At 69.3% G+C, this 57671-nt stretch carries 52 protein-coding genes (1 of these 52 only partly in view); 26 read left to right on the forward strand and 26 right to left on the reverse strand.

Annotated elements, in window-relative coordinates; all coding sequences use genetic code 11:
- Nucleotides 1-189 precede the first annotated feature (189 nt).
- Entirely contained in the window at nt 190-1377 is a 1188-nt protein-coding gene (locus AXK60_RS13175) for a DUF7373 family lipoprotein (protein WP_139057941.1), read from the reverse strand.
- Between the two features lie 31 nt (nt 1378-1408).
- On the opposite strand from AXK60_RS13175, the gene AXK60_RS13180 reads away from it, so the two are divergent.
- A complete protein-coding gene (locus AXK60_RS13180) occupies nt 1409-1624 on the forward strand; it encodes a hypothetical protein (RefSeq protein ID WP_139057942.1) in 216 nt (71 codons plus the stop codon).
- A gap of 46 nt (nt 1625-1670) precedes the next feature.
- Here AXK60_RS13180 and AXK60_RS13185 read toward each other — a convergent pair whose 3' ends face one another.
- From AXK60_RS13185 to AXK60_RS13195, 3 genes are all read right to left on the reverse strand, one after another.
- Nucleotides 1671-2810, reverse strand: coding sequence for a DUF7373 family lipoprotein (locus tag AXK60_RS13185; RefSeq protein WP_068571603.1), 1140 nt, complete (start codon nt 2808-2810; stop codon nt 1671-1673).
- A gap of 168 nt (nt 2811-2978) precedes the next feature.
- The gene (locus AXK60_RS13190; RefSeq protein WP_068571604.1) at nt 2979-3275 is read right to left on the reverse strand and encodes a hypothetical protein; all 297 of its coding nucleotides are present in this window, start codon (nt 3273-3275) and stop codon (nt 2979-2981) included.
- 34 nt (nt 3276-3309) lie between these two features.
- A complete protein-coding gene (locus AXK60_RS13195) occupies nt 3310-4818 on the reverse strand; it encodes a serine/threonine-protein kinase (protein ID WP_068571605.1) in 1509 nt (502 codons plus the stop codon).
- Nucleotides 4819-4926: 108 nt separating this feature from the next.
- Here AXK60_RS13195 and AXK60_RS26495 point away from each other — a divergent pair, with 108 nt between their 5' ends.
- Nucleotides 4927-5280, forward strand: coding sequence for a hypothetical protein (locus AXK60_RS26495; protein WP_139057943.1), 354 nt, complete (start codon nt 4927-4929; stop codon nt 5278-5280).
- A gap of 72 nt (nt 5281-5352) precedes the next feature.
- On the opposite strand, the gene AXK60_RS25870 is transcribed toward AXK60_RS26495, so the two are convergent.
- From AXK60_RS25870 to AXK60_RS13220, 4 genes are read right to left on the reverse strand one after another with little or no spacing between them, the layout of a single operon-like run.
- Entirely contained in the window at nt 5353-6162 is an 810-nt protein-coding gene (locus tag AXK60_RS25870) for a VOC family protein (RefSeq protein WP_068571607.1), read from the reverse strand.
- On the reverse strand, nt 6159-6374 hold the full coding sequence (locus AXK60_RS13210; RefSeq protein WP_068571608.1) for a hypothetical protein: 216 nt from the start codon (nt 6372-6374) through the stop codon (nt 6159-6161). Before AXK60_RS13210 ends, AXK60_RS25870 begins: the two co-directional genes overlap by 4 nt.
- Nucleotides 6371-6871: a hypothetical protein gene (locus tag AXK60_RS13215; protein ID WP_068571609.1), complete on the reverse strand. Its 501-nt coding sequence runs from the start codon at nt 6869-6871 to the stop codon at nt 6371-6373. The genes AXK60_RS13210 and AXK60_RS13215 overlap by 4 nt, the downstream gene beginning before the upstream one ends.
- The gene (locus AXK60_RS13220; RefSeq protein ID WP_068571610.1) at nt 6864-7433 is read right to left on the reverse strand and encodes a hypothetical protein; all 570 of its coding nucleotides are present in this window, start codon (nt 7431-7433) and stop codon (nt 6864-6866) included. Before AXK60_RS13220 ends, AXK60_RS13215 begins: the two co-directional genes overlap by 8 nt.
- A gap of 753 nt (nt 7434-8186) precedes the next feature.
- Between AXK60_RS13220 and AXK60_RS13225 the strand changes: the two genes are divergently transcribed.
- From AXK60_RS13225 to AXK60_RS13240, 4 genes are all read left to right on the forward strand, one after another.
- Nucleotides 8187-11012, forward strand: coding sequence for a DNA methyltransferase (locus AXK60_RS13225; protein ID WP_068571611.1), 2826 nt, complete (start codon nt 8187-8189; stop codon nt 11010-11012).
- 123 nt (nt 11013-11135) lie between these two features.
- Nucleotides 11136-11513 carry a hypothetical protein gene (locus tag AXK60_RS13230; protein ID WP_082778016.1) on the forward strand — a complete coding sequence of 126 codons (378 nt, stop codon included), beginning with the start codon at nt 11136-11138 and terminating at the stop codon, nt 11511-11513.
- Nucleotides 11514-11517: 4 nt separating this feature from the next.
- Entirely contained in the window at nt 11518-12075 is a 558-nt protein-coding gene (locus tag AXK60_RS13235; protein WP_068571613.1) for a hypothetical protein, read from the forward strand.
- Nucleotides 12076-12125: 50 nt separating this feature from the next.
- Nucleotides 12126-12686: a hypothetical protein gene (locus AXK60_RS13240; protein WP_068571614.1), complete on the forward strand. Its 561-nt coding sequence runs from the start codon at nt 12126-12128 to the stop codon at nt 12684-12686.
- A gap of 45 nt (nt 12687-12731) precedes the next feature.
- On the opposite strand, the gene AXK60_RS27655 is transcribed toward AXK60_RS13240, so the two are convergent.
- The 3 genes from AXK60_RS27655 to AXK60_RS13250 are packed head-to-tail and all read right to left on the reverse strand — an operon-like array spanning nt 12732 to nt 15236.
- On the reverse strand, nt 12732-13553 hold the full coding sequence (locus AXK60_RS27655; RefSeq protein WP_244881103.1) for a hypothetical protein: 822 nt from the start codon (nt 13551-13553) through the stop codon (nt 12732-12734).
- 21 nt (nt 13554-13574) lie between these two features.
- A complete protein-coding gene (locus tag AXK60_RS27660; protein ID WP_244881104.1) occupies nt 13575-14303 on the reverse strand; it encodes a hypothetical protein in 729 nt (242 codons plus the stop codon).
- Nucleotides 14304-14348: 45 nt separating this feature from the next.
- The gene (locus tag AXK60_RS13250) at nt 14349-15236 is read right to left on the reverse strand and encodes a hypothetical protein (RefSeq protein WP_139057944.1); all 888 of its coding nucleotides are present in this window, start codon (nt 15234-15236) and stop codon (nt 14349-14351) included.
- 95 nt (nt 15237-15331) lie between these two features.
- Between AXK60_RS13250 and AXK60_RS13255 the strand changes: the two genes are divergently transcribed.
- On the forward strand, nt 15332-15892 hold the full coding sequence (locus tag AXK60_RS13255; protein WP_139057945.1) for a hypothetical protein: 561 nt from the start codon (nt 15332-15334) through the stop codon (nt 15890-15892).
- Nucleotides 15893-16035: 143 nt separating this feature from the next.
- On the opposite strand, the gene AXK60_RS13260 is transcribed toward AXK60_RS13255, so the two are convergent.
- Nucleotides 16036-18045, reverse strand: coding sequence for a hypothetical protein (locus AXK60_RS13260; protein ID WP_068571617.1), 2010 nt, complete (start codon nt 18043-18045; stop codon nt 16036-16038).
- A 247-nt stretch (nt 18046-18292) separates the two neighbouring features.
- Between AXK60_RS13260 and AXK60_RS13265 the strand changes: the two genes are divergently transcribed.
- Complete coding sequence (locus AXK60_RS13265; protein WP_068571618.1) at nt 18293-18646, forward strand: hypothetical protein; 354 nt, start codon at nt 18293-18295, stop codon at nt 18644-18646.
- Between the two features lie 319 nt (nt 18647-18965).
- The gene (locus AXK60_RS13270) at nt 18966-19829 is read left to right on the forward strand and encodes a DUF2637 domain-containing protein (protein WP_068571619.1); all 864 of its coding nucleotides are present in this window, start codon (nt 18966-18968) and stop codon (nt 19827-19829) included.
- Between the two features lie 790 nt (nt 19830-20619).
- Here AXK60_RS13270 and AXK60_RS13275 read toward each other — a convergent pair.
- The 3 genes from AXK60_RS13275 to car all read right to left on the reverse strand — a co-directional run bounded on the left by AXK60_RS13275 (nt 20620) and on the right by car (nt 25657).
- Nucleotides 20620-21873: a tyrosine-type recombinase/integrase gene (locus tag AXK60_RS13275; RefSeq protein ID WP_175400016.1), complete on the reverse strand. Its 1254-nt coding sequence runs from the start codon at nt 21871-21873 to the stop codon at nt 20620-20622.
- Between the two features lie 192 nt (nt 21874-22065).
- The gene (locus tag AXK60_RS27825) at nt 22066-22191 is read right to left on the reverse strand and encodes a hypothetical protein (protein ID WP_280512888.1); all 126 of its coding nucleotides are present in this window, start codon (nt 22189-22191) and stop codon (nt 22066-22068) included.
- A gap of 142 nt (nt 22192-22333) precedes the next feature.
- Nucleotides 22334-25657, reverse strand: coding sequence for a carboxylic acid reductase (gene car, locus AXK60_RS13280; protein ID WP_139057946.1), 3324 nt, complete (start codon nt 25655-25657; stop codon nt 22334-22336).
- Between the two features lie 233 nt (nt 25658-25890).
- Between car and AXK60_RS13285 the strand changes: the two genes are divergently transcribed.
- Genes AXK60_RS13285 through AXK60_RS13300 form a run of 4 tightly spaced genes read left to right on the forward strand, consistent with a single transcriptional unit; the run spans nt 25891 to nt 30410 of the window.
- A complete protein-coding gene (locus AXK60_RS13285; protein WP_068571710.1) occupies nt 25891-27009 on the forward strand; it encodes an LLM class flavin-dependent oxidoreductase in 1119 nt (372 codons plus the stop codon).
- Nucleotides 27010-27037: 28 nt separating this feature from the next.
- Nucleotides 27038-28147 carry a dimethylsulfone monooxygenase SfnG gene (gene sfnG, locus AXK60_RS13290; protein ID WP_068571622.1) on the forward strand — a complete coding sequence of 370 codons (1110 nt, stop codon included), beginning with the start codon at nt 27038-27040 and terminating at the stop codon, nt 28145-28147.
- On the forward strand, nt 28144-29331 hold the full coding sequence (locus tag AXK60_RS13295; RefSeq protein WP_068571623.1) for an SfnB family sulfur acquisition oxidoreductase: 1188 nt from the start codon (nt 28144-28146) through the stop codon (nt 29329-29331). Before sfnG ends, AXK60_RS13295 begins: the two co-directional genes overlap by 4 nt.
- Nucleotides 29332-29375: 44 nt before the next feature.
- Nucleotides 29376-30410, forward strand: coding sequence for an Atu2307/SP_0267 family LLM class monooxygenase (locus AXK60_RS13300; RefSeq protein WP_425315219.1), 1035 nt, complete (start codon nt 29376-29378; stop codon nt 30408-30410).
- A 36-nt stretch (nt 30411-30446) separates the two neighbouring features.
- Here the strand turns inward: AXK60_RS13300 and AXK60_RS13305 are convergent, their stop codons facing one another.
- The 3 genes from AXK60_RS13305 to AXK60_RS13315 form a co-directional block, all read right to left on the reverse strand.
- Nucleotides 30447-31112: an SPFH domain-containing protein gene (locus tag AXK60_RS13305; protein WP_068571711.1), complete on the reverse strand. Its 666-nt coding sequence runs from the start codon at nt 31110-31112 to the stop codon at nt 30447-30449.
- Between the two features lie 396 nt (nt 31113-31508).
- Entirely contained in the window at nt 31509-32666 is a 1158-nt protein-coding gene (locus AXK60_RS13310) for a DUF7373 family lipoprotein (RefSeq protein ID WP_139057947.1), read from the reverse strand.
- Nucleotides 32666-33844 (reverse strand): DUF7373 family lipoprotein, encoded by a 1179-nt coding sequence (locus AXK60_RS13315; RefSeq protein WP_139057948.1) that lies wholly within the window; start codon nt 33842-33844, stop codon nt 32666-32668. Before AXK60_RS13315 ends, AXK60_RS13310 begins: the two co-directional genes overlap by 1 nt.
- Nucleotides 33845-33990: 146 nt before the next feature.
- On the opposite strand from AXK60_RS13315, the gene AXK60_RS13320 reads away from it, so the two are divergent.
- From AXK60_RS13320 to AXK60_RS13330, 3 genes are all read left to right on the forward strand, one after another.
- Nucleotides 33991-36447 (forward strand): alpha/beta fold hydrolase, encoded by a 2457-nt coding sequence (locus AXK60_RS13320; RefSeq protein WP_244881105.1) that lies wholly within the window; start codon nt 33991-33993, stop codon nt 36445-36447.
- Nucleotides 36444-37334, forward strand: coding sequence for an ABC transporter permease (locus AXK60_RS13325; protein WP_068571627.1), 891 nt, complete (start codon nt 36444-36446; stop codon nt 37332-37334). The genes AXK60_RS13320 and AXK60_RS13325 overlap by 4 nt, the downstream gene beginning before the upstream one ends.
- A 259-nt stretch (nt 37335-37593) precedes the next feature.
- Nucleotides 37594-38685, forward strand: a complete 1092-nt coding sequence (locus AXK60_RS13330; protein ID WP_244881106.1) for a Fic family protein — start codon at nt 37594-37596, stop codon at nt 38683-38685.
- A gap of 52 nt (nt 38686-38737) precedes the next feature.
- On the opposite strand, the gene AXK60_RS13335 is transcribed toward AXK60_RS13330, so the two are convergent.
- Together AXK60_RS13335 and AXK60_RS13340 are read right to left on the reverse strand one after the other, a co-directional pair.
- Nucleotides 38738-40159, reverse strand: coding sequence for an aldehyde dehydrogenase family protein (locus tag AXK60_RS13335; protein WP_068571629.1), 1422 nt, complete (start codon nt 40157-40159; stop codon nt 38738-38740).
- A gap of 49 nt (nt 40160-40208) precedes the next feature.
- Nucleotides 40209-41726, reverse strand: coding sequence for a GMC family oxidoreductase (locus tag AXK60_RS13340; RefSeq protein WP_068571630.1), 1518 nt, complete (start codon nt 41724-41726; stop codon nt 40209-40211).
- Nucleotides 41727-41905: 179 nt separating this feature from the next.
- Here AXK60_RS13340 and AXK60_RS13345 point away from each other — a divergent pair, with 179 nt between their 5' ends.
- A complete protein-coding gene (locus AXK60_RS13345) occupies nt 41906-42931 on the forward strand; it encodes an AraC-like ligand-binding domain-containing protein (protein ID WP_068571631.1) in 1026 nt (341 codons plus the stop codon).
- Nucleotides 42932-42934: 3 nt separating this feature from the next.
- On the opposite strand, the gene paaI is transcribed toward AXK60_RS13345, so the two are convergent.
- The 3 genes from paaI to AXK60_RS13360 all read right to left on the reverse strand — a co-directional run bounded on the left by paaI (nt 42935) and on the right by AXK60_RS13360 (nt 46101).
- On the reverse strand, nt 42935-43351 hold the full coding sequence (paaI, locus tag AXK60_RS13350) for a hydroxyphenylacetyl-CoA thioesterase PaaI (RefSeq protein WP_068571632.1): 417 nt from the start codon (nt 43349-43351) through the stop codon (nt 42935-42937).
- Nucleotides 43348-45402, reverse strand: coding sequence for a phenylacetic acid degradation bifunctional protein PaaZ (gene paaZ, locus AXK60_RS13355; protein WP_068571633.1), 2055 nt, complete (start codon nt 45400-45402; stop codon nt 43348-43350). Before paaZ ends, paaI begins: the two co-directional genes overlap by 4 nt.
- Before the next feature lie 87 nt (nt 45403-45489).
- Nucleotides 45490-46101 carry a TetR/AcrR family transcriptional regulator gene (locus AXK60_RS13360; RefSeq protein WP_068571634.1) on the reverse strand — a complete coding sequence of 204 codons (612 nt, stop codon included), beginning with the start codon at nt 46099-46101 and terminating at the stop codon, nt 45490-45492.
- A 100-nt stretch (nt 46102-46201) separates the two neighbouring features.
- Here AXK60_RS13360 and AXK60_RS13365 point away from each other — a divergent pair, with 100 nt between their 5' ends.
- From AXK60_RS13365 to paaK, 9 genes are all read left to right on the forward strand, one after another.
- Entirely contained in the window at nt 46202-46960 is a 759-nt protein-coding gene (locus tag AXK60_RS13365) for an enoyl-CoA hydratase/isomerase family protein (RefSeq protein WP_425315220.1), read from the forward strand.
- Nucleotides 46957-47808 (forward strand): 3-hydroxyacyl-CoA dehydrogenase family protein, encoded by an 852-nt coding sequence (locus AXK60_RS13370; protein ID WP_068571635.1) that lies wholly within the window; start codon nt 46957-46959, stop codon nt 47806-47808. Before AXK60_RS13365 ends, AXK60_RS13370 begins: the two co-directional genes overlap by 4 nt.
- Before the next feature lie 32 nt (nt 47809-47840).
- Nucleotides 47841-48623, forward strand: a complete 783-nt coding sequence (locus AXK60_RS13375; protein ID WP_068571636.1) for an enoyl-CoA hydratase-related protein — start codon at nt 47841-47843, stop codon at nt 48621-48623.
- Nucleotides 48624-48647: 24 nt separating this feature from the next.
- Complete coding sequence (gene paaA, locus AXK60_RS13380; protein WP_068571637.1) at nt 48648-49607, forward strand: 1,2-phenylacetyl-CoA epoxidase subunit PaaA; 960 nt, start codon at nt 48648-48650, stop codon at nt 49605-49607.
- 2 nt (nt 49608-49609) lie between these two features.
- On the forward strand, nt 49610-49906 hold the full coding sequence (gene paaB, locus AXK60_RS13385) for a 1,2-phenylacetyl-CoA epoxidase subunit PaaB (RefSeq protein ID WP_068571638.1): 297 nt from the start codon (nt 49610-49612) through the stop codon (nt 49904-49906).
- Between the two features lie 114 nt (nt 49907-50020).
- A complete protein-coding gene (paaC, locus tag AXK60_RS13390) occupies nt 50021-50938 on the forward strand; it encodes a 1,2-phenylacetyl-CoA epoxidase subunit PaaC (RefSeq protein WP_068571639.1) in 918 nt (305 codons plus the stop codon).
- Between the two features lie 2 nt (nt 50939-50940).
- Complete coding sequence (gene paaD / locus AXK60_RS13395) at nt 50941-51450, forward strand: 1,2-phenylacetyl-CoA epoxidase subunit PaaD (protein WP_414929985.1); 510 nt, start codon at nt 50941-50943, stop codon at nt 51448-51450.
- Entirely contained in the window at nt 51447-52538 is a 1092-nt protein-coding gene (gene paaE / locus AXK60_RS13400; protein ID WP_082778031.1) for a 1,2-phenylacetyl-CoA epoxidase subunit PaaE, read from the forward strand. Before paaD ends, paaE begins: the two co-directional genes overlap by 4 nt.
- Before the next feature lie 50 nt (nt 52539-52588).
- A complete protein-coding gene (paaK, locus tag AXK60_RS13405; protein ID WP_068571641.1) occupies nt 52589-53878 on the forward strand; it encodes a phenylacetate--CoA ligase PaaK in 1290 nt (429 codons plus the stop codon).
- A gap of 3 nt (nt 53879-53881) precedes the next feature.
- On the opposite strand, the gene AXK60_RS13410 is transcribed toward paaK, so the two are convergent.
- The 3 genes from AXK60_RS13410 to AXK60_RS13420 form a co-directional block, all read right to left on the reverse strand.
- The gene (locus AXK60_RS13410) at nt 53882-55771 is read right to left on the reverse strand and encodes a S9 family peptidase (protein ID WP_068571642.1); all 1890 of its coding nucleotides are present in this window, start codon (nt 55769-55771) and stop codon (nt 53882-53884) included.
- An 86-nt stretch (nt 55772-55857) separates the two neighbouring features.
- Nucleotides 55858-57042 (reverse strand): alpha/beta hydrolase family protein, encoded by a 1185-nt coding sequence (locus tag AXK60_RS13415; protein ID WP_082778021.1) that lies wholly within the window; start codon nt 57040-57042, stop codon nt 55858-55860.
- Nucleotides 57043-57101: 59 nt separating this feature from the next.
- Nucleotides 57102-57671: the 3' portion of a response regulator gene (locus AXK60_RS13420; protein WP_068571643.1), read on the reverse strand. 90 nt of this gene lie beyond the right edge of the window; only the last 570 of its 660 coding nucleotides appear in the window; its start codon lies off the right edge, out of view; it ends in the stop codon at nt 57102-57104.

Here is a 57671-nt window from a genome sequence, read left to right on the forward strand (position 1 = left end):
ATCTCCGTCGCGTCCGACCGTGACGTGGCGGGGCTTGACCGGGTTCGCCACGAGCGATGCGGCGCAGACCGTCGGTGCGAGCGGAAGGGGGCGGGCCCAATTCTCACCGTCTGCCGAGACTGCCCCTTCGAGGAAGGTGACGGGCTCGGCTTCCGTACCTGCAACTAGGCCGCGAAGCTCTCCAGCCTGCTACTTCGCGTGCTGCAGGATCAGGTACTGCGCCGAGATCTGCTGCTGGGCCGCGTCGAGGCTGCTGATGGCGCTGGTGGTGGCGTAGTAGCGGCCGACGACGACGGTGCACGCGTAGTAGGCGCGCGCCGCGCCGTTGGCCTTGGTGGTCCCAGTCTTGCACTGCGCCCCTGGCACCCCGGCAGGTGCTGCGGCGGAGGTCGGCGCGGTTTCCCCTTCGACGTCGGAACGGTCAGCGGAGCGGTAGTACTCGGCGGAGGCGTTGTCGCGGGCACGGAAGACTTTGGTCGCGGACGAGCCGATGAGGTCGATCCCGGCGCGATCCATGATCGCGATGTTCTCGGACCACCTCCCCGTTGTGAGCTGCGCCCATGTCCGCGGGCTCATGTACCCGAGCTCGTACGCGATCCCGTCGACGACCTGCACACCGGGGATGGTGAGCGAGAGGATCCCGTCGCGGTCCGCCGGCATCGCGAGCAACTGATCAGCGGTCAGCTGCTGCTCCGCGAGCTTGGGGATCTGCCGATCGACCCACCGGCCGGCGATGGACTCGGCTTCGACGCGGGAGATGCCCTTGAAGGCGATGCCGAGTAGGTAGTCGCCGCGCGGGATGTACCAGACCGGGCTGCCGGTGTAGCTGGTGATCGTCGGCGCCTCGAAGCTGTCAGGTTTGCCGGGTAGGCCCTTCGGTTCGGACACCGTCTTCGGCAGGGCCTTGAGCTTCGCGACCACGTCGTCGACGGCCGCGCTGGTGCGATACCGCATCAAGTAGGTGGTCATCCGCGGCGGATCCTCACCGGCCGAGGTCCACGTGCGCTGCGAGGTCATCACGGCGCCGCCGATGTACCGGTTCCGTTCCTCGTCGGCGAGGAGCAGCCCCTGCGTCTTGCCGACGGTCAGCGCCAAGCCCACCGTCGACGGCAGGCTGGGGATGGGCACCGAGGTGTCCTCGGTGAAGCCGGCGTCGAGCTCGGCGGGGACAATCAGGTAGTTGCCGAGTTCGAAGCTCGGCTGCACCCGGACGTCGCTGCCGACACGCGCGGGGACGTCCCGAGGCTTGGTGGGGAATCCGCCGGTGTCCAGGTGCGGCGCCGCGCTCGGATCCGACACCGCAGTGCCGGCGATCGTCGTCGAACACGCGCTGACCACCAGTGCAGCCGCGATGAGTGTCGGTCCGAATCTCCCCATCCGAATCCCCATGGCGCCAGCATCGCACGAGATGGAACCGATCGTCGGGCTGGTGCGTCCAATTGATATGGAGGACGAACAGAACGAATCGCCGTCGCTGCCCGGCTGGGTCGAGGACTACTTCGCGGAACAACGTGCGTACTGGACCGCGCTGCGCGATGGCGGTGCCCTGACACCGGACCAGGAACGCGAGAGCATCCGGCGCGCGGTACGGGGACTGGTCGGCGACAACGAGGCGCAGTCGTGAGGGCCCGGCGGGGGAGGATGGCGGCGTAGATTGCAGCCCTGGGTGACTACTTCGCGTCCTGCAGCGCCGTGTACATCGCTGCGGCGCGCTGTTGGGCGGATGTCAAGGACGATGCCTGTGCGACGGCCACGTATCGGCTTCGCGCCGTTGCGCAGGCGAACACATTCCGGACGCCGCTGTTGAACGCTGACTCCGTGTCCGTCGAGATGCACATGGACTGGGCGAGTCCTGGAACGCCGCCGGCGCTCTTCCAACCGTCATTGTCGCCGAGCGTTCGGATGTACGCGGCCGCAGCGCCGGAGTCCCGGGTTCGAAGGACCTGGTTGCTGGTACCTGAGCCGATGAGGTCAACGCCGAACAGCTCCTGCTTGGCGCGTGCTCGCTTCATCGATGTCGCCGTGGCCCGCGACAGCCATGCGCGCGCGGTGAAGTATCCGACCTGGGTGTCCTTGGGATCGTCCCGGGTGTAGCGGCGGATTCCGTCGCGATCGACCGGGAGGTTCAGGCCGGCCTGAGACGTGAACGGCACCCTATCGAGTTCCGGCAGCTGCATGTCGAAGTATCGCGTCGCGAGGCCTTCGACGGTGTTGCGGGATGCGACGTCGCGAAAGCTGACGAGGAGGAGGTACTCGCGGTGCTGCAGGTAGAACATGCCGGTGCCGCCGAACGCAGCCGCGGGCATTCCCTCGTAGGCTGAGGGATACTTCGCTGGGGAACGGCTCTCGCGGCCGTCCGAAGGGAGGTTTTTCACTCGCGCCATCGCCTGCTCGGCCGCTGACGTGTCCGCGTACCGCAGTAGCCCGGTCATCATCTGCGCGCGAGGCGCAGGTTCGGTGTCGGTGACCTTCTGCGCGGAGATGATCCCGTAGTTCATTCCTGGGTTCACGGTCGGTCCGAGGATGTTGCCGAGGATGAGGCCGAGCGAAGCCGAGTTGGGGAGCGCGTTGCGCGCCATGACCACGGTTTGGTCGAACTGGGCGTCGACTTCGAACGGCGCGACGAGGTAATCGTTGAGCGTGAACGCACCCTGGGTAGCCCCGTGAGCGCCTTCATGTGCGGGGACTTCCCGGGGCCCCGTCGGGTAGTTGCCGGTGTCGAGCCGGGAGACTGCACTTGGATCCGCGCTCGGTGTTCCTGCGATGGTGCTGGTGCAGCCGGTCAGCGTCGCGACCAGCGCAGCGCTCAAAGCCCATCCGTGACGTCTCCCCATGACTCAAGATTGTTGCAGAGGCATCCTGAAGGAAGATGCGGAACAGTCAGCAGCCTGCAGCCTGGTGCGATACGCCGGTGCCCACTCGCCGAGACGGGCGCGCTCGTCTTCGACGGCGGCCGCCGTGGCGGTGGTGGTGGAGCTTCAGGCCGCCCGCACCGCAACCTGACTCACCCACGTCGTGATCGGCACCGCACCGTGCCCGGTCGGGAGAGCCACCTGCACCTCCGCAAGCCAGTCCCCCGAGCTCAGCCGCGCCCAGCGGAGGATGGTGCCGTGCAGTTCCGGCTGCAGCTGTAGCCCGTGCGCGCGCAGCCACAGCGGCGTCTGGTTCCGCCACCTGCCGGCCGTTCCGGCGCCCGGGAAGGCGCGGGCGGTGGAGACCAGGCACGGCGTGGGCGGCACGGGCACCCGCCACACCCTCGCCGCATAGTCCTCCACACGTTGATCGTACTAGTGTTCGATAACGACTGGACTAAGAAGCGCCACCCCTGCAAGGCCTGGCCGGGGTGCTGGTCTGGGTGACTACTTGCGTCGTTGGCGCTGCGCTGGACCCCGCGACGGGAGCGATCTCCGTGGTGACCGTGCAGCGTTCGATGAGAAAGTGCCTCTCGGTGAACTTCGCGGCCTGTTGGCGCGCGGCGTCGAGCGAGTCTGCGGTGCCGAGTGAGGCGAGCGCTGATCTCCCCTGCTGCGTCAGGTCTGAGGTCTTCAGAGGGACACATCCTTGTGCTGTTGCGGTTCCGCTGGTCGGCGCGTCGGCTATGCATACGACCTCGAGCTCGGCGGCGGAGGTCAGCCACGTGGTGCGCCCCTTGCTGATCACGATGTTGCCGTTGCCCGCGGTGGTGACTTGATAGCCGCCGCCCGCCCAAGAACGGAAACCGACGATCGCACCGATCACTGCGATCGTCGCGATCACCGTCGCTGAGGCGCCTACCAGCAGAGTTCTCCGTCGCGAATACCACGCTGGGCTCGGTTCACGCGGTGTCCTACCGTGAGCTGCCGCCGATGGCACATCCGAATCGCGGACCACAGTCCGTGGTGCGACCACAGGTGGTCGCCGTGTCCCCGGATCGGGCGTCGGTACCTGTGCTCGTCGAACGGTGCGCACGTGTGCCTGATCAACCACTGGGGCCGCGGCCGGATCCTCCGGCACTGCGCGGAGCGCCTCCACGAACTCCCCACACGACTGGTAGCGGTCGGCTAGCTTCTTCGCGAGCACCTTCGCGAAGACCGCGTCGAGGTGCGCTGGCAGCTGCGGATTCTTCGAGGTGATCGCAGGCGCCGGCCGCGTCATATGTGCCGCCATCAACGCGGAGATGTTCGGCGCCTCGAACGGCGTCGCACCAGCCAGGAGCTGGAACGCGGCGCACCCGAGGGAGTAGATGTCCGCCCGATTGTCGACCATCTCCCCGTTCAGCGCCTCGGGGCTGATGTAGGCCATGGTGCCGATGGTCACCCCCGTCGACGTGAGCGACGTCGACTCCCCTGCCGCCTTGGCGATACCGAAGTCCGCGAGCTTCACCGACCGCAGGGAACCGTCCGGCAGCTCCGCGACGAGGATGTTCGCCGGCTTCACGTCACGGTGCGTGATCCGGTGGTGCTCCCAGGCGAAATCCAACGCGGCCCCTGCCCCGGCGATGACCTCGGCGGCGCGGTCCAGTGCCATCGGACCGCGATCCCGCAGCAAGTGCGCGGCGTCCGAACCATCGACGTACTCCATCGACAACCACAACCGGCCTTCGAACTCGCCGCGGTCGTAGAGAGTGACGATATTCGGGTGGTTGAGCGCGGCCATGAGATCGGCCTCGCGCTGGAACCGGGCCTTGAAGTCATCGTTCCTCGATACCGAGACGTCCAAGAGCTTGAGCGCATCCCGGCGCGGGAGGCGCGGGTGTTGTACGAGGAACACCTCGCCCATCCCGCCGGCGCCGAGCCGCCGTACCACGCGGTACCCAGCGATTACCTGCTCCTCCTCCATGCTGAGGACCGTATCGCATCGTGGCCTGCCAGCCGGTTGTGCGTCGCTTGGAGGTGAACAGCCAACGAACGCGCCGCGGGTTGACCGCGCGACGGATACGTTTGGTGCATGCGCAAACGACTCTTCGCCGCTGCCGTGTCCGCTACTGCCGTCGTCTCGGCCGGACTATTTGCTGCGCCGGCTGCCCAAGCTGCGCCTGCTCCCGGCACTGTCTGCGGCACCGTCACAACGGCGATCGGCACCACTGCACCGGTGATCGTTCAAGCGGGCTCCGTGAACTGCGGCAACGCGGTGGCCACCGCGCGGAGCTACTACGCCAATATCGCGAAGTCGCAGGGCAACGGCGCGCACCTCGATGTCGGCCAGTGGCACTGCGCCACTGCCGTTCTCATGGACCGACCGATGTCCGACAGCTACACCCGCTGTACCGCTGGAACGAGCAGCTTCCAGATCGGCCTCTAGCCCGTCCAGGCGACTACTACTCGAGCGATGCCCGCCACCATTCCGGTGGCGGGCATCGGTCGGGTTGAGCCGTCAGCGAAGGGTCACAACGACGGTGTTCCCGTCCAAGTCCTCCATCTGGCGCGGAAATGCGTCAGGCGCACGGTCCGCGTCGCCGAACGCGTCCGCTACTTCGAGTTGAATCCGCACCCGGCTGACCGCCCGCTCCCCCGCCGGATACAGCTCGAGCAGCACACCGCCGATCTCCGCCGACATATGCGGAGGCCCGTCGCCGTGCCGCTCCCGCGTCCAGCGGACCCCCAACGCCGACCGGTACCACGCCGCGCTCGCCTCGACGTCGGCGACGTAGATCACCAGCACCCGAAGGGCGAGCCCTCCGCGGCGTTCCTCGGCCAGCCGATCCCGGTGCCGCCGCAACTGCGGCAGCATCCAGGCAACCGTGCCCGCGGGCGGGCAGCCGTATCCGGTCAGCCACCGGTTCGCGGCCTTCACCAGGTCCTCGTCCGAGTCGGTCGCTGACACCGGGACGCGCACAGCTTCGGCCTGGTCGAGATTCAATTCCCGCCCGGGAGCAACCCACTGCAGCCACACCGCGTCGGCCGTCTCCCACGCCCGCATCCGTCCAGGCATCGGACACGGCGGCAGCGCGCTCGCGTGCGGCTCCGGAGCCGGATCACCACCGAGCTCCTCGCGCATCTCGTAGAGCCGCTCCCGCCAGCGTGCGGTCTGCTCCGCGAGCTTCGCGTGCACCGCATCGGCCTGAAAGCGGCTGATGGACAGGACCGTGTCCTCGATCTCGAGGTTGGTGGCCTCGGCCGTGACGCCGAGTTCGACGGTGCCGCCGCCCGGGACAGAGTCGGTGAAGGTGCGTTCTTCGGTCATGTGAGGACCTCCTTGATCAGATCGGTTGAGCCCCAGCGCAGGCCGGCGGCGAGGCCCTGCGCGAGGACAGGCAAGGCAAGGGCGGTGGTGTACAGGGTCACGGTGACGGTTCCGAGGAACGCGACGCCGACGCCGACGCCGGACACGACAATCAGCGCGACGGCGACCGCGGCCGCCAGCAGAACGGTGCGCTCCGCTGCGGCGGCGATCACTGCTGCACCCCCTGCTCAGTCTCGGGCCAGATCGCGTGACCGCCAGCGTCGGCGGCGTACCAGGCACAGGCCGTGTAACTGCCTCTCTCCGTGGTCACGGTTCCTCTCCCGCGCAGCGCGCTACCGGAGAGCCGCGCGCGGCCTCCTGCCGCTCCCCACAGTCGAAGCGCCGCAGTAAGGATCTTCGGCCCGTGCTCGCGCCAGTCTTCGAGCGGGTAGGTGTGCGTGAGTGGCTCGGGACCGCTGCGATCGACCAGGACGACGCGATCAGCCCGCTCAGCAAGCTCGGCCGGGTGAAGCTCCATGTAGCCCAGCACCTCGTCGACCGCCTTAGCCAGCTGCTCCAACCTCATGCTGACCTGCATCTGCACCTCGAACGCGTCGACGGGGACTCCCCGCTGCATCAAGGTCAGTACTCTCTCGTGGACAGCCATCATGTCCGCGTCCACGGCGGCCAACAGCGCAATCCGACGGCGGTATCCCTCAGACTCAGCCACGGCCAGCCTCCTCGATCTCCGTCTCGATCTCCGCGTTCAGACGAGCGAGCCCGAGCCGGATCGCGACGTGGCTGGACAGGGCGCGCGGGCTCGGCGGGATCAGCGCGCGGAGCTGAGCGGACACGAGGTCAATCGTGGCGCGCATCTGGTCGGCGTCGATCAACGACCGGCGCCAGTACGCGTAGTCGGCGCCCGGGCGCTCCGCCGAAACCAGCCGTTCGAAAAGGAACGAACGGAGCTCCGCCTCCGTGGAGGGAGACGAATCGGGGTCGGGACCGGTGGACTCTTCGCAGCCGCGCACAACGATCGCGATCAGGCCGACGTGTGCGGTGACGGTCTCGATCGGCGCGTCGGGATCGCTCGGCGCACTGCTCGCGCTGCCGCTGGCCGCGATGACGTCATCGAGCACGACGGCGAGCGGACGGTCGGTGCGCAGCTCGATCACGGCCGGTGCGGCGGGTTCGCCGACCGCCACCTCGATCCTCGTGCCGCCAACCGTGACGGTGGCAGATTCCGTGTCGGCGAGGTTGGGCGGGGCGGTGCCGGCGATCGCGGCCAGCACAGTCAGGAGGTCGCGGGCGGCGTCAAGTTCGCCTGCAATACGCAGGCGGGAGAGAGCGGTAGCAGGCATGAGGTGCCTTCCGGTGACAACGTCGCCGCACCCCGGGGTGGGGTGCGGCTAGCGTTGCCGTCCGCGCGACCGCGTCATCTGCATGGAGCTGAGCCTATCGCGGCCAGCTGACGTAAGGGCAACTCGCGCCGCGCTCGCCGATTCCGGGCTCGGCCACCGACCCTGCCGGCCATGGGAAGCGACCTCAAGGACCTGCTCGATGCGTGCCGTAGCCAAGGCTGGGATGTCTCTCGCAACGGCAGCGGCCATTGGAAATGTGTGCCGCCCGACCCCGCGGCACAGATCGTCATCTTGCCCAGTACGAGCAACCGGCTCGATAACGTGCGTGCTGATCTGCGACGGAGTGGTCTCATTCTCTGAGACGCTGCGCGGGGTCGCCAGCCAGCGTGACGTTGCCCAGAGGGCCCCGTAGCAGGTGCCGGTTGGGCACTCCCCTAGCTCTTCCACCTGGCGCCGGATCGCCTCGGCCTCCGGGGTGTGCGCGCCGCCGTCCCGGAGTGTCGTCGAGAACTCCCGGTGGGAGGCCAGCTAGGCCTCGGCGTTGGCCGGAAGGGCGGTTGCGTCGGAGTCTGGGGCGAGGGTGAGCATCGCGGATCGATGATGGCACGGGGCAGTCCAGGTCGAGGCCCGGCAAAGCTCGGGGTTGAGCCCCGACCCGGGGCCGAGTCTTCATACGATGTACACGTGGAGCCTGAGAATCTCAAGACGTCGCTCGCGGAGTTCGTCGCGTATCGGAAGAACCACCTGAAGGGCGACGAGAAGGGCGAGGCGACGATCTTCCTCGACCGCCTGTTCATGGCATTCGGCCACGGCGGCATCCGCGAAGCAGGCGCGGTACCCGAGGCACGTATTCATCAGATGGATTTCGGCAACGTCTGCTTCGCCGACTTGATGTGGAAGCCGCACTGCATCGTCGAGATGAAGAAGGCTGGCACGGATCTGTCGAAGCACTACTCCCAGGCGTTCAAGTATTGGATGCAGGCGGTTCCTGACCGCCCGCGCTGGGTCGTTCTCTGCAACTTCGACGAGTTCTGGGTCTACGACTTCGACGTCCAGCTCGATGAGCCAATGGACAAGCTGTCGATCGACGATCTGCCGCAGCGGCGCGAGGTACTGGCATTCCTGCTGTCGAAGCCTGAGGTGCCTATCTTCGGCAACGACCTGGTGAAGGTGACCCGAGAAGCTGCCGCACAGGTGTCAGGCGTGTTCCGCACGATGCACGAGCGAGGCATCAGCCGGCTTGATGCGCAGCGGTTTGTACTCCAGTCGGTCGTCACGATGTTCGCCGAGGACATCGGGCTTCTGCCGTCGAAGTTCTTCACGCGAACCCTCGAGGAGTCGAAGAACGGAGCGGACGCCTACGACCTGCTCGGCTCGCTCTTCCGGGAGATGAACAGCGCTGGCGTGACCAAGGGCGGGCACTTCGCTGGGACGCCCTACTTCAACGGTGGTCTTTTCTCCGAGATCGTTCCGGTCGAGATGACGATGGATGAGCTCAAGGCGATGCGTATCGCGGCCTCCACCGACTGGTCGGATGTGCGGCCCGAGATCTTCGGCACGCTGTTCGAGACCTCGATGGACAAGGGTGAGAGGCACGCTTATGGTGCGCATTTCACCTCGCAGGCGGATATCGCGCGCGTGGTACTGCCCTGCATCGTCGACCCGTGGAGGGAGCGGATACAGGCAGCAAAGACGATCGCCGAGCTGGAGCAGGTTCGCTTCGACATGGGCAGTTTCCGCGTTCTCGATCCGGCGTGCGGGTCGGGGAACTTCCTGTATGTGGCCTACCGGGAGATGCGTCGACTCGAGGCTGAGGTAAAGCTGCGGATCCAGCAGCGTCAGAAGGTCCGCAAGGACCAGGTGTCGATCTCGTACGTGACGCCGGACCACTTCCTCGGACTCGACAACAACCGGTTCGCCGTCGAAGTCGCCAAGGTGACGATGATGATGGCCAAGAAGCTCGCGGCTGACGAGCTCGACGAGCAGGCAGACGCACTCCCACTGGATAACCTCGACGGCTCGATTCGCTGGGCTGACGCACTGTTCACCCCATGGCCAAAATCGGACGTCATCATCGGAAACCCACCGTACAACGGACGCCGGAAGATGGTCGAAGAGCTCGGATCTGACTACTGCTCAATCCTGTCCGAGAAGTACCCACATGTCGGCGGCGTCTCGGACTTCGTGACCTACTGGTTCCCTCTCGCGCAACAGCATCTACCTGACGGCGGCCGTGCCGGATTCGTGGCGACTCAGGCAATCCGGGACAACGACTCACGGAAGGCTTCGCTCGAGTACGTCGTTGATCACGGCGGGGTCATCTTCGATGCCGTGTCAGTCAAGCCGTGGTCGGGTGATGCCGTTGTCCACGTTTCGATCGTCAACTGGATCAAGGGCGCCGACAACGCACCCGCCGAGAAGCTGTTGTGGCTCGACGAGGGTGAGCTGAAGTTGCCAGTGCCGCATATTCCGACAACACTACGTCCGTTGACCGATGTCACGAAGGCCGCCGACCTCCCTCTGAACAAGAAGCCCAAGCTCTGCTTCCAGGGACAGACGACCGGCAACGTCAAGGGCTTCAGACTCACAACCGCCGCAGCGAAGGCCCTGATCGCTAAGAATCCGAGGCTCGCTGACGTCGTGCACCCAATGGTGAGCGGTGACCCCCTGATCCACCTGAACACGGTGCCCGGATACGTGATCGACATCGCCGAGGACGACCTAATCAAGGCGAAGATCGCCTACCCCGAGGTGATGTCGATCCTGGCTGAGCGAGTACTGCCGGGCCGTAAGCTCGCCGCAGAGAAGGAAGCGAACAACAACGCGAAGGCTCTGGCAGCCAACCCCAAGGCGAAGCCGAAGAAGCATCACACGAACTTCTTCGCGAGATGGTGGAAGCATTCGTATCGGCGTGAAGACATGCTCGCGGCCATCACGCCTCTCGAGCGATACATCGCACTCACGATTGTTGCCGGCCAGGGGCGGCGCTCGATCTACGAGTTCGTCGCCAGCAGCATCCGACCTGATGCATCGGTCCAGGTCTTCGCTCTTGATGACGACTACTCGTTCGGCGTCCTGTCCTCGGACCTTCACCGAAAATGGTTCGACGAGCGGTGCTCCAAGCTCAAGGTTGACCCGCGCTACACACCCACGACAGTCTGGAACACATTCCCGTGGCCGTCGAACCCGAGCGAACTACAGGTTGCCCGGATCGCAAAGCTCAGCGGCGACATAATTGGACTCCGCGCGACCTACCGGGAACAGGGGCTGACACTGGGGCAGCAGTACGACGCGCTCCGGGAACCGGGTAAGTCCGCGCTGCGTGACCTACACGACGAGCTTGACACGGCGGTAGTGGAGGCCTACGGCTTCAACCCCGATGAAGACCTGCTCGCCCAGCTCCTGGCGCTGAACCTCGCGGCCGCTAAGGACCCAGAAGTCGCACGTAAGCCGGGCGGACAGGGACGACCAGGTATCTATCGGTCCACCCACCGACTCACAGCGAGCTGAGCAGAGCTGGATCAAGTCCGTGCGGCTGCTGCTCAGGTGTCGAGGGGAATGAATACCGCGCGCAGCGTCAAATCCCAGAGACGACTGTCCGGAGTAGTCGATGATCCCAGCTACTCTCGCCGCATGGCATCCGCGGCGTGGCAGTTCTGGGAGATCACCGACACCGAAGGCGACCTGCGATGGCTCGGCATCACCCGGCCCAGGGCACGCACCGAGCTCGAGCGCGCAACGGTGTGGACACTGATCCCCCGCACCCGCGTCTTCATCGCGAACTGGTTCGTCAGCGAGGCCTGGAGCACCGAGGACAGCGGACTCGTGTTCGAGAACATCGACGCCGAGTATGCCCGCACCGTCGCGCTCGAAGTGCCCGAGCCGTCGGCGGAGGAACTGTCGCGGATCACGCACCCGGAGCGGCTCCTCACGCTCGACCAGGTGGACACGCACACGCTGCTGAAGGTGCTCGGGAAGAAGGTCGACTACGCCTTGCAGAAGAGGAGGTGACGGCGTGACCGGTCCCGTTCGCCCTGACAGCCCGTTCCTCGACACTGCACGTTTCGTGCTGAACGAGCTGTCGGAGTACCGGTTCCCGATCACGCTCCGCGGCATGCCCTACGAATGCTGGCGCTGCAACGAGAGGAACCTGGTGCCCTGGCTGGTCCATACCCGGTACTGGAACGTCGACGGCGGAAAGCACCAGTTCGACACGGAGATGATCACCTCCGAGAAGGCGCTCTCCTACATCCAGGAGTTCCTTCAGGCGGCCGGCGACACGCAGTACCTGCCGACGATCAAGCCGCGCTACTCGAAAACGATGCGGGCGACGTACCTCTCGCACGGGTGCCGCGCCTGCGACGCACTGTTCGGGGACTTCCCGCTCGGTGATACCTGGTTCGATGAGTTCGTGATGCAGTGGGGCCACGAACCCGTTGAGGTGTCCCTGTCGAAGCTCCCCGTCATCGCGACACTCGATCGCCCTTACCTCGAGTGGGCAGCGATGTCGATGTACTACCAGGACCAGGCGCTCGAGTGTGAAGAGGCGTACGACCGGGATCACGAGGCGTAGCGACAGGATTCCGCCAGATCCCCACCGGCAGCGCCGGTATGGTTCGGGTCATGTCACAGCTGCCGACCTGGGCGACCATCCTGACGTCGGGTGCGACCGGCGCGCTCGTCACCGTGCTGGTGAACCGATTCGTGGTCGGGCCTCGGCCGGACCTACGACTGTCGCCGTCGACGGCGTTAGTCGACGATCTGGAGCGGATTACCCGGAAGAACGAGGGCGACTTCACCGGTGTCACCTGGATGCCGCTGGGATGGCTGAGCCTGACCAACTACGGGGACGGCACCGCGCACGACGTAAGGCTCGCAGGTATGCGGTGTCGACCGCGGGTGTCGATCGGCGACTCCGGCACGAAGCCGTACGCCGGGCAAGCGGTGGAGACCGACCAGCCTCTGTGGAGCAACATCGTCGCAGCGATCGCCCCCGGCGAGTCCGTGAACGTCTGCGTGGTCGCACGGCACGACCCCTCGCAGGCGAAGCCGACGGTCACGGCCTCGTGGCCACGGCTCGCCGGCCGGCGGTGGGGTGGACGACATCGCGTCACTTACGACTTCGCCACCCCGCGGCAGGTCGAATACGGATTGCCCGGACAGACATCGCTCGGCGAGGCGTGAGCACCGCAGAATCCGGACATGGTTCGTGGACACTCACCAAGTGGGTCAGACCTGCGGCCACGCGAATAGCGACCGGTAGAAGAGCTCGCGTTCCCCGGGCTGAGGTACTGCTTCGTCGGGCTGCACCTGAATGCACCCGAGAACCCCGTGGGGTGCGAAGGCGCTCGACGGTTTGTGTCGGAGGATCAGCTTGGTGAACTCCTCGATCAACGCGGTGCCGGCGCTCATGAGCGTGACGGCCGCAGTCGCTAGGTCCGCGACCACGTGTTTGGGACCGAACAGCGCGGCGGGTTCCGCCCGCCAGACGCCGAGCCGGTCGTAGTGGTCCTGGGTCAGCGTCGGGTTCGTTCCAGGGAGTAGGCGTGGCATCGTGTCTAGGTTCAAGGCGATGTTCTTCGTGCTGCCGTAAGGCCTGCCGGGATGCTGGTCGATGGGCAGGATGCCGTCGTGGATGTGGTTGCGGAGTTCCTTGCATACTCCGGCGTACGCGTGCAGTCGCTCGACCTCCGCGAGTGCGTCGGCAGGGTACTCCCGAACCAGGTGCTCTGTTATGTATCCGCCGGCGTCGAGCGAGAGCCGGTACTTCTTCGGGTCTCGGGTCGGATCGATCAGCAGCAGGAAGCGGCGACCGTAGATGTCGAAGGCGGCAGCGAGGAAGAGCAGCTGCCTGTCGAATGCCTCCGCGACGGCTTCGATGACGTCGACACCCCGCTTGCCATCGATCGGGTTGGACAGCACGGCTAGAAGCTGATCGAGTGCCCGGGTGGCGCGCCGAAGTCGAATTCGAATCGACTTCACGGCCGCGACAAACTCGGGGCCGCCGAGGTGCGGCGCGATGAACATCTGGAGAGAGTCGAAGTAGGGCATCCCAGCGCCGATCCCCCAGTCCTAGAGGTTTTCGATTGTCGCTGCGGATTCGGTCTCTGTCCATGTGCCTCCTCCGGGGAGACGACCGCTGCGCACCTGCACGACGGGATTGTTCGTCATCCGCAGGTGATGCCCGATGAGGGCCACCGCGTCGCCGGGGGTGACGCTGGCGACGGTGTCGTTGTCCGCGACATCGCTTCGACCGACTGTGGGCGCGGCTGTGACGATCACGTCGATGCCGACGACTGCTGCGGCGGCCGCGTAAGCCGCCGCGCGGTTCCGTTGCTCCACGGTGATGGTCTCGCCCTGGGTGTGGCTCTGCTGGTCGAGCTGCTGATACACGGGGAAGAAATGCGCTCGAGCCCTGGAGCGGCGGTGCTCGGAGTCCGTCGCCACCCAGAACTCGACCGTGTCGAGGTGACGAGTTGCCTCCTCGATAGTGGTGAACCCGATCTGGCGGACGAGCGGATCGGCGAGAACGTCCATCCACGCGTCCGGTATCTCGGAGCCTCGCGGTACGAGCAACTGAAACTCGATTTCGTTGCGGCCGAAGAAGGTGGAGAATTCGCCAGGCGGCGGCGCGGGGATGGTGGTCACATCGATCCCCAGGCGAAGTGCGCGCGTGCCTGGCCGCAGAGGGTAGAGCGGTGGGTGCGCCTCGTCGTCCTTGATGGGTGGACGCACGTACCGCATGAAGCGGCGGACGGGCTGACCGTCAGGGACAGTGATCGCCGGGACAGTGTCGGACATGCGCGGCAGCTTACAAGCGGGTACCGACAGTCATGGAGTGCTCGCTTAGCCGTCACATCGGCCAGGAAACCCGAAGGCACCGAGTCGCAGCGCCGGATGCCGGCCACCCCAGGTATCGATGCCGGTCGCGTCAAGCTCGAGGTACCACGCGATTAGCTGTGCTGCGCTCCGCACGGAGTTGCAGGCGATCGCGAATTGCCAGCGAATGTCCGCGGGTGCGGCCACGAACTGCTTGAAGAGTTCGGTACCCCTCGGCGCGGCCCGCGTCTGCTGCGCAAGCCGGTCGAGCGATGGGTGCGTGAAGCTCGACAGCGAGTCGTACAGCCCCCGCTGCTCAAGGTGGTCCCGGCCGAAATTGTTCGCGGCCTTCGACAGACCCGCATACTTCTCGCCGTCGACCGACCAGTTCCTCGGCTCTCCACCTGGATAGACCGCCGCATCCGGGAAGACCCGCCGAGCATCACTCACAATCCTGTCCCTGTGACGCTCCGCGCGCTCCCTGAGGGCGGTGTCGCCGGTCGCTTTGGCCACGTTCCGCATCCTCTGGGCACTCGCGATCAGTTCCATGTACCAGCGAGCCAACCTCGCCCGTGCAGACACGTCGCGGTCTAGCAGCCACCCCACACGGCTGCAGTGCTCGACGACGGTGCGGGTAATGCTCCAGCCGTTCAGGACCAACTCGGTGTCGTCGAGCTTGGCGAGCATCCGCAGTTGCTGGGATGCGGCCGCGACGTAGACAACGCAATCCGTCGCGATCTCCTGTGCAACGACTTCGGGTTTCGCCAACCGCACCGGGAAGGTCGGTGCCTGACATGCGCACGGGCTCGTCGGGGTCGCCTTCGCTCCGCACGCTCGCGCAAGAGCCTCCCAGTCGCGAAGAAGATCGGCGGCCGCCAAAGAGAGATCCTCGAGAAGCTCGTCGACACCGGACATCAGCTCATGATGCACTGCCGCGGCCGGGCCGTTGCGGAGTACGCGCATCGATCGATGCCGGGCTCAGACGCGACGTTCCGTCTAACGTGTCCGCCGTGACCTTCCAGAACGTCGTGATGAACTACGTTGATCCGCCACTGATCCCCACTCGCTGGTGGCTCCCACTGCGCCTTCTGCAGCGCAGCATCCCGCTGCTCGCGACACTGCTGCCAACCGCGGCGTACGTGGATTCGACGTTGTTCTTGGGACTTGTTGTGCTTCTCATGGTCTCGATGATGGTGCTGGCCGGTTGGTCTGTGGCGTCCGCCGACGCCACGGGCTGGCGCAGGACTGTTATGCGCACAGGGAACGTCTATGTAGGTTTCGCCTTCTCGGGCATGGTCCTGATCGGCTGCACCGCGCCCCTCACCAGGGCCGAGCCGTTATCAGCTAAGCGAACGCTTGTGGTGGCGTTCCTGCTGTACGTGCTCATGTTGCTCGGCGAGAAAATGATGACCCGGCGAGCAGGAAAACCAGTGAGGCCGACGCCCCGGATGTCCACGAGGGTCGAGCCAGCGCCCACGCCGGAACGGTCCTCGAGAGGCGCACCAAGGCTGATCGACATCGCCACCGTGATCGCCGTTGTCCTGGCGACGTGGAGACCGCGGCGATGGTGAGACCTCACCGGACCCTTGGTCGACGCACCGCTACGCGCGGGGTGACGTGCTCCGCCTTCCTTGGATGATCTCGATCGTCTTGCCTTCCCCAACACCGTGTGGAAGTGGCATGTCCAAGATCAAGGGGGAGTCCGTGTTCGAGGTCAGCTATGGATGTTGATGAGGAGCAAGTCGCCCTCACGCCCTAGCCGCGACTCGTCCGCTGAGCCGACGACGAGAGAGGTCGTTCCGTTCAGTGTGAACGTCCCACCGCGACGGTGTTTGCGCCGGAAGTTCTTCCACTTCTTCCATACCGCGAGTTCCGCCGTCATGACCGCGTCGACACAGGTCGACCAGCCCGGTTCGTTCATCGCAGTGAGCAGGGCTCCGATAACCTCCTCAGGTACGCGAGCGGTCGGCTTGTCTACCGGTAGACCGGCTTCTTGCCGAGTGTAAAAGTTATTGAGCGCATCGGACGAGTACCCGATCACGAGCCGCGTATCTACTGCGGCACTGTCCAGAATCTTGAGGCGGTCGATGAGGTAGGCGCCGAGAGCATCAGCCTCAGTGAATACCGTCGCGCCCGCTCTGTGCATCCCCGCCCGAGTCCGTGCGTAGTGATGGAACGCTGGCGGGTCCGTGAGGATTTCGGTGACCATCAGCAGGTCCGTGAGGGAAACGACCCAGGTGGGCCGGTTAACGTTGCCGGCAACTGTCAGACCGCCCGAGGCGAACGGGTCGATCCGCTCGAACGTGGCGATTATCGCTGTTCCGCCTGACACGACGTCTGGAAGGACCGGTCTCGACCTGCCGTTCTCTGTGGACGCAAATGTGCGGCCGCCGTCATCAAGTATGTAGGTCAGGGCTCGGTCGGTCTGGTCCAGCGCTTTACCTAGGATCGACTCGATCTTCGAGTCGACCCGGCGCGGGGCACCGCGCCGCCCGGCCTCGGTCAGTGTGATTGCCTTAGCTTCGACCACTAGCGGCCACTCGGACGCAACGAGAGTGTCGATCTCACCGTGCTGCCCCGAAGCGGCATCATAGTGTTGCGCCGACTGCACGCTGGGGGCGCCAAACACCTTCTCCAGCGCGCCGCTGACCAGGCGCTCGTGCGCGTCTTGGCGGTGCTTGAAGTACTTCTGCGGGTCGAAGCCGTTCCGCTTCGGTTCCGCGGCGAGGCGGGAGTGGATGATCGAAGACAGCGACCACGGATCAGGCACGAGGTAGGTGCCGCCGCCCAGGTTGATGCAGGGATGTGTGCGCGCCCGGTTCGCATCGCCGGGCACACGGAACTCGGGTTGGCAGCCGTACTCCGTCGAGAAGAAGTCCAACATCGCGTTGACCTGCTCCACGGCGATGCCGGTGCTTGCCGCGACATCCTCGGGCCTCCACAGCGTGATCGCATCGAACGCCCTGCGCATCACTTCGTCTGTCTCGGTGCTCGGTCCACCGCTGTTCAACGCATCGGTCAAGCCCGCGAGAGCTGCGGTAAACATGCTGCTCGTCGACCGGGTGTGAATCCGGGTCGCGCGAATCACGTCTGCGGGATCGAACCCGAGCCCGTTCACGTAGTAGTCGTGGTACCGCCCGAAGACCTCCGCATCGACTTGCTCGAGATGCACTGCGAAGCCGGGCATCCGGTCCGACTGATACTCCATCTGCAGCTGATGCAGCACAAACTCACGGTCCGCAGCGGTGGCGTCTGCGTTCTCGGTGGACTCAGTGAACATGCGCACCTGATCGGCCTCGAAGATGTCGCTGATCAGCTGACTCACACGCTGCGAAATCTCAGCGGGGGTGTCTACGTCACCGCCCGGTTCCACAGACAGCGCGACACCCACCAGGTATTCGATCTGCGCCGCCCACGTCGACGTGAGATCACCGTCGGCGAGGCTCTCGCTACCCGAGAACGTGACCATCGCCGCAGGTACTGCCACGGAGTTAATGAGCTGAGTGAGATCGCGGCCAGCCATCAGCCCGCGGAGCTCCTCAACCAACGCAGGCACATCAGCCGCGTCTGACGTAAGCGCCTCCAGGAACTCGGCCATGATCGCGTCCCGTTCAGGCCCCGGCGGCAGTGACGTCCGCACCACTCCAGTCCCGGAGGTAGTGGTCTCGTACAGCGCGTCGGACACGAAGGAGCGAGGATGTGGGAATCCGCCGAGTCTGGACATGGAGCGAGCGTAGAGGTGTCCCCCGACAAGAAGGTGCGATCGACTCCTCTCGTGCGCTGCATCTCAGTTTCCGCCGGATTATGCGCTGGCCTATCTGAATCTGGCGCCCAGCTACTCCAACGAGGGGCAATGCGGCCACAATTAGTCTGCACATTGGCGAGAGCGCTTGAGCTGCAGACGATCTCAAGGTACAACGGACACCGAAACCGGCCGGATCGCACGGCCACCGCAACCGTCAGGATCGCCCATGAGCACGCGCTTCACAGTCACAAACCACGCCGCCGCAGCACGCGCCGCCTCCAAGCTCCCCAACGCGCTCACCATGGCGGCCACCACGATCGCCGTGACCAGTCAGCAGCTGCGGCCCCACCCGGACGATCCCGTCCCGCCCAACGTCGCTCTGGCCGCGCTGGTGAAGTGGCAGCGCGGCCAGGCCCGCCGCGAAAGCAAGATCAGCGCAGTGATGCTCCTGCTCCACGAGGCCGGTGCGTCCGAGCGCGGGCTCGCCGACGCCCTCGGAATGAGCCGGGGCACCGTCGCGGCGCGCCTCGCCGAGGCCAGAGCAGAACGGGACGTCGAGGCCGAGGCGGCCAGCCAGTGACCGCACCCGTGGCCCACACGGCGCCCTACAGACCGCCGCCCGCGCGCGGCGCCGGTCACGCATTCCACCTCGCACGCGGTGCCGCGTATCGACTCGTGACCTGCACCTTTCCTGATATCTGCGGTATCAGCGGCCGTGTCGCGCGTGTCTGTTCGCGCTACAAGCTGCGCTACAGCGAGAGCTACAGCCAGCTCTACGCCACGACGGCCGTATCGACGCGCCACATCGGCCGGACGAGCACCGGACCGGCCGGACGGATGGGCCACAGCGGCCGGACCAGCCGTATCCGCAGTCCACGGGCTATCTCGGGAGGCTTCCGGTGAGCACCACGCCGCAGCGCTTCTGGGTTGTCAGCCTGATCTCCGCCGTCACCGTGTCTGTTGCCGGGAACGTCGGGCACGCGCTGTTGTCGGCTCCTGCGGACCTGCGTGTCCCTGCCGCTGTCGCCGCTGCGCTACCGCCGATCGCGCTCCTCGCCGTCACGGAGGGCTTGGCCCGCACCGCTGGCCACGGCCTGCGGCGCTGGGCCTACAGGGTGGGTGTAGCGGGTGCGCTGGCGATCGCCGTCCTGGCGTTCGTGTTGTCGTTCGCTGCGCTGCGCGACCTCGCCATCACGCTCGGCCAGCCGCCCGCTGTTGCTGCCGGATGGCCCCTGTTGGCCGACGCCACGATCGCGGTGGCATCGGTCATGCTGCTCGCGGCACGGCCCGAGACACAGCCCATCGTGCACCATGACGCGGACGAGGCAGCGGAGCCCGCTGCGAAGCGTGACGCGGACACCGTGACACACGAGGTGCACCACAGTGCCGAGCCCGCGTATCCGGCAGGCCTCGCGTGGATGACGCAGCCCTCAACGCGTTCGATCGACCGCGACGCGAAGGTCGCGTCTCAGCTCTCGATCAGCGGCGACACTATGCACCAGCTCGGCGACGCGGCCGCTGACTCAGCCCCGGCATCACGAAGCGACGCGACGCGACGCCGTGACGCAGCGACCGTGACGCAAGTCGGCGACGCAGCTGCGTCTGCACCGCGACGCACCGCGGTGACGCAGTTGGGTGACGCGGCCGACCGTGACGCTGAGATCTTGCGGCGGGCCCGCGACGGCGAGTCGAGCCGCGAGATCGCCGCGGCGATGGGCATCAGCCCCAGTACCGCGCAGAGGGTCATCCGACGCGCCGCGTAATCGGCGCCCACGGCGCCGTTCGGACCGCCTCGCCCGCGTCCGCCAGCTAGCCTGCGCCGGCCAGCGTCACCATCTCCGCCTGTCACAGGCAAGACGAGGGCCGTCCATCGCGGCGACCGCACGCGTGTCCACAACAACGGGACTGGTTGGACATGCGCCTGCAGCTCGCCCGGTCCGAGTTGCGCGACGCGGCTGATACCCGTGGTCGCGAAGGGAACCGACATCAACGTCCCGTGGTCACCGTAGACGCACGCCGCAGCTGCGGCGCCAGCGTCGAGCGGCCGGGCGGCAACCGGTGATCGTCGCGCTATACGCGTGGACCCGCTCGCCGTTCAGTTGGGCCGCCGCCGCGCTGGCGCCGCGGTCTCGCTATGGATCAGGCCGCCGCGCGAAGCGTTCGGGCCGCCCGCCGAGGTGGTGAAGGCGAGGTAGGCGGATACTGCGCCACCGCAATTACGAGCGCGGATGGCACTGTGTGGGCGCTCGCGCCGGGCGCGGTCGACGGGAAGCTCCACCGCGTCGACCCGGCGAGTGTGAACCGTGACGCTGCGGAATGCATGCGGTAGCCATCACGTAAACCAGAACAGCCCCAGCACCTTCGAAGGCGCTGGGGCTGTTGCGTGTGCAGCGCATGATCTCGGCGGATCTCCTCCGGGTGCACGATCCGGCCGTCGTCGAACTTCACCCTCTCGCCACACTGCGTAACCCGGCTCACCCGCCCCGCGCGCCGACAGATTCAGTGGTGGCGCAGGCGCTCGGGCCTGGTTCGCGCGGAGTCGGTCCTGGCCGGCTACTCCGGATCGATCCCGAGTTCTCGCATCCGCTCCGCCACGCGTCGCTGAACTTCAACCTCGACCGGATCCACTGCGTCCCGCGGCTCCCGGCTCGACGGTTTGGGCGTAACCGCTGCGCTCATCCGCTCCGCGAGACGCACATCAGACCCTCGAGCGGCAACGATGTAACGCTCAGCCGCCTCGCTGGACTTGTGCCGGAGCCGATCTCGCATCTCGGCCGGAGTAGCACCCGCCTCGGCCGCCAGAGTGTTCCCTGTCCGGCGTAGGTCGTGGAACACCAGGTTGGGGAGGCTGACCGCCTTCCTCGCGCGACCGAAAGCGGTGCGGAGGGTGATGGGTAGCAAGGGATCCTCCGGGTGTGTGCGCCCCCGGAACATCCACGCGGACGGCTCCGGGTCGGCGAACCGATCGAGATGCCGCCAGATCTCGGGAACGATGTGCGGCGGCACGGCAACATCTTCTACGCGTTGCTCCGCCTTGCTGCCGCGCACGACAAGGAAACTCTTCTCCCCGGCCGGCGTGCCTCCCGCGCGCGGCACTATATGGCGCCGGATCTTCAACTTGACCGACGGCGCCAGCGGGACCGGCGTACTGGGGTCCGCCACGATATCCGCTCGCTGTAGCCCGAGCACCTCACCGGCCCGCAAACCGCACCACGCGGCGATCAAGATCGTTGCGCGGTCACGTTCCGACATCGCTTCCGTCAGCCGGTCGAGCTCCTCGAGTGAGGCTGTCTGTCCCTCCCTGGCCGGCGTGAGCTTCTTCGCGCCCTTGATGCGCAGCGGGGACACTGCAATCAACCCGCGGTCGACTGCGATGGCCAACATTGCCGCGAGCGCCTCGTAGCATCTGACGCGTTGTGAGGGCTTGTCGAGGCAGCACCCGTCCCACCAGCTCCGACACTGCTCGGGCGTCAGACCTTGCAGGGGCGTGTGGCCCAGGACCGGCAGGATGTACGCCTCCACTCGCGCCCGGCTCAGCGTGCTGTGGGTGTGCCCCGTCAACGTCGCGAGCCAAACCTCGGCGAGATCGGCGACCGTGAACGCAGCCACCTCTGCCTCACGTGCGGCAACCTCGGCTGCAGCAGCTTCCTGCTCGGGTGTGAGCCACCGCCCCTCGTCGACCGCCGTTCGAATCTTCGCAAGCGCCAGCTCCGCCTGCTTCGACGTGCCGAAGCTCCCGGCAGGATAGGCGCGTCCGTCAGGCCCCGTATACCGGGCCTGGTACCGGCCCGAGGGCAGCTTCCGCACGCTGCCGAACCCACGCCTGCCTGCCACGCCGTCACCTATCCGTTGCCGCGATCTGGCCCGCGGAGGAGCGTGCCAGATATGTGCCAGATACGAGTGTAGAACCTGTCCACAGCTGTTCATCAGAGGACTTTGACATAATGCTCTTTACCTGCGAGTTTCCACTCGCATCACTGGCCAGCGCGTTTCCCTAAACTACCAGTAGCCGTTGTTCGCGGCCATGGTGAAGCTCAGGAAGTCGTGCCGCTGATCACGGACGGACTCCCGGTACGTGAGGTCGTTCGTGACATTGCCTGCTGCGAAAACAAGTACCCCGGGCATGGCGCCCCTCCTCGTCTGCCGTGCGGCCGGCGGTATCCGGCCGTCACCGACGAGTGTCACCCGTGGGCCCCGCCGCGAACGGTGGTCGCGGCGGGGCCTGTGGAGAAAAAAGGTTATGTACGCTTACCTGTGGATAACGCCGTCAGACAGCGCCTTCCGGGGAGAGCCATCCGGCATCCTCGAAGCCGCGCAGGTACCGGTCGACGAGCGCGCGGTCCAGGTGCGGGATGTCGCCCGGGCCCACGTTCTCGGCGCGCACGGCCTCCCGGAACCGGTCGGCGGTGAGCGCGCCGCCGGCGCCGGCCGGGGTCGGGCGTGCGAACGAGTGCAGCAGCGGCAGCACGGAGCGCTGACGGTCCGCGTCGGGCAGCGCCCGCAGGGCGCGCTCGAACCGCTCGAGCCACTCGTCGTAGTCCGCGATCCGCTCGACGGTGCGCTCCTGCGCGATCCAGTCCACGAAGCTGTCAAGACTCACGGCGTCGTCGTTGACGTTGAGCACGTGGAAGGTCCGGAAGCCCTCGCGCGCCGCCGATCCGAGCGTGACGATCGACTCCGCGGTGAAGTCCACGGGCAGGCCGTCGTAGTGCGGGCTGCGCCCGGAACCGTCGGGCTCGTAGAAGGACTGCGGCGCGAGGCCCGTCTCCGCGATGCTCAGCAGCAGGCGGGTGAACTGATCGACGGGGTTGTACTGACCGCGGAACCGGCTGTGCGCCAGGATCATGTCGGACCGGAACACACGTACCGGTAGCCCCGCGAGGTCGGATGCCTCGCGCAGCAGCACCTCACCCGCCCACTTGCTCACGGCGTAGCCGTTGGCGTAGGCGTCCGCACCGATCCGGCGCTCGGCGCCGAGCACGCGGACATCGTCGTCCTCGACGAGCAGGCGGCCGTCGTCCTGCGGGACCACGGCCACCGTCGAGACGTAGTCCACGGACTTGCGCCGGTCCGTGACGGCGAGGCGGACGATCTCGGCGGTCGCCACCACGTTCGGGCCGAACAACTGGTCGTAGGGCAGCACGTGGTTGACGAGCGCGCCGCAGTGCACGACGTGGTCGACGGTGTGCGTGAGGCGTTCCCACGCGCCGTCGTCGAGGCCCAGCGAGGGGCTGCCGAAGTCGCCCGGCACGACCTCCAAGTGTCCGGCCGCGAGCCGCGCGAACTCCTCGGTCAACGCCGGGTCGGCGGTGCCGATCGCGTCGAACACCCGACGGCGGGCGTCGTCGGCGTCGGTGCCCCGCACCAGGGCGACGACGGTCCCGTCGTTCCGCGCCACGCGGCGCAGCCACTCGAGCAGCAGGAACCGTCCGAGGTAGCCGGTCGCGCCGGTGAGCAGGACCGTCTTGGGTTCCCCGTGCGGCGCGGGCTTCGACGGTGCCGCAGCCAGCAGGTCCGCATCGATGAACCGGTCGAGCCGGAGGTCTGCGGCGCGGGCGATCGACGCACCAGTGCCGTGGATCGATGCGGCGGTGGGCGCCTGGACGGCGCCGGCGCGGGCGGCCTCGATGTGCGCGACCACCCCGGCGAGAGTCGCGGTGGGCCCCACGATGGTCTGCACGGGCACGGGCAGGTCGTAGAGCCCCTCGAGCGTGGTGGCGAGCGAGAGCGCCGACAGGGAGTCGCCCCCGAGGTCGACGAAGCGCGTCCCGCCGTCGAGCTCCGCGGGGAGCACGCCGAGGGTGAGAGCTGCGGCCCGCACGACGGTGTCGGCGACCGGGCCGTCGGCGTCGAGTCCGCGTAGTCCGTCCCGACGGCGCTCCTCGGCGGCGGCGTACAAGGCTGCGAGCCGGTCGCCGTAGTGGGCGGTCAGAGCGGGGCGCACCAGTTTGCCGATGCCCGAGCGCAGTCCGTTCTCCGCGGAGAAGGGCTCGCGCTCGATGATCACGTCGCGCGGCAGCTCGTAGCCGGCGAGCTCGTTCTCACGGGCGACGGTGGCGAGGGCGTCGAGGACTCGACCTCGGGCCTGCTCGTCGGTCTCGTCGGCGGGACCGGGCGCCGGGACGACGACGGCCACTAGGTACGAGCGCTCGCTGGTGCCGTGCAGGAAGATCTGGTGCACCGCTGGGTTCGCGGAGTAGGTCGCCTCGAGCTGGGCGATGGGCACGAACTCACCCTGCGCGAGCTTGATCACGTTGCTGCGCCGGTCGACGTACTCGAGCCGATCGGGTCCGAGTTCGGCCATCACGTCGCCCGTGCGGTAGTACCCGTCCTCATCGAGGACCTGCTTGTCGGAGCGGTAGTAGCCGGGGATCAGCTGGCTGGACTTCACCAGGAGCTCACCTCGCGGATGCGGCTGATCAGTGGTGAGGTAGCCCAACTCGGGCACGTCGATGAGCTTGTAGTCGATCACGGGCGGCCGCGATACGACACCGTCGACGATGACCCCACCGGCCTCGGTGGAGCCGTACCCGATCTGGATGCTCACGCCGAGCAGCTGCTCCATGAACGCCTGCAGGTCGGCGGAGAGTGCGGCGCTGCCGCAGACGGCGGCCGCGATGTTTCCGCCGAGCACCTCGTCCCGCAGGTAGGTGCGGGCGGACTCGGCGTCGGTCTCCGCCTCCAGGGCGAGGAACCGTTGGTGCACCAGCTCGCAGACGCGCGGGACGAGGGCGATCGCGGTCGGGCGAGCCTCGGCGAGGTCGTCGAACAGGCTGGACATGTCGGCCGCGGAGGCGAAGTACCCGACGCCGCCTGCCGCGAGGCCCGCGATCAGCCAATTCCGCCCGTACATGTGGCTCATCGGGAGGAAGTGCAGGAGCACGCCGGTGGGGATGTCGTCGTCGATGATGCTCTCGACCTTGAGCCACGCGTGCACCACGAGGTGCTCGGTGTACATCGCCCCCTTCGGCGTGCCGGTGCTCCCGGACGTGTAGATCAGCGTCACGAGCCGGTCGCCGTCGGGCTCAGCGGCGCGGTACGGCTCGGGAACGGGAAGTGCCGCGCCGCGGGAGATCTCGTCGTCGAGAGTCGTCGCGCCGGGGGCGGCACCGTCGAAGACGACGAGGCGCGGGTCCGTGCCGGACTCGGCCACCGCGGCGCGGGCGAGCGGGAGCTGCGCGGCGCTGACGGCGAGGATCTTCGGCGCGGTCTCGTCGAGGATCGCCGCGATGCGCGCTGCGGGGGCGCCCGCCTGCAGGGGCACGTTCGGCGCGCCGAGCAGTGTGGTGGCGAGGTCCACGACCACGAAGTCGGGGCTGGTGAAGCCGAGGACGGCGACGAAGTCCCCCGGCTGCAGTTCCTCGCGCCAGGCGGCGGTCAGGGCGGTGACGCGGTGCCACACCTGGCCGTAGGTGGTACCGCGGTACGGACCGTCGGGACCGCCGTCGCGGGTCGCGAACGCGGGACGGTCCGCGAACCGGGTGAAGGCGGACGTGATGACATCGGCCAGGTGACCGGGCGATCCCCCGGCTCCGCACGCGGCACCTGCGGCCGTGTTCGGTTCGGTCGACTCGACGATCTCGACGGACATGAGCAACACCCCAATTCAATACGGGACTCTAACTAACTTCATCCTCACTGTAGCTACTAACGAGTAGCTACGCACGTTCCGCGCATCACGATCCGAAACCTTCACCGTCCGTTCGCCGAGTGGTGAACTGGCGAACCGTACCCGTCGCGTCCGATCGAGAGGCAGCCGTGAGCTCCGTCAATCCCCTGCACCTGCACTGGTTCCTGCCCACCTACGGCGACTCGCGGAACCTCATGGCCGGCGGACACGGCAGCTCGATGAGCGGCGACCGTCCCGCCGATCTGCACTACCTCAAGCAGCTGGCACTGGCCGCCGAGGCGAACAGGTTCGAGGCCGTCCTCATCCCGACCGGTCTGTGGTGCGAGGACGCGTGGCTGACCGCCGCGCTCCTCACCGAGGCGACCCGGGACCTGAAGTTCCTCGTCGCTCTCCGCCCCGGCCTCGTCAGCCCGTTGCTCTCGGCGCAGATGGCCAGCACCCTGCAGTGGCAGTCCGGCGGGCGCGTCCTGCTCAACGTCGTGACCGGCGGCGAGTCGTCCGAGCAGCGCGCCTTCGGCGACACCCTCAGCAAGGACGAGCGGTACGAGCGCTGCGGCGAGTTCCTCGACATCACGCGGCGCCTCTGGACCTCCGACGGGCCGGTCACCTTCGCCGGGAAGCACCTGAGCACCGAGGGCGCCGTGCTCGCCCGTCGCCCCGATCCGGCGCCGCCGGTGTTCTTCGGCGGCAGCTCCCCCGCGGCCGGCGATGTCGCCGCGAAGTACGCGGACACATACCTCACCTGGGGTGAGCCGCCGGCGCAGGTGAAGAAGAAGGTGGATTGGATCCGCGCCCTGGCCGCCGCGCAGGGCCGCGAACTCACCTACGGCATCCGCCTGCACGTGATCTCGCGCGACACCAGCGAGGAGGCCTGGGCCGAGGCCAACCGCCTCCTCGGCAACCTCGACCCCGCCACCGTTCGTGCCGCGCAGGCCAGCCTCGCCAGGAGCGAGTCCGAGGGGCAGCGCCTCATGCGTGAACTGCACGGCGGCGGAACCGCGTTCGACGAGGCCGCCGACGCCCGCTCGCTGCAGGTGTACCCGGGCCTCTGGACCGGCGTCGGCCTGGTCCGCGGCGGCGCGGGCACGGCGCTCGTCGGCTCGCACGACGAGGTGGCCGACCTCATCGCCGAGTACGCCGCCCTCGGCCTCGACCACTTCATCCTCTCCGGGTACCCGCACCTGGAAGAGGCGTACCACTTCGGCGAGGGCGTGCGCCCCCGCCTGGCCGCGCGCGGTCTGCTCGACGACGGACGGGCACCGTCGGAGCCGGTCCGCGGAGCCTTCCTGCCGGACCTGGCCCCCACCTCCTAGCCTCCCCGAATCACGAAGGACGACAACGATGAGCACCGAGAAGATCGCCGACGAGGTCAAGTTCGCCTACTGGGTCCCCAATGTCTCGGGCGGCCTGGTCACCAGCGACATCGAGCAGCGCACCAGCTGGGACTTCGAGTACAACAAGAAGCTGGCGCAGACGGCCGAGCGCGTGGGCTTCGAGTACGCGCTCTCGCAGGTGCGGTACATGGCCAGCTACGGCGCCGAGTACCAGCACGAGTCCACGTCCTTCAGCCTCGCACTGCTCGGCGCGACGGAGAAGCTCAAGGTGATCGCCGCCGTGCACCCGGGGCTGTGGCACCCCGCCGTGCTGGCCAAATTCGGCGCCACCGCCGACCACCTGTCGAACGGGCGCTTCGCGATCAACGTGGTCTCCGGGTGGTTCGCGGGTGAGTTCAAGGCGCTCGGCGAGCCCTGGCTCGAGCACGACGAGCGCTACCGCCGAAGTGCCGAGTTCCTCGAGGTGATCCGGAAGATCTGGACCGAGGACAACGTCGATTTCGGCGGCGACTTCTACCGGATCCGCGACTTCACGCTGAAGCCGAAGCCGCTCAACACGGCGGAGCGCCCCAACCCGGAGCTGTTCCAGGGCGGCAACTCCTCCGCCGCGCGCGTCAACGGCGGCAAGTACGCCGACTGGTACTTCTCCAACGGCAAGGACTTCGACGGCGTCACCGACCAGCTCGACGACCTGCGCCGAATCGCCCGGGAGGCGCAGCGCGAGGTCAAGTTCGGCCTCAACGGCTTCATCATCGCCCGCGACACCGAGAAGGAGGCGCGGGACACCCTGCGCGAGATCGTGGAGAAGGCCAACAAGCCCGCCGTCGAGGGTTTCCGCGACGCCGTGCAGCAGGCCGGCAAGTCCACCTCGGACGGCCGCGGCATGTGGGCGGACTCGTCCTTCGAGGACCTCGTGCAGTACAACGACGGCTTCCGCACGCAGCTGATCGGCACGCCCGAGCAGGTCGCGGAGCGGATCGTCGCCTACAAGCAGCTCGGCGTCGACCTCATCCTCGGCGGCTTCCTGCACTTCCAGGAGGAGATCGAGTACTTCGGCGAGAAGGTCCTGCCCCTGGTCCGCGAGATCGAGGCGAGCCGCTCCGGGGCACTGGTGTGACTCTCGCCGCCGCGATCGACTCCGCCGAGGCGGCGGTCGCCACGGCGCGCGAACTCGCGGCGCGGTTCGCCGACGGTGCCGCGCGCCGCGACCGCGATCGGCACCTGCCGCACCCGGAGGTCGAACTCCTCTCCGAGGCAGGCCTGTTCGCGCTGACTGTGCCCGCCCGGTTCGGCGGGCCCGACCTGCCGCCGTCGGTCGTGGCCGAGGTCTTCCGCATCCTCGCCACCGCGGACGCCTCGCTCGCACAGATCCCGCACAGCCACTACGTGTACCTCACGGCGCTGCGGCTGGCCGGGCCGGAACAGCTGCAGCGCAGGATTTTCGGCCAGGTACTCGACGGTGCGCGGGTCGCCAACGCGCAGTCCGAGCGGGGTGGTCGGAACGTGGCGGACATCGCGACCGTCCTGACTCGAACCCTCGACGGCGCCCGCCTGGACGGCGAGAAGTTCTACTGCACGGGTTCGCCCTACGCGCACCTGCTCGCGGTGCTCGCGCGGGACTCCGGTACCGACGACCAGGTCGTCGCGTTCGTGCCCGCGGACTCACCGGGGGTCGTCGTCGACGACGACTGGAACGGACTGGGGCAGCGTACGACCGGCAGTGGCACCGTCCGGTTCGAGAACGTCGCCGTCCCGCTCGACGCGGTGTTCACCCGGTCGCCCGCGGTGGCCGAGCCCACCGGCTACGGGGCGTTCGCGCAGCTGCTGCACGTCGCGATCGATGCGGGCATCGCCCGCGGGGCCCTGGACGCGGCGGCCGAGTTCGTACGGACGCGGTCGCGCCCGTGGTTCGAGGCGGGGGTCGACCGCGCGCAGGACGATCCGCTAATGATCCAGCGCTTCGGCGAGCTGACCGTCTCCGTCCGGGCCGCGGAGGCCGCACTGACGGTCGCCGGGCGCGCCGTGGACGACGCCTTCGCGACGCCCGGGCCCGACGCGGCGGCGGAGGCCTCGCTCGCCGTCGCCACCGCCAAGGTGCTCGCCGACCGGGCGGCGACCGAGGTGCCCTCGGCGCTGTTCGAGGTCGCCGGCACCCGGAGCGCCGCGGGCGATGCGGGCCTGGACCGGTACTGGCGGGACGCGCGCACGCACACCCTGCACGACCCGGTGCGCTACAAGGTCCACCACCTGGGCAGGTTCACCCTGAACGAAGAGCGGCCTCCCCTGCACGGCGTCGTCTGACGCACCGGAATAGATTCGGACCTTAGTCCGTTTCAGTCGGTACTATGACTACCATGAAGATTCCCGAGTTCGGCGTGGACACGTTCGGCGGAGTGACGAAGGACGCGCAGGGCGAACCCCTGCCCCATCCCCAGGTGATCCGCGATCTCGTCGAGGAGGCCGTGACGGCCGATGCCGTGGGCCTGGACTTCTTCGGCGTCGGCGAGCACCACCGCGCGGACTTCGCCGTCTCGAGCCCGGAGATGGTCCTCTCGGCGATCGCGTCGCGCACCGACTCGATCCGTCTCGGTTCGACGGTGACCGTGCTCAGCTCGGACGATCCGGTGCGGGTGTTCGAGCGGTTCGCGACGCTCGACGCGGTGTCCGACGGCCGCGCCGAGATCGTCGCAGGGCGTGGCTCCTTCACCGAGTCCTTCCCCCTGTTCGGGTACGACCTCCAGGACTACGAGGTTCTCTTCGAGGAGAAGCTCGAGCTGCTCGCGGCGCTGTTGAAGGAGGAGCCGGTCACCTGGTCCGGCACCACCCGCGCGTCGCTGAGCGAGCAGCGTGTCTTCCCGACCACCGCGGACGGCATCCGCGCCTGGGTGGGCGTCGGCGGCAGCCCCGAGTCCGTGGTCCGCACCGCCCGGTACGGCTTCGGCCTCTTCCTGGCGATCATCGGCGGCCCCGCGGACCGGTTCAAGGCCTACGTCGACCTCTTCGAACGGGCCCAGGATGAGTACGGCGTACCCCGCAAGCCGATCGCGGTGCACTCGCCCGGCCTCGTTGCGGAGACGGACGAGCAGGCGCACGCCCTCGTCTTCGACGGCTGGATGAAGATGCGGCAGAGGATGGTCCGCGAGCGCGGCTGGCCGCCGCCCGCCGTCGGCGACTTCGAGCGGGAGATCGAGACGGGCTCGCTGTACATCGGCTCCCCCGAGACGGTGGCGCGGCGGATCGCCGCCACGATCCGCACGCTCGGCGTCGACCGTTTCGACCTCAAGTACGACCAGCCGGTCACGCACGCCGACCTGATGCGCTCGATCGAGCTGTACGGCGAGAAGGTGGTCCCGCTGATCAAGGACATGCTCAGCGACTGACTCGGCGCGTACGCGCCGAGCCGGCCACCTGAACGGTCACCGCTCCCGATCGCCGAAGACGATCTTCGCGCCCGCGGGCGCGGCCTCGATCATGCGGAGCCGGGCCAGCGCCGGCGACGCGTCGAGCATGCGCCCGGCGTTGGCGAGCGCACGCAGCGCGGCGGTCTCGGCACGCGCTTCCTCCAGGCGGGCCGCGCCGCGCGCCTTGGCGGTGATCAGATCGATCGCAGCGCTGCGGATCTCGCTCGGCAGCACGACGTCCTTCACGACGACGCCGAGCACTTGGACACCCACCTCCTCGGCCGCCGCCGACACGCCCCGCCGTACCGTTTCACCGTCGACGGCCCCGGTCCGTCGCAGCAGGTCGTCGACCGCGACACCGGAAAGCGCCTCGCGCAGCGCGATCTGCGCGGCGAGGTAGACGACGGCGTCCGGGTCGACGGCCCGCTCGGTGTACGCGATCGGATCGACGACCTTGACCCGCAGGGTCATCGACACCCGCACCGGTACCGACTCGGCGGTGAGGATCTCCTGCGGGGCCACCGGGATCAGGCGTTCGGCGACGCCGACGAGGACGACGGCCTCCGGACGCCGAACGCGGTATGCGCCCGGCTCGAGGACGCGGGCGAGGGTGCCGTCGCGGTACTCCAAGGCCAGACGGGCCGGACGCACCACGATGCGGCGGCCGCGGACGGCGTTCATGATCGACACGGCGGTTCTCCTTTCGTGTGCGGCCCGGTCGGGCCGTGCGCCCCCGGAGCGTCGCGCTCCGAGGGATGCCAGGTCTGGGTCGTGGCACCGCACCGCCGGGCGAGCGGAGACGGCGGGATGTCCCGGGTAATGGCCGGGGCATCGCAGGGCTGTCACCGCCCGCGGTTCCGGCGGTACGGCGGGCGAGGGACTCGAACCCTCTGGGCCCGAAAGGGGCCGTGCCACTGGAGGGTGACGGGGATTCGAACACGCGGAACCCGATCGCGGTACAACCGCTCGGGCCGCTCCTCCCCGTAGCCGACATCAACACTGACACCGGATCACGGCCGCCGCAACGGGTTTTCCGATCCACTCAGCGACCGTGGTCGCGGTCGGCGCGGTTCCTCACTACTTCGCGGACCGCAGGATGAGGTACTGGGCCGCGGCGCGCTGGATCGCGTCCTCCGCCTGCGAGGAGGTGACGACTGCGACGTAGCGCCCGACGGCCATCGTGCACGCCGCGCGGACCGTCGAGCTGGCGCGTGCGGGAACGGTACTGCACGCCACTCCATCCATGTCTTTGACCTGGATCGGCGTACCTCTGAACCTCACGTACCGCGTAGCCGAGTCCAGCAGTACCCCACTCAGTGCGGGCGCGGACGCGGCGTCCTTCGTCCGGTAGACGGTGGTCCCACCCAGCCCGGCGGCATCGGCTCCCGCCGCAGTGAAGGCCGCGAGAACCGTGTCCGGGGAGTCGGCGCCGAGCGCTATCACCCGCGGTGCGATGTCGCCCTCGTGGTCGAGGTCGCCGCTGTCCGGTGCGAGGGTCAGTGCGGACAGGCCGCTCGGATCGACGGGCAGCTCGCCGCGCTTGTACTCGTCCGTCGGCACGAAGTCCTTCAGCGCCTGGAGCTGCAGGTCGAAGTACTTCCGCACCAGCGCGGCGTTCATCAGTTCGGACGAGACCGCGATCACGACGCTGCCCGAGGCGAGGAACGCCCGAAGCCGCTTCCTCGTCCCGTTCAACTCGTAGGCAACCGCCTTCGGATACCCCTGCATCGAGACGGACTTCTTGGTGTACCCGTACTGCACCAGTTCCGGCTCCAGGAGGCGAGGGTCCGCGACCGCCGCAGCCGCCGCCTCCGGCGAGCTCATCTCCCAGAGGCCGAAATTCACATAGCCGTAGTCCTTGCCGCTGTCCCCGTTCCGCGCGGTGGCGATCACCCCGGCACCGTGGCCCGCCATCACCCTCGACGCGGACGTCCCGAAGGCCGACTCCACCGTGGGTGCGTTCCCGTGGTCCTCGAGCGCGCCGATCGTCATGGGGTTCCCGAATTTCAGAGCCGGGTCGATCGTGCTGTACAGGGGAATCGTCGCCGCGAGCCGCCGCGCTTCCAGGATCTTGCCCATCGTCGCCGACGGCTTCGTGACCACCCGCGGGACGGTGGAGTAACTGCCCGTCGCCAGTGACGCCGTCGACGGCCCCGACGGGGTACCGGGCACCGTCGTCGAGCACGCGGCCAGGACGGTCGCCAGCGCAAGGACCAGCCCAGCCGGAGGCCGCATCAGCCGGCCTTCCGCAGGATCAGGTACTGCGCCGCGGCCTGCTGCTTCGCATCGCCGGTCTGATCCGCCGTGAGCACCGCCGTGTACCGCCCCACGGCGAGGAAGCAGTGCGTCTTGACGTTGGAACCACGCGGCATCGCACTCGACTCGATCCGGCAGATCACGCCGGGCGCACCGGGCACCTCGGTGGCCTGGACGCCGGATTCCATCGGCTGCACGATGTCGGCCAGCTCGTCACGCAGCGTCCGGGCCGTGGCCTCGTCCCTCGCCCGGAGGACCGCATCGCTGCCGAGGCCCACGAGATCCACCCCGGCAGCGTCGAGCGCCTTCCGAGTGTCCTCGACGCGATCGGAGTCCGCGGCGAAGAGCTTCGGTGTGGTCCAGCCGTCCGTGACGAAGTACTCCGTCTTCTCGGGCACGAGGGTGCGCGAGGCGATGCCGTCCTTGTCGACGGGCAGGTCCGCGAGCTTCTCCGTCGGCGTCGGTGTGAAAGTCTTCAGCGCCGCGATCTGGCGGTCGTAGAACCTGCCGATCGCAGCGGCCCCGGCGGGAATCTTGGCGTACGAGGCCAACACGTACCGCCCCGACGCCACGAGACTGTTGATCGCCACGTCTTTGCCCACGGTCTGCGAGTAGGACACCGCCGCGGGGTACCCCGGAATCGTGACCGGCACGCGCGGGATGCCACCATCCGTCGATGCCGACGCGAGGATCTTCGGATCGGCCACTGCGGCCGCGGCTGCGGCCGCGGAATCCATCTCCCAGGCTCCGAAGAACATCGTCTTCAGGTCGGAGGTCGACCGCGACGTATCGACGCGGACGTAGTAGCCCGGCCCGCGCTTGTCCATCGCGTTCGCGACCTGGACGCCGAAGGACGCCTCGAGAGAACCGCCGATGTTGTAGTCCCGCAGGGCGCCGGCGAACAGCTGCCCGCCGAACCGCAGGCTCGGGTCGATGTCGGTGGTGAGCGGCATCGTGTCGGCGAGCCGGCGCCCCTCCATCACTGCGCCGCGCGCCGCGGAGCGCTCCGGCACCGTCCGCACGGTGGTCGCGTAGTTTCCCGTGTCCAGGCGCACGGCGGACGACGGTGCGCTGGCCGTCCCCGGCACCTCGGTCGCGCAGCCCGCGAGTGCCGTGACCATCAGCACCGCTGCCAGTCCGAACGTTCCTCGCCGCATCGTTCTCCCCTCGCACCCTCCCCAGAGCCTTTGCAGTCACGATATCCCGATCGCGGATGATTCCGTCGTCGAATGACCTCAGCACGTTCTCCCTCAGCGGAACACTGGCCCGGCCACAACGCCCGAGCCGCACATATCCTGGTCCGGTGCCCCCACCTCGCGCCCTGCGCGGCGCCCCACGGCGCCCTCTCCTCATCGGTGCCGCCCTCGCCGCCGTCGCCGTCATCCTGGCCGCGTTCGCCGCGTGCGGCCCGATCGGGAGGGACAGCGCACCGTCGGTCCAACGCACCGACCAGCTGCTCGACGGGGCCGGGGTGCGCCTCGACACCTCCTTCTTCCGGCCCGACGGTGCCGAGCCCGCGCCCGCGGTGCTCCTCGCCCACGGCTTCGGCGGGTCCAAGGACGACGTGCGCGACGAGGCCGAGCAACTGGCCCGGCGCGGCTACGCCGTCCTCACGTACACGGCTCGCGGATTCGGGAAGTCGACGGGGCTCGTGGGTCTCGACTCCCCCGACGCCGAGGTCGCCGACGCGCGCAAGCTGCTCGACTGGCTCGCGACCCGCTCCGAGGTGCGCCAGGACGCACCCGGCGACCCGCGCGTGGGCGTCGCGGGCGGCAGCTACGGCGGAGCGCTCGCGCTGTTGCTCGCCGGGCACGACAAGCGGGTCGACGCGATCGCCCCGCGGATCACGTACTGGAACCTCGAGCAGGCGCTGTTCCCGGGCGGGGTCTACAAGAAGCAGTGGGCGGGCATCCTTTTCACCATGGGCGGCGGGTGCGCGAGGTTCGAGCCCGCGGTCTGTGAGATGTACACGCGGATCGCGCAGGGCGGCGCACTGACCGACGCCGACCGCGCCCTGCTGGCCGCCCGCAGCCCGGCGTCGGTCGGCGCCGCGATCCGCGTTCCCACCTATCTCGCGCAGGGCGAACTGGATTCGCTCTTCCCGCTGGAGCACGCCGACGAAGCAGCGAAGCAGATCTCCGCCAACGGCGCCCCCGTCGCGGTCGACTGGATCGCGGGAGGGCACGACGCCGGCAGCGCCGAGGACGCGCGGGTGAACGCCCGCACCGCGGAGTGGTTCGACAGGTACCTCAAGGGCACCGACGCTCCCGTCCTCCCCTCCTTCCAGGTGTCCCGCTCCGGCGGCGTCGACAGGGAGACCGGCGAGCGGACGGTGCGCTCGTCGAGCTCCGACTCCTACCCCGGGCTCGCCGGGAGCATCACGCGCACCGTCGGGCTCGACGGTGCGCCGCGGACCGCCGAGAACCCGGCCGGCGGCACGCCACCGTCGATCTCCGGCGTCCCCGGGCTCGGGGCGCTCGCATCCTCCGCCGCGGCGCTCGGGGCGGGCGGGCTGTCACGCGACCTGCCCACGCAGGCCGCGGTGTTCGACTCCGCGCCACTCGCCGGCCCGGTCACCGTCACGGGCACCCCGACGGTGACGATCAAGGTCGACTCCGCCGCGCCCGACGCCGTGCTCTTCGCCAAGCTCTACGACGTGGGTCCCGAGGGCTCGCAGGTGCTGCCCCAGCAGCTCGCCGCACCGATCCGCATTCCACTCACCGGCGGCACCGCCACGACGACGGTCCGCCTGCCCACCATCGACCACGAGTTCGTGGCCGGGCACCGGATGCGCGTCGCGTTCGCCACCACCGATCTCGCCTACCTCTCCCCCTCAGCCCCTGCGACCTACACGATCGCGGCCACGAGCCCGCTGACGGTGCCCGAGGTACCGGGCCTGAGGACCGCGCCGCGGCCGTTGCCCACGTGGGTCTGGGTGCTGCCGATCATCGCGGTCGTCGTCGCGGCAGCGCTGCTGGCCGTGCGGCGACGGCGCACCGTCGGACCCGCCGACCCGGAGCTGGCCGACGTGGCCCTCCAGGTGACGGGCCTGTCCAAGAAGTACGCCGGCGGTGACGGGTACAGCGTGCAGGACGTGACCTTCCGTGTCGAGCGGGGCCAGGTCCTGGGCCTGCTCGGCCCCAACGGCGCCGGCAAGACCACGACGCTGCGGATGCTGATGGGCCTCATCACGCCCGACGAGGGCGGGATCCGCGTGTTCGGGCACCCGATCCGGCCGGGTGCGCCGGTGCTCTCCCGGGTCGGGGCGTTCGTGGAGGGCGCGGGCTTCCTGCCGCACCTGTCGGGTCGGGCGAACCTCGACCTGTACTGGCGTGCCACCGGCCGCCCCGCCGAGGACGCGCACGTCGACGAGGCTCTCGAGATCGCCGACCTCGGCTCGGCCCTCGACCGCTCGGTGCGCACCTACTCCCAGGGCATGCGCCAGCGGCTCGCGATCGCGCAGGCCATGCTCGGCCTGCCCGACGTGCTCGTTCTCGACGAGCCGACCAACGGGCTCGACCCGTCGCAGATCCGGGAGATGCGCGACGCGATCGTCCGGTACGGGGCCACCGGGCGCACCGTGATCGTCTCGAGCCACCTACTGGCCGAGGTCGAGCAGACCTGCACCCACGTCGTGGTGCTGCGCCGCGGCCGGTTGATCGCGGCCGGCACGGTCGAGGAGATCGTGCAGACCGGTGAAGGCGGGGCCTCCCGCACCCTCGAAGACGCGTTCCTCCAGCTGACGGGCGGCGACGAATGACGACCACGAACGATCCGGCGAACCCACGGGCGCGAGCCGATCACGGGGCGGCCCCGGGGTACTCCCCCGGACGCACGCTGACGGTGCGCGTCGAGCTCGCCCGGCAGCTGCGGCGCCGGCGCACCCTCGTGATGGCCGCGCTCCTCGCGGCGCTGCCGATCATCCTGATCGTCGCGCTCGCCGTGGGCACCGATGACAGCGGCCGCGGCAGCGGGCGTCCTTCGATGTTCGACGTCGCGACGGCGTCGGGACTCAACCTCATGGCGACGGTGCTCATCGCCGGAACCGGGTTCCTGCTCGTGATCCCCGTCGCGCTGTTCTTCGGCGACGCCGTGGCATCCGAGGCGGACTGGTCGTCGCTGCGGTACCTCCTCGCCGCTCCCGTGCCCCGCACGCGGCTGCTGGTCACGAAGGCGATCGTCGCGCTGATCCTGTCCGTCGGTTCCGTCGCCCTCCTGGTGGCCGTGGCGCTCGTCGCGGGCACCGTCGCGTACGGCTGGGGGCCGCTGCAATCCCCGACGGGCCTGTCGCTGCCCGCCGGGGAAGCACTGTGGCGGCTACTGCTGGCCGCGGCCTTCATCATCGGGTCCGAGCTGGCGACCGCCGGTCTCGCGCTGTGGCTCTCGACCCGCACCGACGCGCCGCTGGCCGCGGTGGGCGGCGCCGTCGGACTCACCGTGATCGGCAGCGTGCTCGACCAGGTGACCGCGCTCGGCGGCCTCCGGGCCGCGCTCCCGGCGCACTGGCAGTACGCGTGGACCGACCTGCTGCAGCCGAGCATCGAGTGGTCGGCGATGGTCTCGGGCGTCTCCCTGTCCGTCAGCATCGCCATCGTCTTCTTCGCCCTCGCCGTCCGCGGTTTCCGGACCAAGGACGTCGTGAGCTGACATCAGGACGGCACCCTTCACCATCCTTATTGTCAAAAATAAGGAAAAGTTCAATTTAACTAGCCGCTGAACCGTGCAATACTTGACAAGTAACCCACTTTTGCCACTTATTGGGAGGTGCATCGTGGCCTACCGCACGCTCAGATCGGTCTTTCACCAGCGCGACATCTCCGGAGCGGATGCCGAGGAGGCATCGCGGAGGGCCTCACCCGCTGCGCTCTCGTGGGAGTTCCGCATCGGCGAACACTCACTGTTCTGCTTGACGACGCCGCGAATCACGGCGCTGACCGAGCGGATCATGGTGCTCGACGCACGCGTGGCGGAGACCTGGGCCGAACTCCTTCCTATCGCCCGGAATCACTACTTCTCGTCGATGATCATCGAGGAGATTCAGGCGACCAACGAGATAGAGAACGTCCACTCGACGCGCCGCGAGATCGCCGACGCCCTGGAGTCGCTGACGGATGAGCCGGCGGGCGATCGCCGCTTCCGGGAGATGGTCCGCTTGTACGCCGCACTGGGCGATCGAAGCGTGTCCGCTCCGGGCACCCTCGATGACGTCCGCGATCTGTACGACGCCGTCACGCGAGGTGAGGTCGACCCGGGCGATGCGCCGGACGGGGCACGGTTCCGTGCCGACATCGTCAGGATCACCTCGGGGCAGAAGGTGGTCCACACGGGTGTGGTGCCCGAGGCAGCTATCGACGCAGGTCTGACCGTCATGCTCGCCCAACGCCGCGACGACGAGGTCCCCCACCTCATCCGTGCGGCCATCGCGCACCTGATCTTCGAGGTCGTTCACCCCTTCTACGACGGCAACGGCAGGACCGGTCGCTTCCTGCTGGCGCTCGACCTCGCCGAGAGGCTCTCGCCGATCTCGTGGTTCGCGTTGTCAGCGACCATCTTCGACAACCGCGACCGGTACTACCAGGCGTTCGCCGATGCCGAACATCCGCTGAACCGCGCCGATGCGACGCCGTTCGTCGAGACGATGCTGGAGATCGTCGCGGAGTCGCTGCACCGCGTCACGACCGACCTCGCCGACCGGAGGGCGGCGCTCGACGCGCTGACCGATGCCGTGGGCGCGATCGCGCCGGCCCGCGTACCCGTCGACGACGACCACCGGGGAATCCTCTATGCGCTTGGACAAGTGGCACTGTTCGGGTTCACCGGCGCCGTCACGCTCGACGAACTCACAGACGCCGGACCTCGTTCCAAACGCACCGTCAGGACCAAGACCCAGTTCCTCGTCGATGCAGGGCTGATCGAAGTCGTATCGCTGAGACCGTTGCGGTTCCGGCTCAGCACGGCAGGGCGAGAACTGTGCGCGATCGACGGCGCGACGGTGTGACCCCGGCCGGCCCGCTCCGGCCGGATTGTTCTGGCCGGAGCGGGCGTGAGCGTCACGCCGACGGGGCGAAGGATCCAGCGGCGCCCTTGATCGCGACGGGCTGCGCGCACTCGAGCAGGCCGGCGCGGGCGAACTCGACGCCGTAGCCGGACTGCTTGGCGCCGCCGAAGGGCACGCGCGGATCGATGGCGCCGTGCTCGTTGATCCACACCGTCCCCGCGTCCAGGCGGAGCGCCACGTCGCGGGCCCGCTCGGGCGACGGGGTCCACACGGACGCACCGAGACCGACGTCGAGGCCGTTCGCCCATGCGACCGCCTCGTCGAGGCTCGAGTAGCGGATGATCGGCAGCGCCGGCCCGAACTGCTCGCGGGCCACGAGCGGGTTGTCGTTGGGCAGGTCGGCGACGAGCGTCGTCGGGTAGAAGTTGCCGGGCGCCGACGGATCCGGATCACCGCCGATCAGGACGCGGCCGCCGCCCGCCTTCGCCTCGTCGACCAGGCCGGCGACGATGTCGTACTGCTTGCGGTTCTGCAGCGGGCCGAGCACGTTCTGCTCGTCGAGGCCGACGCCCATCGGCATGGCCCCCGCGACCTTGGTGAGTTCCTCGCACACGGCGTCGTAGAGCGCGTCGGGCACGTAGAGCCGCTTGAGCGCGGCGCAGGTCTGGCCGGTGTTGATGAACGCGCCCCAGAACAGTCCCTCGGCGATCGCGGCGGGGTCCGCGTCGTCGAGCACGATCCCGGCGTCGTTGCCGCCGAGCTCGACGGTGACCCGCTTCACCGAGTCGGCGGAGGCGCGGATGATCGCCTTGCCCGTCACAGTGGAGCCGGTGAACATCAGCTTGTCGATGCCCGGGTGGGTGGAGAGCGCCTCGCCGACCTCGCGGCCGCCGGGAACCGCGATGAGCACGTCGGCCGGGAGCACGGTGTTGAGCACGTGCGCCAGCGCGAGCACGGACAGCGGCGTGAACTCGCTGGGCTTGAGCACCACCGTGTTCCCCATCCGCAGCGCGGGCGCCAGCTGCCAGATCGAGATCATCATCGGCCAGTTCCACGGTCCGATCGCGCCGACGACGCCCAGCGGGCGGTGGTGGATCTCGGCGTAGGTCTCACCGTCATCCACCGCGACCTCCGGCTCGAGCGGCACGGCGAGGGTGGCACGCAGCCAGGTGGCGCAGGCCTCCAGCTCGAATCGGGCGTTCGGCCCGTTGAGCGGCTTGCCCTGTTCGCGGGACAGCAGGACGGCGAGCTCCTCCGCGTTCGCCACGATCGCGTCGGCGGCCGCGCTGAGCACCTCGACGCGGCCGGCGTCGCCGCGCGCGGCCCAGGCGGGCTGCGCGGCGCGGGCGGCGGCGACGGCGGAGTCCAGTTCGGCAACGCCGGGTTCGGCGACGCGGCCCACGGCCTCACCCGTCGCGGGGTCGAGGACGGTGCGTCCGCCGGTGGCGGGGGTGATGGCGTCGAGGATGGTCATGATGTGCTCCGTTCGGGAGTGAAGGTAGAGGGTTCGGGCAGAGCGGAATTCAGGCGCCGAGCAGCAGGTCTGCGGCCTTCTCGCCGACCATGATCGCGGGCGCATTGGTGTTGCCGCGGGGTACGACGGGCATGACCGACGCGTCGGCGACGCGCAGCCCGGTCACTCCGCGCACGCGCAGGGCGGGGTCGACGACGGCATCGTCGCCGATGCCCATCGCGCAGGTGCCGACCTGGTGATGGTAGGTGCCGGCGAGGCGGCGGACCATGTCGCGCAGGGCATCCCGGTCGGCCGGCTCGTGGGCCGGGACGTACTCCGTGGGCCGGAAGTCCGCGAAGGCGTCCTGGGAGCCGATCTCGCGGCACAGGATCACGGCGTCGACCAGCGCCTCCACGTCGTAGTCGTCGGCGAGGATGTTCGGGTCGACGAGCGGCGCGGCGGCCGGATCGGACGAGGCGAGACGCAGCGCGCCGCGCGAGCGCGGGGCCACGAGCCCCGGTGCGATCGTGTAGCCCTCGGCGGGCGCGTCACCGCCGTCGGTGGGGTACGGCAGGTGCAGGAACAGCGGCTGCAGGTCCGGCGCGGCATCGTCCGTCTGCTGTAAGTGCGCGAACAGCTGCGCCTCGAGCAGGTTGTTCCGGCCGGGGACGAGTTCCTCCGCGGTGGCGTAGAGGTTGCCGACCAGGAGGTGGTCGTGCAGGTTCTTGCCCACGCCCGGGAGATCGACGAGGGTGTCGAGGCCGACGGCGGACAGGTCGGCGCGGTCGCCGATACCGGAGAGTTGCAGGATCTTCGGCGATCCGATGGCACCCGCGGACAAGACGATCTCGGCGCTCGCGCGGGCGGTGCGCAGCTCGCCGTCGACGACGTACTCGACCGCGTCCGCGCGGGCACCGTCGAGCACGATCCGCGTGACGAGGGCACCGGTGGTGACCGTCAGCAGCGGGGAATCGAGAACGGGCGCGACGAAGGCCTGCCAGGCGCTGTGCCGCCGGCCGTCCTTGATCGTCGCGTGGTTGAAGCCGACGCCCTCCATGAGGTCGCCGTTGAAGTCGTCGGTGGGCTTGTGGCCCACGGCGATCGCCGCATCCACGAAGGCCTGCGCCGCGGGGTGCCGGTCGCGGAGCACGGACACGTGCAGCGGGCCGCCCGCGCCGTGCCAGGCCGAAGCGCCGTCCTCGTGATCCTCGCTGCGCTTGAACAGCTCGAGCACCGTGTCCCAGCCCCAGCCCTCGTTTCCGGCGGCCTCCCAGGCGTCGTAGTCGTCCCTGTGGCCGCGGATGTAGATCATGCCGTTCAGCGAGCTCGAACCACCGAGCACCTTCCCCCGCGGCCAGAACAGCTCCCGGCCGGCGGCGTGCCGCTGCTCGGTGGTCATCACCGCCCAGTCGTTGGGGCCGGTCAACAGGGCGGGCCAGCCCTGGGGGCTGTGGATGTTCGGATCGGTGTCCGCGGCGCCCGCCTCGATGACGTGCACGCTGTGACCGGCGTCGACGAGCCGCCGGGCCAGGGCGCTGCCGGCGGACCCGGCGCCGATGATGACGTAATCGCTTTCCCGTGGGGACATTCCCGCTCCTCGCTGTTCCGTCCGACCCGCTCGGCCGCTGGAATCCAGCCTGGCGTCGCCACGGTCGCGGGACATTGGCCTGACCCGCAGGCCGGTGTGCCCCAGGCGCGGAAACGTGATGCAGGTCACGTTCGCGCCCCGATCTGTGGTGACATGGAGGGGTACGAAGGAGGCGCGCGATGGGCACAGGTGCGGTCGAGGTCTTCGACGCCGCGTCCCTCGCGGCGCCGGACCGGTTCGACGCCTGGCAGGAGGCGGTGAACGCGGCGTTCGTGCCGCTCCGCGCCGCCCCGTACGGCGACGGTCCTTCGTCCCCCGCACTGCCCGGGCCGCGCGGTTCCGGGTACGACGGTGCCGCTGGCTTCCGCGGGCTGGTACGCAGCCAGGACCTCGGTGCGGCGGCGGCCACGGAGGTCGCGGGCGGACCGGTCACCGTGTGGCGCGACCGCGCCGCCATCGCGGATGCGGATCCCGGGGTGTACAAGCTCGGGGTCCAGCTGCACGGGTACAGCGTGCTCACCCAGGACGGTCGCGAGGCGGCCCTCACGCCGGGTGACCTGGCCATCTACGACACGACGCGGGCGTACTCACTCGACTTCGCCGACGAGTTCAGCATGTTCGTGTTGTTGATCCCGCGGGATCGGCTGGGGCTCACGCCCCGGCAGGTCGCGGGGCTCACAGCGCAGCGGATCTCGGGCCGGCACGGGCTCGGCGCGCTCGCATCGTCGCTGCTCACCGGCCTCGGCCGGCAACTGCGCACGGGCGGCGTGGACCCCGACCCGCGGGCGGTGCACGCGGTCCTGGAGCTGGTGGATGCGACGTTGATGCGCCGGCTCGAGCCGGCGGAAGCGGTCCCCACCGCCGATGTCGTGTTCGCCGGCGCCACCGCCTACATCGACGCGCACCTCGGCCTGCCGGGGCTGAGCGTGGAGGAGGTGGCCGCCGCCCAGCACGTGTCGGTACGCTACCTGCAGCAGCTGTTCGCGGACCGCGGGTCGACGCCGAGCGCGTGGATCCGCCGGCGCCGGATCGATGAGGTGAGCGCGGCGCTCGCCGACCCGGCGCAGGCCGTGCGGCCGGTCGCCGCGATCGGCGCGCGATGGGGATTCCCCGACGCCTCCGGCTTCGCTCGGACGTTCAAGGCGGCGACGGGCACGAGCCCCGGCGAGTACCGCACCCGGCACCTCGGCACCGCCACGGGCTGAGCCTCAGGCGCCGCCGGGAATGACCCGGCTGTCGCCGCGGAACTCGGCGATCACGTCGTCCCCGCGGCGCACCGTCACGTCGTAGAGACCGTTGCGGCCGAACCGCTCTCGCTCGACCGCCGTGGCGGTGAGCACGTCGCCGAGTCGCGTCGCGCGCAGGAACCGGATATCCGCCCGCGCGGCGACGGCCGCGTCGCCGCGGGAGTTGCAGGCGAGGGCGAAGGTGGTGTCGGCGAGCAGGAAGACGTAGCCGCCGTGGGTGATCCCGTGGCCGTTGACCATCGTCTCCCCCACCGTCACCGTCGTGGTCGCGGCCCCGGGCCGCAGGTCGGCGATCTCGATGCCGAGGGCGCGGGAGGCGCTGTCGGCCAAGAACATCGACTGGGCGGGCTCGCAGTCGCCGCTCACCGCCGCACTCATGCCGGCTCGCCGCCGTCCCGGGTCTTGGCGACCAGGGTCAGCACGTCGTAGGTGGCGACGGGCGAGTCGTCCTGGTTGGTGACCACCGCGTCCCAGCGGACCTCGCCGTAGTCGGCGCCGCTGCGCGGGGTGATCTGCTTCGCGGTGAGGGTCACCGTGAGCGCGTCGTCCGCGCGCACGGGGGTCAGGAAGCGCAGGGAGTCGACGCCGAAGTTGGCCAGCACGGGGCCCGGCGCGGGGTCGACGAACAGGCCGGCCGCCAGGGAGACCACGAGGTAGCCGTGCGCCACGATGCCGCCGAACAGCGGATTCGCGGCGGCCGCCTCGGGATCGGTGTGGGCGTAGAAGGTGTCCCCGGTGAACTCGGCGAAGTGGCCGATGTCCGCCAGGCTGACGGTGCGCGGCCCGCCGACGATCGTGTCGCCGATCTTCAGCTCCGCCAGGGACTTGCGGAACGGGTGCTCGTCACCCTCCGTCCGGGGCGCCCCGGCGACCCATTGCCCGGTGGTCGCGGCGAGCACGGCCGGGGTGCCCTGGATCGCGGTGCGCTGCATGTGGTGCAGGACGCCGCGGATGCCGCCGAGTTCCTCACCGCCACCGGCGCGGCCGGGGCCGCCGTGCACGAGGACGGGCAGGGGCGAGCCGTGGCCCGTCGACTCGCGGGCGTCCTCGGCGTTGAGCACCAGGAGCCGCCCGTGGAAGGGCGCGATGCCCAGGAGCACCTCGCGGGCCAGTTGCGGGTCCGCGGTGACGAGCGAGGCGACGAGGCTGCCGCCGCCGCGGGCGACCAGCTCGATCGCGTGCGCGGTGTCGCGGTAGCCGATGACGGTGGCGACGGGGCCGAAGGCCTCGATCTCGTGAACGTCGGGGGCCTCGGGATCGGTGCTGCGCAGCAACATCGGCGGCAGGTAGGCGCCGGTCGCGGCGTCGCCGCCGACCACGGTGAAATCGTCCGGGTCGCCCGAGACCAGCTCCGCCGCGCCGCGGAGCTTGTCGACGGCGGCGAGCACGTCGGTGCGCTGGGACAGGGAGACGACGGGGCCCATCGTGACGCCCTCGGCGCCGGGCGCGCCGACGACGACGCGCTCGAGCCGGGCGCGGGCCGCCTCGACGACGGCGCCCACCATCGCCTCGGGCACGAGCGCGCGGCGGATCGCGGTGCACTTCTGCCCGGCCTTGACCGTCATCTCGGTGGTGAGCTGCTTGATGTACAAGTCGAATTCGGGGGCGTCGGTGGTGACATCGGCGCCGAGGACGGAAGCGTTGAGCGAGTCCGCCTCGGCGGTGAAGTGCACGCTGCGCTCGACGAGCACGGGGTGCGCACGGAGCTTGGCCGCAGTGTGCGCGGATCCGGTGAAGGCGACGGAGTCCTGCCCGCCGAGACTGTCGAGCAGCGGGGCCGGGTCGCCGCACAGCAGCTGCACGGATCCCTCGGGCAGGAGCCCGGATTCGATGATCCGGCGGAACACCAGCTCGGTGAGATAGGAGGTCTGGGTGGTGGGCTTGACGATGCTCGGCACGCCGGCGAGGAAGGCGGGCGCGAGCTTCTCGAGGAAGCCCCAGACGGGGAAGTTGTAGGCGTTGATCTGGACCGCGACGCCGCGGCGCGCAGTGAACACGTGCCTGGCCAGGAAGGTGCCCTTCTTGCCGAGCTGCTCGACGGGGCCGTCCAGGTACACGGTGTCGTTGGGCAGTTCGCGCTTGGCCTTGCTCGCGTAGCTGAGCAGGGTCCCGAAGCCGCCGTCGATGTCGACGCCGGAGTCGCGCTCCGTGGCGCCGGTGCGCGCGGACTCGGCGTAGAACTCGGCCTTTCCCGCCATCAGCGTGAGACCCAGCGCTTTCAGGGCCGCGGCGCGCTCGTGGAAGGTGAGCGCGGCGAGCGCGGGCCCGCCCGCCTCCCGGGCGTACGCGGCCATCGCGGAGACGTCCAGCCCCGTCGACGAGACCCGCGCGACCTCGGCACCGTCGACGGGGCTGAGCACCGCCCGCCCCTCGTCGGTAGCCCGGTGCCACCGGCCCAGCGCGTAGCTCTCCACCATCCTGCTATCCATCAAGCACGCTCCCTATTACCGTATGTTCGGTCGGTAATCAGGGTGGCCCGGGACACCCGTCCGTGTCAAGACCCGACGTCGCGCTGCTCAGCTCCGACGCAGCCCGTCGAAGGCGATCGCGACGAGCGCGTCGGCCACCTCCCCGACCGGGTGATCCGGCTTGGGCCGGTACCACTCGACGAGCGAATTGACCATGCCGAACAGCAGGCGGCTGGTCACCGACGGATCGGCGTCCGCGCGCACGTCACCCTCGGCGACGGCGCCGGCCACCAGCTCCGCGACGACGGCGTCGAACTCACGACGGCGTGTGAGCGCCCGGCGCTCGACCTCGGAGTTGCCGCGCACGCGGAGGAGCAGCGTGACATAGGGCAGTTCCGCGACCAGCACGTCCACGCTGCGGCGCAGCACGTGTTCGAGGCGGTCGACGGAGCGTCCCGTCGTGGCGCCGGCCTCGGTGGTGACCGCGAACAGGCCGCTGAGGGCGCGGTTCAGGGCGAGCTCGAGCAGCTCCTCCTTTCCCGCCACGTGGTGATAGATCGACGACTTCGTCAGGCCGAGGTTCTTCGCCAGCACGTCCATGCTGGTCGCGTCGTAGCCGCGCTCGTTGAACACGCGGACGGCGACCGCCAGCAGCGAGTCCAGGTCGTAACCGGGACGCCCGGGCGAGCCGGTGCGTCGTCGAACAGGCGTTGCGCTCATGAACAGATTCTCGCACCCCGCTCCCGGATCACAGCAAGACCTTGTTACCGACCGAATGATCGGTTATTATTTCGGCACAGCCCAGCCCCGAGGGAGTTGCATGAGCGAGACCCTTCCGCAGGTCGTCACCGGCCTGCAGACCGTCACCGTCGAACGCACCGTCGACCGGTACGTCGTGACGCTCGACCGCCCCGCGGCGCGCAACGCCATCAACGCCGCGATGATCGCCGAGTTGCACACCGTCTGCGGCCTCGTCGAGGCGGACCCGGCGCCCGTGCTGCTGACCGGCACCGGGGAGCACTTCGCCGGCGGCGCGGACATCGGCGAGCTCCGCGAACGCGGCCGCGACGAGGCCTTCGCGGGCATCAACCGCAACCTGTTCGACCGGTTCGCCGCGCTCCCGCTGCCCACCGTCGCCGCGATCAGCGGTTACGTGCTCGGCGGCGGCGCCGAGCTGGCCTACGCCTGCGACATCCGGATCGCCACCGAGACCGCGGTGTTCGGCAACCCCGAGCCCGGGCTCGGCATCCTCGCGGCCGCAGGCGCCACGTATCGCCTCCCGTCCCTGGTCGGGCAGTCGGTCGCCAAACAGGTATTGCTCGCCGGCCGCACACTCGACGCGGAGGCCGCCCTCCGGTACGGGCTCGTCATGGACGTCGTCCCGGCGGGCGAGCACCTGGCCGCCGCCCACCGCACGCTCGACCGCATCGTCGCCTCCGCGCCGCTGGCCCTGCGCCTGACCAAGGCCGTCGTGGACGGGACCGCGCGGATCGAGGACATCGCCCAGGCCGTCCTGTTCGAAACGGCGGACAAACGAGACCGCATGACCGCATTCTTGGAGAAGAGGAACCGCAGATGACCACAGCACCGTCGAAGGTCGGCGTCGTCGGTGGGGGCCGGATGGGCGCGGGCATCGCGCAGGTCTTCGCCGCGCTGGGCGCCCGTGTAACGATCGCCGAGAGCGGCGACCGGGACGCCGCGCTGGGCCGGGTCACCACCGGCCTGCAGCGCGCGGCCGAGCGCGACAAGCTGGGCGGTCGGACGCCGGAGGACGTGGCCGCGCGGGTCACCGTCGTCGCCGGGATCGAGGACCTGCCCGGCGATGCCGACCTCGTGGTAGAGGCCGTCCCCGAGATCATCGACCTCAAGCTCGGCGTGCTGCACCGCGTCGAGTCCGCGGTGGGCCCGGCGTGCGTCATCGCCAGCAACACCAGCTCCCTGTCGATCGCCTCGCTCGCGGCCGCGCTCGACGACCCGACGCGCCTGGTGGGCATGCACTTCTTCAACCCGGTACCCGCGTCGACCCTGGTCGAGATCATCCGCACCGACGCCACCGACGGCGCCGTCGTCGAGCGGGTCCGCGAATGGGTGCGGCTCCTCGGCAAGCAGGAGGTGCTCGTCAACGACTCCCCCGGCTTCGCCACCAGCCGGCTCGGCGTGTGCCTGGGCCTCGAGGCGATCCGCATGCTCGAAGAGGGCGTCGCCGACGCGGAGTCCATCGACCGGGCCATGGAGCTGGGTTACCGCCACCCGATGGGCCCGCTGCGCTCCACCGACCTGGTCGGCCTGGACGTCCGGCTCGCGATCGCGGAGCACCTCGCCGCCACTCTGGGCGAGCGGTTCGCGCCGCCGCAGTTGCTGCGCGACATGGTCGCCCGCGGCGATCTCGGCCGCAAGACCGGCCGCGGCTTCCACACCTGGTCCTGACCCACCGAACACCGACACCCGAAGGAGTAGGCATGGAATCCGCCACCCTCACCGTGACCGACGGCCTCGCCGTGCTCACGCTGAACCGCCCGCAAGCCGCCAACGCACTCGACCTGTCGCTCAAGACCGCACTGCTCGACGGTGTCCGGGCGATCGCCGCCGACGACTCGGTGCGAGCGGTGCTGATCCGCGCCGAGGGGCGCAACTTCTGCGTCGGGCAGGACCTCGGCGAGCACGCCGACGCGCTGAGCACCACGCCCGACCGGGCCATGGACACCGTCGCCGAGCACTACAACCCCCTGATCTCCGGCATCGCCGCGCTCGAGGTCCCCGTCGTCGCAGCCGTGCAGGGCGCGTGCGTCGGAGCGGGCCTGGGCCTCGCGCTCGCCGCCGACGTGGTCGTGGCCGCCGAGAGCGCGAGCTTCGCCACCGCCTTCACGGCGATCGGGCTCGCATCCGACTCCGGCCTCACGCGCACTCTGGTCGACGCGATCGGCGCCGTCCGCACCCGCGCGTTCATCCTGCTGGGCACCAAAATCTCCGCGGCGCAGGCGCAGGATTGGGGCCTCATCGCGCAGGTCGCCTCGGACGACGAGCACGCCGCCACTGCGGAGGCGATCGCCCGCAGGCTGGCGGGCGGCCCGACCGCCGCGTTCGCCGCCGTCAAGGAACTCGTCGCCGCGTCTCTCCCCTCCCTCGAAGACGCCCTCGAGCGCGAGCGCGTGGCCGCCGGGCCGCTCGCCGCCACCGCCGACCACCGCGGCGCGGTCGAGGCCTTCCTCGCCAAGCGCCGCCCCGACTTCACCGGTCGCTGACCCAGCCGCACGGAAGGCACAGCCATGACAGACACCACCACCGAGCTGGAGACAGAGTTCGAGCGGATCGTCCAGTCCGACCAGCGCATCGAGCCGCGGGACTGGATGCCGGACGGGTACCGCAAGACCCTGATCCGGCAGATCGCCCAGCATGCGCACTCCGAGATCATCGGCATGCAGCCCGAGGGCAACTGGCTCACCCGCGCACCGTCGCTGCGCCGCAAGGCGATCCTCATGGCGAAGGTGCAGGACGAGGCCGGCCACGGACTCTACCTGTACTCCGCGACCGAGACCCTCGGCGTGGATCGCGCCGAGCTCACCGAGAACCTCATCGAGGGCCGCCAGAAGTACTCGTCGATCTTCAACTACCCGACCCTCTCCTACGCGGACGTGGGCGTCATCGGCTGGCTGGTTGACGGCGCCGCCATCTGCAACCAGGTGCCGCTGTGCCGCAGCTCCTACGGGCCGTACGGCCGCGCGATGATCCGGGTGTGCAAGGAGGAGTCCTTCCATCAGCGGCAGGGCTTCGAGCTGCTCATGACCATGATGACCGGCACGCACGCGCAGCGGGACATGGTGCAGGAGTCGGTGAACCGCTGGTGGTGGCCCGCGCTGATGATGTTCGGCCCGCCCGACGACCGGTCCCCCAACTCGGCGCAGTCGATGGCCTGGCGGATCAAGCGACACACGAACGACGAACTGCGGCAACGTTTCGTCGACATGTCGGTGCCGCAGGCCGAGATCCTCGGCGTCACCTTCCCGGACCCGGACCTGGCATGGAACGCCGAGCGCGGCGCCTACGACTTCGGCGAGCCGGACTGGGACGAGTTCATGCAGGTCGTCAAGGGCAACGGCGCCACCAGCGTCGAGCGGATCGCGAACCGTCGCGCCGCCCACGAGAACGGCGCCTGGGTGCGGGAGGCCGCTGCGGCCTTCGCCGCCCGCACCGCCGCACCGGATACCACCCCATCGGAGCAGGAGTAGACATGACCGAGCAGACCCGCATCGACTGGCCGCTGTACGAGGTGTTCCTGCGCGGCAAACGCGGACTCAACCACGTGCACGTCGGCTCCCTGCACGCCGCCGACGCCGAGATGGCGTTGCGCAACGCCCGCGACGTGTACACCCGCCGCAACGAGGGCGTGAGCATCTGGGTGGTCCGCTCGAGCGACGTGGTGGCCTCCAGCCCGTCCGAGAAGGACCCGTTCTTCGCCCCGAGCGGCGACAAGGTCTACCGCCACCCGACTTTTTACGAGATCCCGGACTCGGTTCCGCACATGTGACGGGCTGCCGGTCCGGAGCACCGGCCGTTCGACGACATACAGACAACGTCCCCCACATGTGACCTCCGGTCACCGCAGCCCATCTCGCCCAGCCCGCGAACAGGATTCACAGCCATGATCGATCACGACAACGCCTACGAGGGCCTCGTCGACTCGGACTCCCACGGCCAGTGGGCGTTCGGCACCAGCTTCGACGAGCCCCTCGCCGGGGTCGATACGACGGTGCCCGACGACGTCGACCCCCACACCCTCGCGGTGTACTGCCTCATGCTCGGCGACGACGCGCTGATCTCCGCCCAGCGGCTCGCCGAATGGAGCACCCGTGCACCCGAGTTGGAGGAGGAGGTCGCGCTCGCCAACGTCGGCCTCGACCTGCTCGGCCAGGCACGGCTCCTCCTGGCCCGCGCCGCGGCCGCCGATCCCGCGGTGGTGCCGGTCATCTCGGACGCCTCGCCGGTGCCCGCCGAGGACGCGCTCGCCTTCTTCCGTGACGACTCCGCGTTCCGCAACGTCCGGCTCGTCGAGCTCGACAACGGCGACTTCGCGGTCTCGACGGTGCGCCTGCTGGTCTTCGCGACGGCCCGTCTGGCCCTGTTCGACCGGCTCCGCGGCTCCCGCGACCCCGTCCTAGCCGCCGTGGCGGCCAAGGGCGTCAAGGAGATCACCTACCACCGCGACTACGCCGCGCGGTGGGTGGTCACCCTCGCGCAGGGCACCGACGAGTCCCGCCGCCGCACCGAGGCGGCCATCGCCCGCGTCTGGCCCTACGTCCCCGAGCTGTTCGAGCCGTCCACCGAGGAGCTGGCCCTCGCCGCGTCCGGGATCGGTGTGGACCCGCGCGAGCTGCGCGGCGAGTTCGACGCCGTCATGGAGTTGACCTTCGGCGCCGCCGGGCTACCGATCCCCGACGCCCCGGGCGTCGCCCGGGTGGGCGGCCGCGCCGGCCGACAGGGTCTGCACACCGAGGAGCTCAGCCGCATCCTCGCCGAGATGCAGTCCGTCGCCCGCGCCCATCCCGACGGGACGTGGTGACCGTGCAGGCCACCGAGTTCCGCACGCCGCTCGCCGTGGTGGGCGATGTACTCGACCCCGAGATGCCGCAGGTCACCCTGGCGGACCTGGGCATCGTCCGCGAGGTCGCCCAGGCTCCCGACGGTGCCGTGCGCGTGACCATCACACCCACCTACTCCGGCTGCCCCGCGATGGGAACCATCCGCGCCGACATCGAGCACGCGCTGCACGCCGCCGGCTACGGGGAGGTCGTCATCGACACCGCGCTGTCCCCCGCGTGGACCACCGACTGGATCACCGAGGCGGGCCGCGCGAAGCTCCGTGCCGCCGGATACTCGACGCCCGGCCCCGCGCCGCGCCGCGCCGACGGCCCCGTCCCCCTGACCCTGCAGGCGATGCCCCGTCGGATCGCCTGCCCCGCCTGCGGATCCGACGCCACCCGCCTCGACTCCGAGTTCAGCGCGACGCCGTGCAAGGCGCTCTACCGCTGCCTGGACTGCCGCGAGCCCTTCGACCACGTCAAGGAGATCTGATGACCGCCGTCGCCCCCATCCCCACCCGGGGTCGCGCGTTCCACGCGCTCACCGTCGCCGACGTCGAGTCGCTGTGCGACGACGCGGTGGCAGTCACCTTCGACGTGCCGGACGACCTGGCCGACGAGTTCGCCTTCGCCGCCGGACAATCGCTCACGTTGCGCCGGATGATCGACGGCGTCGAGCACCGCCGGTCGTACTCGATCTGTGCGCCCGTCGGCGAGCGGCCCCGGGTCGGCGTCCGTGAGGTCACCGACGGGCTGTTCTCGTCCTGGCTGGTGCGGCGGGTCCGCGCCGGCGACACCATCGAGGTGCAGGGCCCCACCGGCAGCTTCGCCGCCGACCCCGACGAGGGCGGCGTGCACGTCCTCATCGCGGCGGGCTCCGGCATCACGCCGATGCTGTCCATCGCGGGTACGGTCCTCGCCAATCCCGCTGCGCGCGTGATCCTCATCTACGGCAACCGTCGCACGCGGTCGGTGATGTTCGCCGACGAGATCGCCGACCTCAAGGACCGCTACCACGACCGGCTCGACGTGATCCACGTCCTCTCCCGCGAGCCGCGCGATGTCGAGCTGTTCACGGGCCGCGTCGACGCCGAGCGCCTGCGCGAGCTGCTGCGCACCGTCGTCCCCACCGGAGACGTCGACCACTTCTGGCTCTGCGGCCCGCACGGCATGGTCACCGACTCGGAGGATGTGCTCGCCGAACTCGGCGTGGCGCGCACCGCGATCCACCGCGAGCTGTTCTACGTCGACGACGGCACCCCACCGCCGCAGGAGAAGCACCGCGAGCCGGGCGTCACCGGCCCGAGCAGCGCGGTCACCGTCGTGCTCGACGGGCGGAGCGCGACCGGCACGATCTCCCAGGACGACACACTGCTCGACGGTGCCGAGAACTTCCGCCCGGATCTGCCCTTCGCCTGCAAGGGCGGCGTGTGCGGCACGTGTCGCGCGAAGGTGCTGTGCGGCACCGTCGACATGCGCCGCAACTACGCCCTCGAGGACGACGAGGTGGCCGCCGGCTTCGTCCTGACCTGCCAGACCTACCCCACCAGCGACACCGTCACCGTCGACTTCGACGCCTGACGCCCGGTCCCCCACGCCCTCCCAGCCGATCCAGCCCCAAGGAGCCCGTCATGACATCGACCGTCGCAGACGACGACATCGAGTTCGCCACCCGCGACCGGATCTCCGCGCTGCAGCTCGAGCGCATGCGGTCCACGCTCGCCCACGCCTACGAGAACGTCCCCCACTACCGCCGGGCCTTCGACGAGGCGGGCGTGCACCCGAGCGACCTCCACGAGCTCTCGGACCTCGCGAAGTTCCCGTTCACGACGAAGGCCGACCTGCGGGAGAACTACCCGTTCGGCATGTTCGCCGTACCGCGCGAGCGGGTCTCGCGGATCCACGCCTCCTCCGGCACCACCGGCCGCCCCACCGTCGTGGGCTACACCGCCGACGACATCAGCATGTGGGCCGACGTGGTCGCGCGGTCGCTGCGCGCGGCCGGCGTCCGCGCGGGCGACCGGGTGCACGTCTCCTACGGCTACGGCCTGTTCACCGGGGGCCTCGGCGCGCACTACGGCGCGGAGCGGCTGGGCGCCACGGTGATCCCCATGTCGGGCGGGCAGACGGAGAAGCAGATCCAGCTGATCCAGGACTTCGAGCCCGACGCGATCATGGTCACGCCGAGCTACATGCTCACGATCGTCGACACCATGCTGGCCATGGGCGTCGATCCCCGCGCGACCTCCCTGCGCACGGGGATCTTCGGCGCCGAGCCGTGGACCGACCGGATGCGCACCGAGCTCGAGGAGGAGGTCGGCATCGACGCCGTCGACATCTACGGCCTCTCCGAGGTGATCGGTCCCGGCGTCGCGATGGAGTGCGTGGAGACCAAGGACGGCCTGCACATCTGGGAGGACCACTTCTACCCCGAGGTCATCGATCCGATGACGGGCGAGGTGCTCCCGGACGGCGAGCACGGCGAGCTGGTGTTCACCTCGCTCACCAAGCAGGCCACCCCGATCATCCGGTACCGCACGCGCGACCTCACCCGCCTGCTCCCCGGGACCGCCCGCACCATGCGGCGGATGGAGAAGGTCACCGGCCGCACCGACGACATGATGATCCTGCGCGGCGTCAACGTCTTCCCCACCCAGATCGAGGAGCTGATCCTCGGCATCGACGGCCTCGCGCCCCAGTTCCAGTGCGTGCTGGACCGTCCCGAGCGCATGGACCGGCTCACGGTCAAGGTCGAGAACCGGCACGACCGCCCCGTCGACGAGACCGCCGGCAGCACCCTGACCAAGATCATCAAGGACAAGATCGGCATCTCGGTCGACGTCGACGTGCTCCCTCCGGGCGGCATCGAGCGCACCGTCGGCAAGGCCCGCCGGCTGGTCGACAACCGCCCGAAGGACTGACGCTCAGACCTGCTCGGCGCGCCCGCCGAGGTGCTCGGCGAGGAACCGCTCGGTGGCACGGAACATGTCGATCGTGTTCTCCGGGTTGACGAAGCCGTGCCCCTCGTCGGCCTTGATCATGTACTCGACCTCCACACCGCGGGCCCGCAGGGCCTCCACGAGGTTGTCGGACTCGGCCTGCACCACGCGCGGGTCGTTGGCGCCCTGCACCACGAGCAGCGGAGTGCGGATCTTCTCGACGCGGGTGATCGGTGACCGGGCGAGCATGTCGGCCAACTGATCCGGGTCCGACGGGTCGCCGACGTATCGGATCCAGTTGTTGGCCAGGTAGGGCCGCGCGATCTCCGGCAGCGTCGCCATGAAGTTCGGCAGGCTCGAGATGCCCACGTAGTCGATCGCCGCGGCGAACTTCTCCGGGGTGAAGGTGACGCCGACCAGCGCCGCGTACCCGCCGTAGGAGCCGCCGAAGATCCCCAGCCCCCGCGGGTCCGCGATGCCCTCCGCCACGGCCCAGTCCACAGCGTCGATGAGGTCGTCGTGCATGGCGCCGGCCAGCTCGCCGATGCCGGCCTGCATGTGGGCCTTGCCGTAACCGGTGGAACCGCGGAAGTTCACCTGCAGCACCGCGTACCCGCGGTTCGCGAGCAGCTGGACCTCGCCGTGATAGCCCCAGGTGTCGCGGAACCACGGCCCACCGTGCACGAGCAGCACCAGCGGCAGACCCTCGGCCGGCACGCCCACCGGCAGGGTGAGATACGAGGGCAGTTCCCGCCCGTCGCGCGCGGTGATCGCGACCGGCGCCATCGGAGCGAGCTGCGCCGGGTCCAGGTTCGGAAAGGGACGGAAGAGCAGCCGCGACTCGCCCGTGCGATGGTCGTAGAGGTAGGTGACGCCGGGGTCGCGGTCGTGGACGAAGGACACCACCCAGCGGTTCCCGTCCAGGTCGGACGAGAGCGCGCCGAGGTCACCGTCGGACAAGGCGCGCAGGGCGTCGAGCACCTCCCCGAACCGCGCGTCCAGAGCCCGGATCTCTTGGCGCTCACCGAGGTACCGGACACCGAGCAACGCGCCGGTGCGCGGGTCGACGATGAGCGGCTGCGGCATCGTCGGGGCGACGAGGCCGGTGGTGTCGAGGTCGAGGACGTCGTGCGCGTCGACCTCGGTCTCCTCGCCGGTGGCCCCGTCGAGGTGCACGACCCGCGTGCGGTCGGTGCCCCGGTTCGAGCCCAGCCACAGGCCTCCGTCGGGCGACGGGACGATCGGGAAGACGCCCAGCGGGTAGTCGATGCCGTCGAACGCGGCGATCGGGAGCAGCGCGCGAGCCGCGGAATCCCAGCGGCAGATCGCGATCGCGCCGGTGGCGTCCTGCGTGGACGCGAACAGCGTGCCGTCGGCGCCGTACACCCAGCCGGCCACGTTGCCGGGGTTGCGCTCGATCTCCGTGAGCCCGCCGGTGGCGATGTCGAGCTCGAAGACGTCGAACTCGTCGACCCTGCGCGGGTTCATGGAGACGATCGCGATCCCGGGCCGCGCGATCGGCAGGTGCATGAGAAACGCGGTCGCGCCGTCGAAGGGCGTGAGGTCGACGGCGGGCGCGTCCGGGTCGTCGAGGTCGGCGCGGAAGACGTGCCACCGCTCGTCGCCGCCGTTGTCCTGCAGGTAGATCAGCCAGCGCGGATCGGTGGTCCAGGAGAACATCTGGACGCTGCGGGTGGCGTCCGCGGTGACGGCACGGGCGGGCACGGCGTCGTCGAGGCCCTCGACCCACACGTTCAGCCGCCCGTTCGACGGTGCCAGGAAGGCGATCCGGGACCCGTCGGGCGAGATCTTCGCTCCCGCTCGGACGGGCGAGTCGAAGAACTCCTCGACGGTGATGATGCTCGGCAACGGCACGGCGTCTCCTTCTGTCGGTGGTGTGCCTCCAGTGGAAACCATGCCGTCGCGGCATGGTCAAGCGGCGCCGCGACGCGCGCCGCGGTTCAGGAGAGGATACGCGCCAGGAACGGGGTCGAGTCCTTCATGGACTCGAGGACCGCGCCGCTGTGATCGGCGTCCGGGTACTGGTGCAATTCGACCGCGGTACCGCTCTTCTTCAGCGCCGCCGCCAGGGCGATCGAGGACTGGACGGGGACGTCCGTGTCCTTGAGCCCGACCCCCAGGAACACCGGTCGGTCGTATCCCGACGTAGGTGTTCCCATGTAGCGGTCGAGTGCCTCGCCGGCGCCGGGAACGGTACTGACCTTGGCACTGACGAAGTCCGTCGGCTTCTGTCCCTTCAGGGTCGTGCTGAGCTGTTCGTAGCACTGCACCTCGGCCTTCTCGGCGGCCTGCTTGCCACGCGGGGTGAGCACCGAGTCGAAGTCCACGCCGGGATTCGCCTCGCGGACGCCCGCGAGAATGTAGGCGGTGTAGGCGGTGGCCGCGGAGCTGAGCCCGCCGGGCAGGCTCGTGGTGGGTCCGACGTTCTTGACGACGTCCTCGATCCGGAACGGGGTCCCTGTGGCGACGACGCCGCGGTAGTCCAGCCCGCTGCCGGCGCTGAACTCGCTCGCCCACCGCGCGCTGTTGACGGCTGCGCCCCCGCCCTGCGACTGCCCGACGATGGCCCACTTCTTCGACAGGTTCAGCGACCGGTCCGTGTGCGCGGCGACCACGGAATCGACGACGTTGTGCGCGGTCGACACACTGTTGAGGTAGCTCATCAGCCCGGGTGTGCCGAGCCCCGCGTAGTCGGAGGCGACGATCGCGTAGCCCTGCGACAGCCAGTGCCCGAGGTACTGCCGGTCCCGGGCCGATCGGGGGTTCGCCGAGGGCGCGCAGGTATCGCCCAGGCCGACGGTGCCGTGGGCCCACGCGATCACGGGCCAGCCGCCCGCCGGGGCGGTCCCCTTCGGCAGGAAGACGGCACCCGTGCTCGTCGCCGGCTTGTCGTGCTGATCCGTCGTCGAATAGAGCACCCGCTTGGCGGTCCCGGCTCCGGGCAGGGACAGCGCCGGGTCGAGCGGGACCGACCGGATCTGCACGCCGCCCTTCGCCGGCACGGGGCCGGCGTACTTCGCGGCGTCGAGGCCGGACCAGTCCGGTGCGGCGACGGCGGGCGCCGCGACGAGTCCGGTTCCCAGCAGAGCAGTGATTCCGGCGAGCGCGAACCGCGTGATCCTCATGCCACGGACTCTATCCCCGGCTCGCGCGCCGCACCGGGCGACCGCGCACGGAACCGGGATCAGCTCACTGCGTATCGCTGCCGCGGTCGGCCGGTGGCGCCGTACTGCAGCGCCATCGTCAGCGTGCCGTCCCGCACCAGATCGGCGAGGTAGCGGCGCGCGGTCGCGGGTGAGATCCCCACCTGTCCTGCGATGTCGTCGGCCAGCAGTGGCCCCGACGCCGCCCGCAACGCCTCGACGATGCGCCGCTCGGTGACCGAGCCGCCGTCGTCGCGGCGCGGCGCCGGGCGGTCGCTGCGCAACACCGAGGCGGCTGCGTCGACCTGGTCCTGGGTGACCTCGGCACCGTCGAGGATCCGCCGGTAGGCCGTGTACGCGCCGAGCCGTCGCGCGAGCTCCGTCGCCGGGAAGGGCTTGATGAGGTACTGCAGTGCGCCCGCCGCGAAGCCCGCACGCACGCTGGCCGCATCGTCGGCGGCACCGAGGATGAAGGCGTCGCACCGCATCTCGCGCACCAGGTCGATGCCCGAGCCGTCGGGGAGGTAGACGTCGACGAGCGCCAGGTCGATCCGCTCGCGCTCCAGGATCGCGCGCGCCTCCGACAGCGTCCGCGCGGAGCCCACCGTGGC

This window comes from Tsukamurella pseudospumae (assembly GCF_001575195.1).
GTDB lineage: Bacteria > Actinomycetota > Actinomycetes > Mycobacteriales > Mycobacteriaceae > Tsukamurella > Tsukamurella pseudospumae.

Bases quoted from the DNA above. Each gene is read 5' to 3' on its own strand.
- AXK60_RS13175 (WP_139057941.1), bottom strand. From the start codon at position 1,377: ATGGGGAGATTCGGACCGACACTCATCGCGGCTGCACTGGTGGTCAGC.
- AXK60_RS13180 (WP_139057942.1), top strand. From the start codon at position 1,409: ATGGAACCGATCGTCGGGCTGGTGCGTCCAATTGATATGGAGGACGAA.
- AXK60_RS13195 (WP_068571605.1), bottom strand. From the start codon at position 4,818: ATGGAGGAGGAGCAGGTAATCGCTGGGTACCGCGTGGTACGGCGGCTC.
- AXK60_RS26495 (WP_139057943.1), top strand. From the start codon at position 4,927: ATGCGCAAACGACTCTTCGCCGCTGCCGTGTCCGCTACTGCCGTCGTC.
- AXK60_RS25870 (WP_068571607.1), bottom strand. From the start codon at position 6,162: ATGACCGAAGAACGCACCTTCACCGACTCTGTCCCGGGCGGCGGCACC.
- AXK60_RS13230 (WP_082778016.1), top strand. From the start codon at position 11,136: ATGGCATCCGCGGCGTGGCAGTTCTGGGAGATCACCGACACCGAAGGC.
- AXK60_RS13240 (WP_068571614.1), top strand. From the start codon at position 12,126: ATGTCACAGCTGCCGACCTGGGCGACCATCCTGACGTCGGGTGCGACC.
- AXK60_RS27655 (WP_244881103.1), bottom strand. From the start codon at position 13,553: ATGCCCTACTTCGACTCTCTCCAGATGTTCATCGCGCCGCACCTCGGC.
- AXK60_RS27660 (WP_244881104.1), bottom strand. From the start codon at position 14,303: ATGTCCGACACTGTCCCGGCGATCACTGTCCCTGACGGTCAGCCCGTC.
- AXK60_RS13250 (WP_139057944.1), bottom strand. From the start codon at position 15,236: ATGTCCGGTGTCGACGAGCTTCTCGAGGATCTCTCTTTGGCGGCCGCC.
- AXK60_RS13260 (WP_068571617.1), bottom strand. From the start codon at position 18,045: ATGTCCAGACTCGGCGGATTCCCACATCCTCGCTCCTTCGTGTCCGAC.
- AXK60_RS13265 (WP_068571618.1), top strand. From the start codon at position 18,293: ATGAGCACGCGCTTCACAGTCACAAACCACGCCGCCGCAGCACGCGCC.
- AXK60_RS27825 (WP_280512888.1), bottom strand. From the start codon at position 22,191: ATGCCCGGGGTACTTGTTTTCGCAGCAGGCAATGTCACGAACGACCTC.
- car (WP_139057946.1), bottom strand. From the start codon at position 25,657: ATGTCCGTCGAGATCGTCGAGTCGACCGAACCGAACACGGCCGCAGGT.
- AXK60_RS13285 (WP_068571710.1), top strand. From the start codon at position 25,891: ATGGCCGGCGGACACGGCAGCTCGATGAGCGGCGACCGTCCCGCCGAT.
- sfnG (WP_068571622.1), top strand. From the start codon at position 27,038: ATGAGCACCGAGAAGATCGCCGACGAGGTCAAGTTCGCCTACTGGGTC.
- AXK60_RS13300 (WP_425315219.1), top strand. From the start codon at position 29,376: ATGACTACCATGAAGATTCCCGAGTTCGGCGTGGACACGTTCGGCGGA.
- AXK60_RS13305 (WP_068571711.1), bottom strand. From the start codon at position 31,112: ATGAACGCCGTCCGCGGCCGCCGCATCGTGGTGCGTCCGGCCCGTCTG.
- AXK60_RS13310 (WP_139057947.1), bottom strand. From the start codon at position 32,666: ATGCGGCCTCCGGCTGGGCTGGTCCTTGCGCTGGCGACCGTCCTGGCC.
- AXK60_RS13315 (WP_139057948.1), bottom strand. From the start codon at position 33,844: ATGCGGCGAGGAACGTTCGGACTGGCAGCGGTGCTGATGGTCACGGCA.
- AXK60_RS13325 (WP_068571627.1), top strand. From the start codon at position 36,444: ATGACGACCACGAACGATCCGGCGAACCCACGGGCGCGAGCCGATCAC.
- AXK60_RS13335 (WP_068571629.1), bottom strand. From the start codon at position 40,159: ATGACCATCCTCGACGCCATCACCCCCGCCACCGGCGGACGCACCGTC.
- AXK60_RS13340 (WP_068571630.1), bottom strand. From the start codon at position 41,726: ATGTCCCCACGGGAAAGCGATTACGTCATCATCGGCGCCGGGTCCGCC.
- AXK60_RS13345 (WP_068571631.1), top strand. From the start codon at position 41,906: ATGGGCACAGGTGCGGTCGAGGTCTTCGACGCCGCGTCCCTCGCGGCG.
- paaI (WP_068571632.1), bottom strand. From the start codon at position 43,351: ATGAGTGCGGCGGTGAGCGGCGACTGCGAGCCCGCCCAGTCGATGTTC.
- paaZ (WP_068571633.1), bottom strand. From the start codon at position 45,402: ATGGATAGCAGGATGGTGGAGAGCTACGCGCTGGGCCGGTGGCACCGG.
- AXK60_RS13360 (WP_068571634.1), bottom strand. From the start codon at position 46,101: ATGAGCGCAACGCCTGTTCGACGACGCACCGGCTCGCCCGGGCGTCCC.
- AXK60_RS13365 (WP_425315220.1), top strand. From the start codon at position 46,202: ATGAGCGAGACCCTTCCGCAGGTCGTCACCGGCCTGCAGACCGTCACC.
- AXK60_RS13370 (WP_068571635.1), top strand. From the start codon at position 46,957: ATGACCACAGCACCGTCGAAGGTCGGCGTCGTCGGTGGGGGCCGGATG.
- AXK60_RS13375 (WP_068571636.1), top strand. From the start codon at position 47,841: ATGGAATCCGCCACCCTCACCGTGACCGACGGCCTCGCCGTGCTCACG.
- paaA (WP_068571637.1), top strand. From the start codon at position 48,648: ATGACAGACACCACCACCGAGCTGGAGACAGAGTTCGAGCGGATCGTC.
- paaB (WP_068571638.1), top strand. From the start codon at position 49,610: ATGACCGAGCAGACCCGCATCGACTGGCCGCTGTACGAGGTGTTCCTG.
- paaC (WP_068571639.1), top strand. From the start codon at position 50,021: ATGATCGATCACGACAACGCCTACGAGGGCCTCGTCGACTCGGACTCC.
- paaK (WP_068571641.1), top strand. From the start codon at position 52,589: ATGACATCGACCGTCGCAGACGACGACATCGAGTTCGCCACCCGCGAC.
- AXK60_RS13415 (WP_082778021.1), bottom strand. From the start codon at position 57,042: ATGAGGATCACGCGGTTCGCGCTCGCCGGAATCACTGCTCTGCTGGGA.